The organism is Roseobacter sp. EG26 (assembly GCF_049830555.1).
Lineage (GTDB): Bacteria > Pseudomonadota > Alphaproteobacteria > Rhodobacterales > Rhodobacteraceae > Roseobacter.
In genome coordinates, this window is the sequence record NZ_JBNBLH010000014.1 from 1 (window position 1) to 57,671 (window position 57,671).

The following is a 57,671-nucleotide window of genomic DNA, read 5'->3' on the forward strand; positions in this document are numbered from 1 at the left end:
GTCTTCCTCGACGACAATGTCGCCGTCGGACAGGACGGGCACTGGGCCTACGGGAATGTTCCCTTCAACGGGGTTCAGGATCTGGGAGGCAGTGACGATCCAACATTTGACGCGGCAAAACTCTGGGCCACACTGACCGACGGGCAGCCGGTTCTTTCCGAAGAAGCCCGCCTGCCGGATGCCGAAGAGGACACCGTGCTTGAGGATGTGTAACAAAGCCTGCTGAGATCAGGCCCTGCACCGGGGCCATGGTTTCGGATCAGGATCGCGAACTACGGAAAGCAGCAGGCATCTGGCCTGCTGCTTTCTTTTATTGACCGGCTCTTCGCAAAAACATGACGACATCCTCCGATGCCGGACTGCGAAAGTCAGATAAAGTATAGACCGCGCTGCTTCGAAGACAGTCCCGGATGCCGCCCGCTTCACTGCTGACCAAGACACTGGGGCCCTTCCTGTCGATCATGGAACAATATTCCTGAAGGTTCCGGGGCAGTTCAAAACTCTCCGGAGAGGCAATATCCGCCCACCAGTTTTTCGGCGTGATAAAATCAGTATTGGCCGCATGCACAAATCCGTGCCGCGGCTCTCCCAGGCGCCAATGCTCATACATCAGACGCGGCACCAGAAAATCGCGGGCGCCTTCGGGCTGTGTCTCCAGAAAGCCCGCGATCTGTTGCGAGAGGCTGTCGCGTTCCGCGCTGTAATTTTCCCCGCGGGCAATCCATTTTGCCTGATCCAGGGTGACCCGCCATAAAGGGACAAGCACCAAGAGCACGATGGCTATTTTCAGCACCCCTGCATTATGCGGCGCCTGCAGCGGTCCCCGCCAGAGCTGGGCGGCAAAAACACCTGCCCCCACCGCAAGAAAGGGCACAAACATCTGCATGTAATGGGGCCAGAAGTGCTTGGAAAGGATCATGATTTCGATAAGCACCGGCAGCAGCACGGCAACGACCACCACATCGCGCCACAGCCCGGCAACGCCCTCTTCTTTCAGAGCATCTGCGCGCCCGCGCCCTGTGAACAGCGCAAAAAGGGCAAGGGCCGATACGGAAACGGAGGCCAGGGTGATCATCGGGAAGACCGGCAACATGATATCGGTGAACTGGCTATGCTGCTCTCTGACCACGCTCAGCACGGATTGCGGGATGAGTTCCTGACGCAGCACCGACAGCCCATCCCAGAAAACCTGCATTTTCCCGATAAGAACATAAGGCAGGACGTTGGTCAGAACCCCCATCAGGCCCACTGTTGCAACCCACGCAGCAGCAGAGATGACAGCCGCCACCCTGCCTTGTGAAGAGGGGCGGCAGCGCAGGGTCACCCAGAACGCAGAAGTGCACAGAGCCAGCAGGAAATACGGCCGGATACCGATTGCGATGCTGGCACAGACAGCCGACAGCACGAACAGCCAGATGCGGGGTCTCTCTCCGCCTTGTTCGGCGCGAAACGCAGCCATCAGAAGCGCGATCGCCCCGATCCCTGCAGAGGCGGCAAGCGGATTGATATGTGTGATCCCCCCGGGGGAAAACGCAAAGCCAGCAAGCGTTGCAACCGCACCGATCTGGGCGCAAAGCCCAACGATCTGACCGGGCAGTTGCGGCAGGTGCCGCAGCAATTCCCGGATGATCCACCAAACGGCCCAGGCACCGCCAGCCATGGCGATCAGCGACAGGCCTTGCCAGGCCCGGAAGCTGTCCAGGGCCGCAGGGATGGCAAAAAGGAACTGATTGACCGGCAGTTTATCATCGAACTCAACTGTCCAGTGCAGCTCCCCGGCCAGCAGCCTCTGGCCAAAGTACATCATGTGGTTAATGTCCCAGTCCCATTGCGCATCGGTCAGGCTGACGAAATAATTCAGCAGGGTCGATCCGAAAACGGCGGCAAGGCAAAATCTGGCCAGCGTCATGAAAAAGCGCCCCTTTGAGCGCGGCCCGCCTGCCGACACAGAGAAGAGAGCGTGAGCCCTGTCAGTTTGATCATCCCTACCGCTCCAGTTCTTCTTTTCGGGGCCGCTCTCCGGTCAGGTTTCCCCAAGGGTTCTCGTTGAGTAATCCAGATCAGGAAATTGTGCAATTTCGGCTTTTGGCCCAGGCCCTCTGCGTTTTTCAACGGTTTTCCTGGGCGAAGATTAACATCCGGCATAGGCTGTTCTCCGGGCCTTGCCATCGATATGACTGCGGGCAATAAAACAATGCCTGAGCCCGGTGTGCGATATGTGAAAGTCTGCCGGATGTCGTGGTCAATATGTTTGGAAACCTGTCAGTGACACAGAGCCCCAGAGAATGCCTGCATGCGCCGTGCTGGCACGCGCGCGAAGACACCGATCCATATGCCCGAGCCCGGTCAGCGCCCGCTCCGAGCCGATCCTGATGTGGTGGTTGCTGCGCACAATCCTGATGCTGCTGGTTGTTGGCATGCTGGCGCTGGCCCTTGCGGTGGGGCCTCTCTTTTTACAGGACACGCCGATCCTTGAGGCCTCTGCGCCGCCCTCACCACAGGATGTTGTCGCCACCCGGCAACTTGTGCGCGACATTCGCGCCGCTGCAGGGGAAGGGCAGGAAAGCAATACCGTTTTACGTGCCGATGCCGCGCAGTTGAACAGTGCCATTCGGCTTGGGTCGCGTTTCATCGACGGTTTTCGGGGGCGTGTAACAATCGACGCCTCCGAGGTACTGGGCGAGATTTCCATGCCGGTGCCCTGGTGGCGTGGGCAGAAGTGGCTCAATATTTCGGGACGTGTGCCAGAATTCGAGCAGCAGTTTTCCTTGTCCCGCATTACCGTTGGCGCAACCGATCTGCCCCCCGCCCTGGCCATCGCGGTGGCCCGGACCGGGGCGAACATCGGCATTGGCCATCGGTTCGGGGATAAGGTCCTGGAGGCCGCCACGGCAATGAAAATCACAGGCGACGTTCTGGCGTTCCGTATCGATCTGGACGATGTGGGCAAGAATGGGGTGATGCGGGGTGCGTTTGGAACCCTGCGGGGCCGGGAAATGCCCGCACCCGACGTCATCGAAGCCTATCACCAGCGTATTCGCGAGGCGATTGAACAAGGCACCTTGAGCGAGACTGGCAGCCTGCTGCCCTATCTGCGGTTCGCCCTGCAGGCGGCCCTTGAAAACAGCACCCCGGAGACATTGCCAAACGCCTATACGGCCGCCGTGTTCGGGCTGGCGAAAGCCTGTGGCGCAAAGGATTTCGCGATGATCGTGGGACGGCTTGCCTTCGATACGGCGACAGCGCCCGGAGAATGGTCGACGCACTGCAATGATGTCACCTTCAACGGCCGGATCGACAGCCGCCGCCATTTCATCACCTCAGCCGCACTGCAAGCCGCCAGCAACACCGGCGTTGCGGTCTCCATCGGGGAGTTCAAGGAATTGCATGACATCATTTCAGGGGCAGGGGGGTTCGACTTTACCGATCTGGCGGCCAACCTCTCCGGCATCCGGATGTCTAATGTGCTGATGGCAGCCCCGATTGATGCCTGGCCCTCCCTGCTGGAGCGGATGAGTGCTGAGCAAGATGTCATCGTGCCCTTTGACGGCATTCCCCAGATCATGCCCGAGGCAGAATTCAAGGCACGGTTCGGAGACGTCGACAGCCCGCAGTACAAGGCAATGCTGGCCATGATCGAAGCACGGATTGATCGCCTGGCGCTTTATCGGGGGAACTGAGGCTCTCTTTGACCCGGTTTTAGCGATTGACCAGAGTGTGGCAAGCGTGACACCAAACCCCTGATATGACCCAGGATCCTTCCCCCTTCCGCCTCGCCTATCTGACCGGTGTCTACCCGCTGGCCTCGCATACGTTCATTCAGCGCGAGATTGCCGCCCTGCGTGCGCTGGGATCAGAGATTGCCATTACGTCCATTCGCAAACCCGATGCCATCGAACTGATCGGTCCCGAAGAGGAAGCCGCACGCGACGAAACCTTCTATGTGCTGGCTGCTGCAAAGAACCCGCTGCACCTTCTGGGCGCCCATGCAGCATTGTTCCTGCACGCGCCGGGGCGCTGGCTGAAAACTCTCAGACTGGCGCTGCGCACCAACCGGCCGGGTGCGAAAGGCATGATCTGGCAGCTCTTTTACTTTCTGGAAGCAGGGGTGCTGGCGCGCTACCTGCAACAGAACCGGATATCGCATCTGCACAACCATTTTGCGGATTCCAGTGCCACGGTTTCGATGCTGGCTTCGGGACTGGCCGATATCCCCTATAGTTTCACCCTGCATGGCCCCACCGAGCTTTTTGCCCCCGAAAGCTGGCATATGCGCGAGAAGGTTGCCCGTGCAGCCCTTGTTGTATGCATCAGCCATTTCGCCCGCAGTCAGGTGATGCTGTTTTCCGACCCGGGTGACTGGCACAAACTGCGGATCGTGCATTGCGGGGTGACGCCGGCGCGTTATGCCGACAGCGCTGCCCCGGCAAGTTCCGGCATGCGGCTGCTGTTTGTGGGCAGATTAGACCCTGTTAAGGGTTTAAGGGTGCTTTTTGAGGCTTTTGAAGCGGCCCGGGCCACGCAGCCTGATATCACCCTGACGGTCATTGGCGATGGTCAGGACCGGGAATGGGTCGAGGCAAATGCCGGGCGCATCGGGGGCATCGACGTGTTGGGCTATAAATCCCAAAGCGAGGTTGCCGAAGCCCTTGGACAGGCGGATGTTCTGGTGCTGCCGTCCTTTGCCGAAGGCGTGCCCGTGGCGCTGATGGAAGCCATGGTTTCGCGCCGTCCGGTGATTGCCACCCGTGTCGGTGGGGTCGCTGAACTGGTGGAGGATGGTATCTCGGGCCGGATGGTGGCCCCGGGCAATGCTGCGGCGCTGGCAGAGGTGATGATCGATCTGGCCGCCGACCCTGGGGCGCGGCAGCAGATGGGAGAGGCCGGGCGCGCCAAGGTCTGCGCCGAATTTGACATCGATCAGGAAGCCATCTGGCTCAAGGCGCTGTTTGAAGGCACGGCAGGGGACAGCCTGCGCCCGGTTCCCGAACAGGCCAAAGACTAACGCCCGCGGTCCCATGTGCTGCGATTGCGAAAGATCGGCAGGCGCACCGTCACGGCAACGGCGGAATAGATCACAAACCCCAGCGGGTCCCGACAAAAGAGCCGCAGTTTTTCCCGCCCGTCCGGTGCGGTGCGCTCCATTCGGCTGGCAAGTTCCGGAAGTTGCTGGCGCATCTGCTCCAGCCCCTGATCCTGACGGCGCCGCACTCTGACAAGATTGGCAAACCCTTCGGTAATCGGCCAGGAATATGTGGCAGGTACCCCATACATCTCATCCGCGGCAAAATGGAACCGCACAAAGGTATCATCGGCCGTGATGTCGGGGAAATCCCCCCACCGGGCACGTGCTGCTGCATTAAGCGCATAGACCCCGCAGCCCGGCACACCGCTTGCCATGAAGGGCAGCTTTTCCCAGAACCGCGCATATCGCTCCGAGATGAAGGATCTCGCAGGCCGGATCTGCGGACGCCCGCCCGCATAGGCTGCCCCGGATCGGTCCAACGCCTGGGCCAGTTGGGCAATCAGGTCTTCGGTGACATGAATGTCGGCATCAATATAGACCCGTTTGTCATAGCGGGCCGCCCTGTCACCTGCGTTCAGCGCATTGATCTTGCCGCCTTGCTCAAGGTCCAGCACATCAAGTTGCCAGCCTTTCTCCGCATAGGCCGGGGTCAGGGCCGTCGCTTCGGCAACGGTGGCATCGCTGCACCCGTTTGCCACCACAACCACCTGAACCGGACCCGCCTTTGGCGCTCTTGAGCGCAGAATGAGGTCCAGGCAGGTCCCGATGTAGCCCTGTTCGTTGTTGGCCGGGATGATGACCGAGATCATGACCGTGTCCTGATCGGCAGCAAACGTTTACGGGCAACGCCAAGGAACCGCCGCGCCCGGCGCGTCGGCCTGACATGGCCCCGCAGCGCTTCGCCAAAACGCGCCTCGGTCATCCCGCCTTCCAGACAATTGCGCGGTCGGATGAAATGCTCCCCCGCCAGGCCACGATCACTTGTGTAAAGCGCCTGGAACCCCAAGGCGCGTAAATCCTGCAGGGTTTGCCTGTTATAGAGACCGAAAGGGGCGGCCGCCGTCTCAATCTTCTGACCGGCAAGATCAGACAGTTTTTCCCGGGCCGTGATGAACTCGCGCTTGCGGGCCTGTGCATCAAGACCCCGCCAATCCACATGGTCACAGCCATGAAGCCCAATCGGATGACCGGCCTGTGCAAGGGTGGTCACATCGGCTTCTGTCAGGGAACCCGGCTGGCCCAACCGGCCGGAGAGCAAGAAGAAGGTGGCTTTCAGATTGCGCCGTTCTAGTTCCGGCAGGGCAATCGCCAGATCAGAGGCATTCCCGTCATCAAAGGTGATGAGCGGCGCGGCGGGACCCATTTTCTCAATATCGTCCAACACCGCGAGAAACTGCGCCTGCGACAGCCAGAACACCTCCTCGCCCGGCTCCAGAGGGCGCTGTGGCGCCCCTATCCCGTGCAGGATAATGACCGGGCGCGCGGCCGCGGTCACTGTGCCTGAGGAAGGCGGTTCTCTTCCCGAAGAAGGGGGCATCCGCCTGCTGCGTCAGAAGCCAACTTTTTCCAGCCTCCTGATCACGCGTCGGAACAGGAAGGGCGGCAGGGTCTCCTGCAGCATTGCGTGTCGGCGCGCACGGGCCTCGGAGGTATCGCTGCTGCCCGGACGGGGCTTGAACAGCGTTGAATGTTCCCGCCGCGAGGCATCCCATGTGGCGGTGTAGTAATAAAGCGCGATCGACTGGCGCGGTTCCCCATCGGGATGGTTCACCGGTTCCGGGTTGCCATGGAACGTATCAGAGCCGGTGGAGAAACAGCACATGCGGTTCTGGGTCGGCGCAAAGCTGGCCATTTTCTGGGTCATCTCCTTGTCCCAGATTTCAAAGGAGCCGCCGTATTCCGCTTTCCATTCCGGATTGAGGTAGATCAGCACGTTGAGCCGGCGCTCCACGCGCATATGCGGGTGCACGTTGAAATCCGCGTGGATGTCCAGATGGCCCCCTGTCAGCGTCTTGTGAATGCCCGCACCGATGAAATAGGGGTCAGGGATCAGCCCCTTGATCCCGGTCATCTCTTCAAGAAAGAAAATGAAGGCGCGTGAATTGAAAGCCTGAAAGAGATGGCGGCTGTAATCCGGCAGACGGTCAGGGCTGTATTGCGACTTGAACCGTTCCTGATCCGCGTCAAAGCTGCGCTCGGAAGCAGGCAGACCGGCCAGGTCAGACCTGACTCCCTCGATCACTTCCATCGGCAGGAAGTTGTCGATGCAGATGTGATGATAGGGCTGACCGCTTTGGTATTTTTCAGCGTAGCCTTTCCCCACCGTTTTTGCAGCGGCCGTATCAAGCGTCAGGGTCCCGGGATCAATTGGCAAAATTGGGTCTGTCATAACGGGCTCTCACTATTTTAAATACAGTGTCTTCTAGCCTGCGTATCGGGCATTTCCAAGGCCTCAAAATGGCGCACCCGGACCCGGGCGGGTTTGTCAGGGCGCGCCGCGGGCCAGCACGGTTTCAACGAAAGCTTTCGTCCGCGCGGCAATGATCGCGGGGTTGAAATCGCTCTCCAGCCGGGCCAGGGCCGTGGCCCCCAGATGCCGGGCCAGGGTCGCGTCATCCATCAACCGCCCAAGGGCGGCCGCCATCGCGTCGGGGTCATCGGGTGGCACCAGAAGGGCCGTCTGCCCGTCTTCCAGCACCTCGGCAGGGCCACCAACCGCTGTACAGACAATCGCCTGTCCCACAGCCATGGCTTCCAACAAGGTGTAGTTGAGGTTTTCATAGCGCGACGCAATGAGGGCAATGGCATGCCCGGCGCGCAGTTCGGCGACCTCTTCTCTGTCCACCGGTCCCTTGTGGGTGATGCGGGCGCGCACCGCCGTTGGCAGGGCCGCCAGGGCCGCCTCGATGTGAACGACCGACCCGTCTTTCCCGCGGACCCCTTTATCAACCCCGGCGAAGGTCAGGCGGGCCTGCGGGTGTGTGTCGATCAGGCGCGTGAAGGCGGCAAGCACCGTGTCGCCGCCCTTGTGATTGTCAAAACGGCCAATGAACAGAATATCCCGCGGCTCCAGCGCCGCTGACGGGGGCTCATCTGTCTGCGCTGGCAGGGTATTGGGCAGAACACTCTTTGGAATATCCGGCAGAGGCGCTGCTTTTTCCATTGCATCCAGCACGTTACGTGACGGCGAAATAAGCCCTGCCGCAAGGCCAAAAGCGCGGTTTTCACGGCTCTCGCGCAGCTGATCACCCTTGGTATCGGTCACCGATTGCAAGGCTTTGTGCAGCACCCATGGACCATGCAGCGTGATGATGACGGGCACGGGAACAAGGCTCTGAACCATGCCGGCCCACCCGTTGGTTTCTTCGATGATCACGGCATTCAGCGCATATGTATCGATCGCCTCACGGACGGCTGCGGCAATATTGCGTGACCGGTACCAGTGACCGGCGTCCGGAGACCCCAGTTTTGCGCGCAGACGGTCCTGCCACCGCCAGTCAAGCTGCGGGATATGGATCACCGGAATATCTGCTGGCACGGCTCCGTCGATATGTTCTGCGATGATGACCGGCGTCTGCCCTATCTCGTGCAGGCCCATGGCCAGATGGTAGACCGATGTCGCAATCCCGTTCGGCGTGTTCTGCCCGGGCCAGCCGGGGGTGAAAAGACCGATGCGACCGGACGCCGTCATATCAGGGCATTCCAAAGCAGTATCACCGCCCAGCCTGCCAGCATGCCAACCACGCAAAAACCAAAACCGATGAATTCACGCCAGATCACCACCCAATCCCGATCTCCGCCCCACAGGGTGCAGACCATGGCTTCGGGAAGCCGATGCAGCGCAATGACAGACAAGGCGATGTTCACGGAATCGAAGATGAAAATCGAAACGCCCAACCCGATCCAGAGCGTCAGGACCGATACAACACTCAAAAGGGTCATCTCCTTGAAGCGGCGTTCAGCACTGAAAGCCGAGCGCAACAGCAGCGGCCCCACCAGAAGAACCCCCCAGATCAGGGTCTGAACGATTGGGGCCACACCCTGGTACCTGTCGTCAAAGACGATCCTGACCAGCAAAGGCGCCACGACGATCAGCCCGCCCGTGCTGAGCCCTGCAAGCGCGTCAAAAAAGAGCCTGTAGCGGTAGTAATTGCGCCGGAACTCCGCCGTGGCGGATTGATGCAGATGGGTGAACACCTGCAACCCCATCTGCGCGTCGATGGACATCAGGAACCGCAAAACAAGATCAACCAGTTGGCGGGCGATAAAGTAGAACCCGAAGGTTGAGGAGGTCATCACAAACCCCAGCACTAGGCGGTCGGCCGATTGCGAGAAAGCCGTCAGGATCGAATGCCCAATGATCCATTTGCCACGCCCGATCACGATGCCAAGGTATTCGCGGCTCATGTGCAGGCGCATGGGCGGGCCCCGGAACACCAGGAAGCTGAGCGCAACCTGGGTGCAGGATTTGACAACATTTCCCAGCACCAGCGCCCAGATCGAGCGCAGGTAGAATGCCAGGGCCACGGTTGCGACAAGACCGATGACATTGGTCACGATCGCCACCCATGTCACCCGCCCGAAATCCATTTTGCGTTCACTGACGAAAGCCATGGGGGACTGGAACCCGACAAGGGATGCCGTGGCACCCAGCGCCACGATGGCCCAGGGCAAAACCTCTGCGGAATAGGGGTTATCGCTGGCAAAGATCCCCTGCGCCTGCATCAGGCCAATGGTCGCGGCAATGGCCACGGATATCAGCGCGATAAGCAGCCCCCGCAGGATGGTGACGGTCCAGCAGGTCCGCAGGAAATCATCCTCGACCTCCCCCTCCTTGGTCAGAACCAAAGACCGGATCCCCAGATCCGAAAACATCTCCAGCAGATAGAGATAGACCAGGACGATGGCAAAAACCCCGTAAATCTCGGGGGTCAGCAGGCGGGTGAGCACAACTGTCGACACAAGCCGCAAGCCGATGTCGGACATGAATTTAAGGCTGGAAAGCTTGGCTGAGTTCAGGATTTTACGGCGAAAATCAGGGCGTTTGTCACTCAGGTTCGAATCTAATGTCATAGTCTCAACCGGATTCCCGCCCTTTGAGACAGCCATTTTGGGCCGCAAACGTTATAATTAACTGAGCGCTATACAAAAATTCGACCACTATTTGAGGTTTACAGGCTTTTTCCTCTTAGAGCGCACGGGTAAGAATGTCCACGCACTCCCCGGATGATCGGGTGATCCCACCCACACCCATCAGGGGCCTTCCCGGGAAGCGAGAATTTGACAATGACGAACCCGATTGAAGAGAGCGTATTGCCCAAGGTCGACAAGCTTTACGTCATAAACCTTGAAAGCCGTCCCGACCGCCGTCGCGAAATGCTGTCTGAACTCAGTCGGATCGGTCTTGATGCCCAAAGCCCTCTTGTGACGTTCTTTGCAGCCGTCAAACCCGATGCCGCCGGGACTTTCCCCTCCATCGGGGCCAGGGGATGTTTTCTCAGCCATCTGGGGGTGTTGCGACAGGCCCGCGACGCCGGGCACCAGATAATCCTGATCCTGGAGGATGACGCCGCCATCACCCCCGACTGCCTGACGCAGGTGGCCTCGGTGATGAATGAGTTGGTCACCACCGAGTGGTCGCTGGCCTATCTGGGGCACCGCATTGACGCCGCGCGCATGCCGGGGCCTGATCTTGCGCGCACCGGGCACTGGCGTGAACTGCCCAGCGATGTTGGCATTGAGACCACCCATGCAATGCTCATTCACCAGCAGGCCCTGACACCGCTGATCGATTATTTCGAACGCATGATGTCCAGACCGGCAGGCCATCCCGACGGAGGCCCGATGCATGTTGATGGCGCCTATAGCTGGTTCAGGCGCGACCATCCGGAGCGGCTGACCGTTATCACCCCCCGGCAATATGTGGTGCAGCGCGCCTCCAGATCAGACATCGCATCCCCGTCATGGAAGGACAGTCTGCCGTTTCTCGGCTTGTTGCGGCGTCTCAAAAACCGCATCTCCCGGTAAAACTCTTTACCGCGTCTTGAAGGTTATGCGCGGGACACGTTAAAGGGCATGAAGCGGCATTTTGGGGGGAATGCCATGACCTAATTTGAGTGAGTTTTCCATGCCTGTCCCCAATCTTACCCCGGTCCCCGAGCTTTATGTTTCCTACGAGTCCGCCCAGAAACTCAAAGCGGAAGCGGGCGACCTGATCAGCTGGGATTTGAGCCCGCGCCAAATCTGCGACCTTGAGCTGCTGATGAACGGTGGCTTCAACCCGCTGAAAGGGTTCCTGTCAGAGGCCGATTATACCTCCGTTGTCGAGACCATGCGGCTTGAGGATGGCACACTCTGGCCAATGCCAATCACACTGGACGTGGATGAGGCGTTTGCCGGAACCCTTGAGATCGGCCAGGACATTGCCCTGCGCGACCAGGAAGGCGTGATCCTTGCCACCATGACCGTGACCGACCGTTGGGAGCCCAACAAGGCGCGTGAAGCCGAAAAAGTATTCGGGGCGGATGACGATGCCCACCCGGCGGTCAACTACCTGCATAATCAGGCGGGCAAAATCTATCTGGGCGGCCCCATCACCGGCATCCAGCAGCCCGTGCATTACGATTTCCGCGCCCGCCGCGATACGCCCAACGAGCTGCGCGCCTTTTTCCGCAAAGTTGGCTGGCGCCGGGTTGTGGCCTTTCAGACCCGCAACCCGCTGCACCGGGCGCATCAGGAGCTGACCTTCCGGGCCGCCCGCGAAGCCCAGGCCAACCTGCTGATCCACCCCGTTGTCGGCATGACCAAGCCGGGCGATGTGGATCATTTCACCCGCGTGCGCTGCTATGAGGCGGTGCTGGACAAATACCCCGCCGCCACCACATCAATGTCGCTGCTGAACCTGGCGATGCGCATGGCCGGCCCCCGCGAGGCGGTTTGGCATGGGCTCATTCGCAAGAACCACGGCTGCACGCATTTCATCGTGGGTCGGGATCACGCAGGCCCGGGCAAGAATTCTGCCGGCGAGGATTTCTACGGCCCTTACGACGCACAGGAAATGTTCCGCGCGCATCAGGACGAGATGGGCATCGAAATGGTGGACTTCAAACATATGGTCTGGGTGCAGGAACGCGCGCAATATGAACCCATGGACGAGATCAAGGATAAAGACAGCGTCACCATCCTCAACATCTCGGGTACCGAATTGCGCCGCCGTTTGCAGGAGGGTCTGGAGATCCCCGAATGGTTCTCTTTCCCGGAGGTCGTGAGTGAGTTGCGCCGTACCCGCCCGCCGCGCAACCAACAGGGGTTCACCGTGTTTTTCACCGGGTTTTCCGGGTCCGGCAAATCCACCATTGCCAATGCGCTGATGGTCAAACTGATGGAAATGGGCGGGCGTCCGGTGACGCTGCTGGATGGCGATATCGTGCGGAAAAACCTCAGCTCCGAACTTGGGTTCTCCAAGGAACACCGCGATCTGAACATCCGCCGCATCGGCTATGTGGCCAGCGAGATCACCAAGAACGGCGGTATTGCCATCTGCGCACCGATTGCCCCTTACGCTACCACCCGACGGGCCGTGCGCGAGGACGTCGAAAACTTCGGGGCCTTTGTCGAGGTGCATGTGGCCACGAGCATCGAGGAATGTGAGCGCCGTGACCGCAAGGGGCTCTACAAGCTGGCGCGCGAGGGCAAAATCAAGGAGTTCACCGGCATCTCGGATCCCTACGACGTACCCCAGAACCCCGAGTTGAGCGTGGAGACCGAAAACGTCGAGGTCGACAACTGCGCCCATCAGGTACTGCTCAAACTCGAGAGCATGGGCCTGATCAGCGGCAAAACGACCGCGTGAGGCGATTTTAATCTCGCAAAAGCCCGTGTATTGCAATCAGGGGACCGATCGGAGGGAAGCGGGTGCAGATTGAAAAAACAGCCTTGGAGGGGGTTTTCCTTCTTGAGCCCAAACGCTTTGGCGATGCCCGTGGCTTTTTCAGCGAAAGCTGGAGCCGCCGCGCGATGGCAGAGCAGGGCTTTGAGTATGACTGGGTGCAGGACAACCACTCCCTGTCGATGCAGGTCGGCACTGTGCGCGGCCTGCATTTCCAATCGCCGCCTCATGCGCAGGCCAAGCTGGTGCGCTGCGGGCGCGGCGCCTTCTTTGATGTGGTCGTCGACATCCGGCGCGGCTCCCCCACCTATGGTCAATGGATCGGCGCAGAGTTGAGCTTTGAAAACGGCAAGCAGATTTTGGTGCCCACCGGGTTCCTGCACGGGTTCGCGACCCGGGTGCCCGAGACAGAGATCATCTATAAATGCTCCGATTACTATGCGCCCGACTGTGACGGGGCCGTGCATTTTGATTGCCCGGAAATTGGTATCGACTGGGGTTTGGGCGGTTTAGAGCCTATTTTGTCTGAAAAAGACGCCGCCGCCAAAGGGTTGGCCAATTTCGACAGCCCCTTTGTCTATGAAGGATAATCCCATGAAATTACTTGTCACCGGCGGGGCGGGTTTCATCGGATCTGCCGTGGTGCGCCAGGCCATCGCGCGCGGGCATGAGGTCGTCAATCTCGATGCGCTGACCTATGCCGCCTGTCTGGAAAATGTGGCTTCTGTCGCGGACAACCCGTCTTATGCCTTTGAACAAGCCGATATCCGCGACCGTGCCGCCTTGGACCGGATATTTGCCGCCCATAAACCCGATGCGGTGATGCATCTGGCCGCGGAATCTCATGTGGACCGGTCCATCGACGGGCCGGGCGATTTCATCGAAACCAACATCACCGGCACCTATCAGCTGCTGGAAGCGGCGCGCAGTTTCTGGACCGCGCAGGGCAAACCGGAGGGGTTCCGTTTCCATCATATCTCCACCGATGAAGTGTTCGGCTCGCTCGGCGAAACCGGGCAGTTTACTGAGTCCACGCCTTACGACCCGCGCTCGCCCTATTCCGCCTCCAAGGCGGCCAGCGATCATCTGGTGCGCGCCTGGCACGAGACCTATGGGTTGCCGGTGGTGATGACGAATTGCTCCAACAACTACGGGCCCTACCATTTCCCCGAAAAACTGATCCCCGTGGTGATCCTGAACGCGCTGGCGGGTAAGGACATCCCGGTCTATGGCGCGGGCGAGAACGTGCGCGACTGGCTTTATGTCGAGGACCACGCCGATGCCCTGCTCACCGTGCTGGAAAAAGGCACTTTGGGGCGCAGCTATAATATCGGCGGCGAGAACGAGGCGAAAAACATCGATATCGTGCGAATGATTTGCCGTATTCTCGAAGAGAAGCGTCCAAAAAACAGTCCCTATGAAGACCAGATCCGTTTTGTGACCGACCGTCCAGGCCATGATCTGCGCTATGCGATTGATCCCACGCGCATTGCCACGGAACTGGGCTGGCGGCCTTCGGTGACTCTCGAAGAAGGCCTGGAGAAAACCGTGCAATGGTATCTCGACAATGAGGACTGGTGGCGCGCCTTGCAGGATCGCGCAGGTGTTGGTGATCGGTTGGGTATGAAAACATGAGGGTTCTCGTCTTTGGCAAGACCGGGCAGGTGGCCACGGAACTGGCGCGCTTTGACGGGGTCACCTGTCTGGGCCGTGATCAGGCGGATCTGACCGATCCCGGGACTTGCGAAGCGATCATTGCCGAAACCGACGCAGATGCGGTGATCAACGCCGCCGCCTACACCGCTGTCGACAAGGCCGAGGACGACCGTGACACCGCGATGATCGTGAACGCCATGGCGCCCACGGCGATGGCGGCTGCCGCTGCTGCGCGCGACCTGCCCTTTGTGCATATTTCCACCGATTACGTCTTTGCGGGCGGCGGCACGACGCCGTGGCGGCCAGAGGATAAGACAGGTCCTCTGGGCGTTTATGGGCAAAGCAAGCTTGGCGGTGAGCGCGGAGTGACCGGGGCCGGGGGCAGACATGCGATCCTGCGCACCTCTTGGGTGTTTTCCGCCCATGGCAACAACTTTGCCAAGACCATGCTGCGCCTCGGCGCAGAGCGTGACAGCCTGAGCATCGTGGGTGACCAGATCGGGGGGCCGACGCCGGCGCGCGATATCGCCGCCGCCTGCATGACCATGGCACAGGCGCTGAAAGAAGACGCGACCAAAACCGGAACCTATCATTTCAGCGGAGCCCCGGATGTGAGCTGGGCCGATTTCGCACGCGAAATCTTCGCCCAAGCTGCTCTGGCGGTGGATGTGACCGACATTTCGACCTCTGACTATCCCACCCCGGCTGCGCGCCCCCTGAATTCACGCCTCGACTGCAGCACAACGGCTGCCACCTTCGGCATCGAGCGCCCGGATTGGCGCACAGGGCTGGCCTCGGTACTGGCGGATCTGAACAGAGCCTAACAAGGAGTTTCTGATGACACAGCGCAAAGGCATCATTCTGGCGGGCGGCTCGGGCACACGGCTTTATCCGATCACCTTGGGGGTCTCCAAACAACTCCTGCCGATCTACGACAAGCCGATGATCTACTACCCGCTGTCGGTGCTGATGCTGGCGAATATCCGCGAGATTGCGATGATCACCACGCCCGAGGATCAGGCGCAGTTCCAGCGCATGCTGGGGGATGGGTCGCAATGGGGCATTTCGCTGACGTATATCGTGCAGCCCTCACCGGACGGGCTGGCGCAGGCTTTCATTCTGGCCGAAGATTTCCTGGATGGCGCGCCCTCAGCCCTGGTGTTGGGCGATAATATCTTCTTTGGTCAGGGCCTGCCGGCCCTGATGGCTGCTGCTGATGCGCAACCGCAAGGTGCCACCGTTTTTGGCTATCAGGTGGCTGATCCAGAACGCTACGGCGTGGTGGATTTTGACGACAATGGCGTGGTGCGCGGCATCATCGAAAAACCCAAGGTGCCGCCCTCGAACCACGCGGTGACGGGTCTTTATTTCGTCGATGGCACGGCTCCGGCCAAGGCGCGTAGCGTCAAACCGTCGGCCCGCGGCGAGGTGGAGATCACCACCCTGCTGGAGATGTACCTGGCCGAGGAAACCCTGACCGTGCAGCGGATGGGCCGCGGCTATGCCTGGCTCGACACCGGCACCCATGGCAGCCTTCTGGATGCGGGCAACTTCGTACGCACCATCGAGCAGCGTCAGGGCCAGCAAATCGGCAGCCCCGAAGAGATCGCCTTTGAACTGGGCTGGATCAGCCGCGAAGACCTGCACCGCGAAGCGGAAAAATATGCCAAGAATGATTATGGCACCTATCTGAGCAAGCTCTAACAAGGTCGGAAACACATCATGTCCGTCAAATTTGGCACAAGCGGTCTGCGCGGGTTGGTCTCGAGCATGACCCCCGATTTGATCACGGCCCATGTGCAGGCCTTTCTGGCCGCCTGTGATACCGGCGGTGTGCTTTGTGTCGGCCGGGACCTGCGACCTTCTTCACCCCGCATTGCGGATGACGTGATTGCCGCCGCCCGGGCCGCAGGAGCCCAGGTGATCGATTGCGGTGAGGTGCCCACACCGGCGCTGGCGCTGGCTGCACAGGCGGTGGACGGCGGCGCGGTGATGGTCACGGGCAGCCATATCCCGGCGGATCGCAACGGGTTGAAATTCTACGTGCGTGCAGGCGAGATCAGCAAGGCGGATGAGGTCGCGATCCTGGCGCATCTTGGGCAAGTCCCTGCACCCGACACCGCCGCTGGCGCGCTGGAACAAGACGGTACCGCCAATGATCGCTACATCGCGCGCTATGTGCAGGCCTTCGGAACGGACGCTCTGACCGGTCAACGCATCGGGCTTTACGCCCATAGTGCCGTGGGCCGGGATGTTCTGGCGCGGATTCTGACCGCACTTGGCGCTGAGGTCATTGAACTGGGCCGCTCGGAGAGTTTCATCCCCGTGGATACCGAAGCGGTGGACCCAACCGTGCGCGATCAGATCAGGCTCTGGGTCGCGGAACACGGGTTGGATGCGCTGGTCTCCACGGATGGCGATTCAGACCGCCCGCTGCTGGCCGATGAGAGCGGGCGCGTGATCCCCGGTGACATCCTGGGCCAGATCACCGCGGAAACCCTGGGGGCCGAGGTCATTGCCACACCGATCTCGTCGAACAGCGGGGTGACAATGAAAAACTTCGGAGAGGTACATCTGACGCAGATCGGCTCGCCTTATGTCATCGCGGCAATGGAGGCGACCGAAGGGGCCGTCGTGGGCTATGAGGCCAATGGTGGTTTCCTGCTGGGGTTCGAAGCACGAGGACCTGCGGGCGTGCTGGCACCGCTGGTCACACGCGACTGCACCCTGCCCATCCTGACCGTGCTCTATGCCAGCCGCGACGGAGGCATCGCCACCCGCGTCGCCAAGGAACCGCCCATCGTCACGGTCGCCGACCGGTTACAGAACGTAGAACAGGCAAAAAGCCGCGCGCTGCTGGATCAATGGCAAAACGATCCCGTAGCGCGTGCCGGATTTTTGGCCCTTCTCGGCAAAACAGAACGCGTCATGGACCTGACAGACGGGCTGCGCATGACAATGACAGACGGTGATGTGATCCACATCCGCCCTTCCGGCAACGCTCCTGAACTACGGCTCTATGTCGAAACAAAGGACATGAATTCCGGGGAAACCCTGCTTGCTACAGCCTTGGCGCAGCTCGCACGAGCATTGTGACAGGTATGGCAAAACTCTCCGCATCTGACCAACCAAAAAACGGCGCTGGCCTCCCTTCCGTCGCAGTTGTGGTCTTAACCTATAATCAGCAGGATTTTATTGAAGCTTGTCTGGAAAGCTTGGCCGCCCTCGACTATCCCGCCCTGAAAATCTGGGTGCTGGATGATGGGTCATCAGACGCAACTGCCGCACGGGTCACAAGCTTCATCGCAAACGCGTCAAAACCAATTGAATTTATTCAACAAGAAAACAGCGGTGGCCATATCTCCGGTAACCTGCAAACACTGTTGGATACTTCACGTGGGGACTACATCATGTTCATGTCCGGCGACGACATGCTGGGCCCCGCTTTTCCCCTGGGTCGCACGATCAAAATGCTAGAGGCAAATTCAAATATTGCCTTCATGCTACCGCGCGCGATTCCCTTTGCGGCAGACCCCACCATGCCGTTGCAGAACATCTATCTGCGCGGGATGCTCTCAATCTTAGAAACCGGAGATCCCCAGCGCATGCTGACGGATCACCTGCATGTTCAGGTCTCTCGCATCAACCTGCAGGGCATGGTGGTGCGCCGCGACATTACCGAACGCATGGGTGGCTTCGATACTAATCTAGTCGCGGACGACTATGCGTTTTCAATGCGGATATTCAACGAAATGATCCGGACTGGTATGCGCTTTCATTTCGATCCCGAGGCACTTTGGCTTTATCGTTTGCACGACACAAATGTGCACCGGGTGTCACGTCGCCAATTTACCCTCGTGGCGGAAGTTGTGGCGAAATACATCCCTTCCAAGTGTTGGTCCACGTTCAAGTGGGACACGATGGGCATGGACACGCTGGAGGATTGGTATTGGGCACAGCAAAAGGTCGAAACGCTTTTTGGCGCCGATCACGCGCCCCAGATTATCCGGTGTTTTGCAAATGCGTCGATCAAGGCAGCGAGACGGCGCCGCGACAGAACCGCTCTTTCGGCGTTTGCACGAATGAAAGAACTGAGCTTCAGACACCGCATTCATGCACTCTTGTCGTTGACCCTTTCGCATTTTATCTAGCTGAAGAGGTGGATTGTCGGAACCATGGACCTATTCAAAAGATTGCTGTTTCGGCTTGTCTTCGTGTTTCTCACAACTGTTACCGGATCAACCCCGTCTTGATGGTTCTGGCCATGCCATCTGACAGGCATGAAGAAGCTGCATGTACGAAAACCATCAATGTTTTTGTCATCATTATGATCATGACCGTTTCATCACGTAGTAGCTTGATAGTATTGTCGTGCAGAGGCCCCTATGATCTGCATATCAGGGGGTCAAAGATTACTGCGACAGATCGTACATTGAGAATCGTCAATGAGCTCCAGAACAAATATCCAGACTTTGTAAATGAAACGAATGCTTAGCTAATTATGACTGACTTTTCGGAGAGGCGCTTGCTTAAACCTCGGGTCTTGGTTGATATCGCATTGCAAGCACCATGGCATCCCAGCTCAAGTTTAACGGCAACGGTCTGCGCCCAACAAGCTGCGAACCGATGAAGATACCTTTGTGGAAGCTACAGCGTGAAGCGATGCGACCGATACGCAATCTCAAGGCACTTCCCGAAGATGTGCTCACGTTCCTTTTTGGAGCCCGCTACTATGATACGTTTCTGGCTCGGCACATCAGGCAAATACCAGGAGCGCAGCCGAAGAGCATGCGGCGTGCAGTTTATCTGATTTTCCCAGCTCACGGGCTGCTTGCATCCCATGAAAGGTGCCTGCGGTATCTGGACAAAAAGGGGGTAGCCACAACCGTTGTATCTAACCTGCCAATGTCAAAGGATGATCAAAGACGCGCACTGGCGTTGTGTCACAACTATATTGAACGCCCTAATTTTGGGTATGATTTTGGCGGGTACCGTGACGGCGTGCTCTCGTTGAAAGAAGAACTTACTGAGGTTAAGCAGCTGGTTTTGTTGAATGACTCTTCATGGTTCCCAATCATTGATACGACGGATTGGCTGGAAGATGTCAACGCATTAAACGTCGATTTTGCTGCCGCAGCCTCCAACTACGGCCTACCACGTCCTGACCCGGAAGCGTTTCGCGATATCGTTTTTGATTACCAAACGGATCACCCCAATTTTCACTACTGCTCTTATGCGCTGAGCTTTGGTGAACGCATGATCCAACATCCCCGCTTTTTGAAATATTGGCAGAGATTTCCCTTGAGCAATAGTAAAAAGCGCACGGTGCGGCGGGGTGAAATTGGCCTGACACAATGGGCTTTGAAAACCGGAATGACCCATGGTGCCACACTTGATATCGCGGGCATGGCGCAAAATCTCTCCCGATTGGATGAAAACCGGTTGCAACAGATTGCAGAGATGCTCATCGTGATGGATGACCGCAGAATGCGACAAGTTCAACAGGAGATGAACGATCAGCTTGGCGCAATGCCAAAAGCCGATATCGTCCGCTTTATTCTGGCAACGGCAGCACGTAAGGGCGTGAGTTATGCCACCGCCGAGTTCAATATTTTTAACTGCGGGTTTCCGTTCCTCAAGAAATCACCGGTATGGCTTGAAGAAGACACCTCCGACAAGACACTGCAAATACTTGAAAAGCTGAACACGCCCGCAGCGGCAGAGGCGCTGCGTGAAGCGCAAGATGTCCGGGCGCGCCGGTTTGCGCCCGCAAAATCTGAATGACCCGAGTGAGGAGACGCAAAGAGGATCGGCTGGAAAGCGCAGCTATCTTGGAGAGACGTCGGCTTTACATAGATGATATTCAACCTTAGCTACGAAACAGATCGCGCAAAATCAGAGCAGCATCCGCATGTTTGAGAAATTCAAAGCCAACCTGAATGGCAAAATGCTTGTGCGCCTTCTGCAGGAAAACCTGCGATTACAGACTACCACCTATGGTGTTGCTATCTGTGCGATGGTGGTGATTGCCGCCATGACGGCACTCACAGCTTGGATCATGCGGGACATTATCGATTCCATGATGGAATCCGGCAACCGTGCCCAGGTCTTTGCGGTTGCGGCCTCTGTTGCCGCGATCTTCACGGTAAAAGGGGCAGCAACCTATATTCAGGTCGTCTTTCTCAGCCGCGCCGGAAACAGCATTGTCGCGACCCAACAGCGTAAACTCTACAAACGCATTCTCGAACATGGTGTTGCCTTCTTCAGTGATCGTGATTCCTCGGATTTGCTCATGCGCGTGACTTATTCTGCGCAGGCCGCCCGCACAGTGATTGATACGATTGTAATGGGGTTTGTGCGGGATTTGTTGACGCTGATCGGCCTGATTGCCGTGATGGTGTATCAACAGCCCACGTTATCGCTCTTTTCTTTGATTTTTGGCCCGCTGGCGGTTTTGGGCATTCGTAAAATCCTGACTCGGGTCAGGAAAATCATGGAAGCGGAGATGACCTCGCTGGCCGAGATCATCAAAGTTATTCAGGAGACCTCCACAGGCATACGTGTGGTCAAGGCATTCGCTTTGGAAAACCGGATGGCTGATCGTATGAATGTAGCAGTTTCTTCTGTGGAAAGTCGGGCCAACGCCATTGCACGGCTCGAAGCAGCGACCAGCCCATTGATGGAAACGTTATCCGGTTTTGCGATTGCAGCAGTGGTCGCTTTGAGTGCAATCAGCTTTTTCGGCGATACCACAACAACGCCGGGAGAACTGATGTCTTTCGTGACAGCTCTGCTGATGGCCTACGAGCCGGCCAAGCGGCTGGCGCGCATGCGCATCAGCATCGAGGCAGGCATGATCGGTGTGGGTATGATGTATCACGTGCTCGACACGCCAATATCAGTCCAGCAGGCACCGGATGCCAAGGCACTCCCAGCAGGTGCGGGCACCGTCAGGTTTGATGATGTGGCCTTTGAATACAGCAATGGCCAGCCGGTGGTAAAAACGCTCGATATCACCTTTGAGGCAGGTAAGACCACAGCTCTCGTGGGCCCGTCCGGCGGGGGCAAATCAACGATCATGAACCTGATCATGCGCATGTATGATCCAACTCGCGGCAGCATTGAGATTGACGGCTGTGATCTGCGAGAGGCAACCTTCGCCTCCCTGAGGGAAAAAATTGCCTTTGTTGGTCAAGAGACGTTCCTCTTTTCCGGATCAATCAAGCAAAACATTGCGCTGGGGCGGGAGAGCGCAACGGAAGAAGAAGTGATTGATGCAGCCAAAGCTGCCAATGCGCATGACTTCATTTCAAAGATGGATGCGGGCTATGATACCGACGTCGGCGAGAATGGCTCCAACTTGTCAGGCGGGCAGCGCCAAAGGCTGGCGATTGCGCGTGCAATTCTGCGAAACAGCCCCATTCTATTGATGGATGAGGCGACAAGCGCGCTGGATTCTGAATCGGAATATTTAGTGAAAGAGGCGCTCGCGCATCTGACCAAAGGGCGCACAACAATCGTTATCGCGCATCGTTTGTCTACAGTTCTGAACGCGGATCGCATTGTCGTTATCAAGGACGGACAGGTCGAGGAACAAGGCAACCTGACAGAGTTGTTGGAACAGGGTGGTACTTTCCGCACTCTTTACGATCGTCAGTATAATAGCGAAAGCACAGGGGCCACCTCTGACATCGGAGCTCTGGATTAAGCGCGAGTTGCCCGAACAAAATGACCTGTATGTATCATATTGGATGCTCACAATTCCCATATGCTGAGAGGGCGCCATGAATTTACGCCGCAGCTTGATGAAACGGCTGGTTCGCTTGTCTGGGACATCAGGCTTAAAGAGATATGGCATATTCAAAGTGCTTGATGCTTTGGGGTACAAGACCGTGGAGGTCGCCTCTTATGATGATTTCGCCTCGGCAAAGTTGCCCGAGGTTGCTGGCGCCTCCGTCTCAGAGGTCTCCGGGCCTCGTCAATTGGACGAACCAGCCGTCGTGCATCGAGAGACGGTACCACCCCTGCATCCACTAGTATTTTCAGATGTCACGGTCAGGTCCGATTCCTCTGTCTTGTGTCAAGGGCGGCACGGATTTACGACCGCGCATGCTGTGGCGAACAGACATCGGATATCATGGGAAAACGGGAGAAGCTGTGCTTTCGATAGCGGTGGACGGCTGGCTTTCGAGACCCGGCCCGAGGAGCGAATACCCAAAGGTATCTGTGGTTTCGGGGAAGCCTCCTATAACTGGTATCACTGGCTGATTGAAATTTTGCCGACAATCATGATGGCCCAGAAGCTAGACGCAGGTTATGATGACTTGCCATTGCTGGTCCCCGAAGAAGCACTGACCAATGCGACATTTCGGGAGACGCTGGCATTTTTTCAGGGAAACCGCGAGATTGTGTCACTCAAGAAGACACATCAGTACCGCGTGGGGGAATTAATCTTTATTCCCCCGCCTGCATATGGCCCGTTCAATATGCACCGGGGGTATTGGCCAAATCCATCGGATTACAGCCAGAACATTGACGTCCTGAAGCAATTCCGTATGCGGATTCTAGATCAATTAGCCCTCCCCAAGAAAAACGATGGGCCGCGCCGCATCTTTCTGGCGCGCCCTGCAAACGCACGTCAGTATAATCAGGATGAACTCACCAATGCAGCGCACGATATGGGCTTTGATATTGTGCGGATGGAAACCCTCAGTTTTCGCGAACAAGCCCATCTGTTGCACGCGGCTGATCTGGTCGTCGGGCCTTCAGGAGCTGCTTGGGCTGGCTCCCTTTTCATGCGGCCCGGCACAAAGGGCCTGGCTTGGGTGCTGAAGGAATATAAGGGAGGCAGTTTCTTTTCAAACCTGTCGTGCGTTTCAGGCAGTCAGCTGGCGTATCTTCTCGTGGACGCGGATCAGGATATTTCTGGCACTCATGATGCAATTGCCGCGCCCTATACCGTGCCAGTAGATACTTTTGTCCAGCACGTTAAAGCGCTTGAGACGTAGCCGCTGGAGATGTGCCCTACATCTAAACCGGGATCCCTGAAGAGGAACTAGCCCTCAAATCCACATCTTGATGAAGTTATCAGCGATTACGGCTTCAAACGCACCCTTAAGGTCAGCTGTATCGCCTTACTTCTCTTCTGTGCAATGCGATTACTTGCGCTGACACACAAAAACAAAATACTCGAGGGGCAGGCCAAAGCAATCATCCTTGATAGTGCATTTTTGGAAATTCTCGAAGTGACTGCCAAAGGTTTCCTCAATATCCTCAAAAGACCTGAACTGCCGATAAATGCTGCCAGTTAAGATGCCCCATTTCCCCTGTCCCGCATTGAGGCGGATCAGATTGTTTTCGAGAAGCTCTGCTCCTTGCAGCGAAAAGCAGCCCGGTGCCGGTACACAGCAAACCAAATAAGCACCTGGCTTCGAAACGCGAGCATATTCAGCCACATGCTTTGAGAAATCAGATGCCTCGTTCTCCATGTAGTAGCAGGCATTCCACGAAAGCAAATAATCGAACATATTTGCCTCGAAGGGCAATTCCTGGTTATTGCCGACTCTGATATCGGCGCTAATGCGGTGATCAGACGCGGAGAGTTTGCCCATGGTAATTTCGCAGATCTCTTTGGAAATCTCCGTTGCGTAAACATCAAGTCCAAATCGATGGAGCGCTACAATATTTCGGCCATCGCCGCAGCTGATGTCACAAACTTTCTTGCCGGAGAAATCATGGGACATTTTCAGCCCAGGGTAGGTGCCGAGAAAAGATCTCACGACATACTCGTTCGGGAACAAATAGTTGTCCCTGAGTGACGTATAATAACTGTTCCAAATCTCAGCATTCAGATCTTGCTCATTTACCATCAGTTTATCCCATACCCACCGTACATATCGGCTTAGGTTCTACTTTAGCGATACTTCTAGGTGCGGAGGGATGGGTTCACAATAACCTATATGTGTGTCTGGGCCGCAGTTGTGTATTTGCCAGCCCATGCTAAGCACGAGGCACACGCTTTAGTGGAATTTCCTTAGAAGGCTGCTGGACAAAATAGCGGCATCAGGTCAGAGAGTAGTGCTCAAGAGCACGTCGCGACTCGCGGGTGATGTGGTGGAAAAACAGAAGGTTCCTACCTTTAAAAGAAAGCCCACGACAGGTTTTGCCTATGGAAACGCCACATGTCAGCGTGATGGTGATCACGTATAACCACGCCGCCTATATCCGCCAGGCTATTATGAGTGTGATTGAGCAGGAGGTCGATTTCTCGCTGGTTATCAATGTCATTGATGACTGTTCGACAGATGGCACTCAGGAGATCATTCGCACACTTAAACAAGAGTATCCTGACAAGATCGAGTTGTTCCTCAACGCCAAGAACATCGGCTACAAGGTTACCCAGAAGAACTTTTACCGAGGATTCAAAACACTCACCGGCACATATATGGCCATTCTCGAAGGTGATGACTATTGGTCCGACACAGGCAAGCTGCAAAAGCAGATAGATTTTCTTGAGAACAATCCTGAGTATGTCGCTTGTGCGCATAATGCTTTGAAAGTTTACGAGGATCGCGAAAAGGAACCCCATCTCTTCCTGCCGCCTCCTGACAAGGCATGCCATGATATTCATGATCTGATCATGATATCGAGCTACTTCCATACAACCACGCTGACCTATCGGAATGTCTTGAAGGATCGGGTGCCGGACCAGTTCATCAATCCGCTTTCCTGTGATCTCTTTGTAACAATGGCCCATGCCCAATATGGGTACATCAGATTTTTCTCCGATGATGTCATGTCCGTCTATCGGGACCATACAAACGGTCGGTTCTCTGGGATGGCCGAGGTCAAAGGATGGATTTTCAATATCGACGGCTTGCGGCAGTACAATAAATGGCTGGGGTATAAGTACCGCGACACGTTCAATGCTTCGATCTACCGGTACTGCACGCATCTTTTATCAAATGGAACCAGAGAGGGTGGCTTAACTTTCTTCAAATGGCTCAAGTACCGGGCGATCATGCGGTATTATCGCTATCTGTCGAAAAACCCCCATAAATCGTATCACTCCCCATCCGCTCTCATCAGACTGCTAAAACCATGACTTCAGCGAACTCCGGCACCATTGCAGTGATGCAACCCTATTTCTTTCCCTACGCAGGGTACTTTCGGTTGTTTGAACGCACAGAAACCTTCGTCATCTATGATTGCGTGCAGTTTCCGCGGCGGGGATGGGTACATCGGAATAAGCTTCCGGACCACAATGGCAATGAGATGTGGTTGACATTACCACTCCAAAAGGCGGCCCGTAATGTCCGCATCGCTGATTTGGAGTTCTCATCTGATGCGCGCCAGGACATGCACGAACGTCTCCGCAAATTCCCGCTGGAGAGCATCGACCCGGATTTGCGGCGCGATATCCTGGCGCGACTGGAGCGCGTTAACGGGCCGGTCATCGATTATCTGTCGAACATGCTGGAATGTGTTGTGAAACAGCTGGAACTGCCTTGGAATGTCATCCGATCCTCATCGCTTGATGTTCCAGAGACCTATCAAGGGCAGCATAGAATTCTGGAAATCCTTCGGCGCCTTAATGGTAAGCACTATGTCAACTCACCCGGGGGCATTGATCTCTATGATCCAGAGCTTTTCGCCGCACATGGCATTGAGCTGGAAATTCTTCCTAAATACGTAGGACCCTATGACTCCATGTTATCGAGACTATTGCTGGAGCAAGGCGCCGCGCTCCGTCAGGAGATAAAAAGTGACGGAGTTTTGCTGGCCCAGGGCGCAGGATAATTTAAACCTTGCTTGGCTGTAAGTACACGTGCAAATTGTATGATACTAACCCTGTGCTACTGCGCCGCTCAAAGCGGGTACGCCAAAAAAAGCGGGTTCCGGTGGGAATTTTTATCCCATATATCGCCCTTATACGGATGGTCTGAGGAAAATCAGGACCTCCTGAAGGTGAGAAATATTGAGTGCGAAAAGGTGGTCCGTGCGATATCCTCTTTTAAAGCCTAGGTTGCCAACGGCAGAAAAGTTATTGCCGTATTTACAACGTATCGACCAGAACGGCTGGTACACCAATCATGGGCCGATGCTGCAAGAGTTTGAAGCCCGACTGGCCGATCATTTTCAGCTCGAAGTAGACCAACTGACAACCTGTGCTAACGCAACGCTTGCGATTGCGCAGACACTGAAAGCTCTAGGCGTTGAAGAAGGCAGCCTTTGCGTCATGCCATCTTGGACGTTTGTTGCAACCCCTGCAGCCGCGAAATGGGCCTCTCTTGAGCCTTATTTTATGGATGTCGACCCAGAAACCTGGTTGATTTCACCGCAGGCCGTCAAAGAACTTTCCCGCACAAAAAACGTCGGGGCTATTGTTGTTGTGTCCGCCTTTGGCGCGCCCGTGGATTTGAGCCCCTGGGAGGAGTTGACGCGCGAAACCGGTATCCCTGTTGTGGTTGACGCCGCTGCCGGTTTTGACAGTTTCACACCCTACGCCCAGTGGTCCTCGACGATCCCTGTCATCATCAGCATGCATGCGACCAAAGTGTCAGGCATTGGCGAAGGCGCGCTTGTCCTCTGCTCAGATGCCGTCTTGGCAAAGCGGGTCGCAGCGTATGGAAATTTCGGCTTTGCAGGCGGTCGCCAGGCGATTGTTGAAGGCGCCAACACGAAGATGAGCGAATATGTGGCTGCATCCGGACTGGCCTTCATGACCGAGTGGCCTGTAAGGCGCGAGGAATGGGCGGAACTGACCGGGTGGTTTGCCACAGAGCTGGCGGCAACTCCGAATGTAAGCGCTGCGCCAGGTTTTGGCAGCGGTTGGATTTCTTCTTATGGGTTGGTCGTATTACAGGGAATTATCACCAGTGATGAAATGCAGCTACGTCTGAGCAATGAAGGTATTGAAAGCCGCCATTGGTGGGCAAAAGGATGCCATCGCCAGCCTGCCTATAAGGGGTGCCAGACAGGGCCCCTGGGCCAGACAGAGCGTCTGGCTGAAACTGTACTTGGCTTACCTTTCTGGCGCGGTATGACACAAAGCGACGTTGCAGACATTTTCCAAACCGTACGCAAAATCGTGGAGACAAAGACACCGGTTTCGGAAGAAGGTAATATACTGGAGCGAGTACTTCCTACTTGATGGGCTCTCTTACTTCACGAGGCCTATCCGAACAGGAAATTTCCAGGTGTTTTCGGAATTGCATTGCCAGCTTTTTGGCAAATATCCATACCTAAGAGGCCATACCATACTCCCCTTATTTCATCGCGTTGACCCTTGCGCATCAAAACCTGCGACTTGGTGCCTATGCGGTAGGATGGCTCTGTCCATAGGTCGATTTTCAATTTATAGGGGAGTGAAATATGCCCGGGGTCAATAGAATGAAAAAAGTAGTAATTTTTGGATGCGGCCAGGTCGCAGAAGTTGTGCATTACTACCTGACCCAAGAAGGCGGCCGCGATGTTGCTGCATTCACTGTTGATGAAGAGTTCCGCCCCTTTGATCGGCTATTGGATCTACCAGTTGTGAACTTTGGGACTATTGAAGAAACCTATCCCTCTGAGACACATGAGTTCTTTGTCGCCGTCAGTTTCAAAGGCGTCAACAAGTTGCGCGAAGAGAAAGTGGCTGCTGTCGAAAACAAGGGCTACGCTCTTACAAGCCATGTCAGCCCTGATGCGACGGTCTGGTCAGGGTTCAAGGCTGAGCCCAACACCATCATTATGGAACATAACGTCATCCAACCCTTCGTGACGGTGGGCCGCAATGTCATCATGTGGTCCGGAAACCATATCGGCCACCACTCTAAAATCGAAGATAACTGTTTCATCGCCTCTCATGTGGTGATTTCGGGAGCCGTAACGGTGGGCGCGGGCAGTTTTGTCGGGGTCAATGCAACCGTGCGGGATGGTGTCAGCATCGGCAGCAGGAGCGTTCTGGGCGCTGGCGCATTGGTGTTATCCGATTTGCCGGACAGCGCCGTGGTTATGGGGCAGGCAACCCCGGTTAGCAAAGTGCCCAGCCATCGTCTGCGTTCAATATAAGATAATTCAATAAGCGAGAAGCGAGATGAAGTGGCTGCGAAAAGGCAGAATATTTGATCCGGCGGAGCACCCGGATTGGGCGGGAACACATGCGCAGGTGCCGACACCGTTGCTCTACGACGATCGCGTCCGGGTGTTTTACGCCGACAGGTTCAGTGATGGCAGGAGCTATACCACCTACGTCGATCTCGAACGCGGCAACCTGTCGAATATGATCTATGCGCACAAAAAACCCATTCTCGATTTCGGCGCCCCTGGCACCTTTGATGATGATGGGGTGATGCCCAGTTGTGCCCTGCGCCGTGACGGGCAGGTCTATCTCTACTACAGCGGCTGGAACCGGGGGATGACGGTTCCCTACCGGAATTCCGTGGGGATTGCTGTTAGCGATGACGATGGCACCACCTTCCGAAGGCTCTATGAGGGGCCTGTGCTGGAGCGGTGCCCGACGGAGCCCTATATCGCCGTGACGCCAACAATCCTAAAGGAAGGGGATTTGTGGCGGATGTGGTACATCTCCGGCGTTCGCTGGGTGGATGTGAATGGCAAATACGAACCGGTCTATGTCATCAAATACGCCTCTTCTCGGGACGGCATCAGTTGGGACCGCCCCAATCATCTGTGCATTCCTCCCTCTCATGACACCGAAGCCTTTTCCCACCCGAACGTGGTCAAGGACGGCGACCTTTACCGGATGTGGTATTGCTTCAGAAACTCTCATGATTACCGCGATGGGGCAGGGGCCTACCGTATTGGATACGCGGAATCGTCAGATGGTCTCGACTGGACCCGAATGGATGACAAGGGCGGTCTGCAGACCACAGGAGAGGGCTGGGAAGCTACGATGACATGCTATCCCTACGCCCTGCAAATCGATGGACGCATTCACATGTTTTATAACGGAAACGGCTTTGGCCGCTCCGGATTTGGATATGCAATTCTAGAGGACGCTTAATGACCAGCGAAACACCTGCCCCAGAGGCGTCAACAGCACATGGGGAAACCTTTGATTTTCGCAACAAGCTGAGCGAGATGTTTGCCAGTTCGCCGCTACCGCCTGAAGATCTGATGTTCAATCTCGGGATGTACACCCGCAGTTCGCTCTTCGTGAAATTCCTGGTGCTGCATGACCTCTATAAAAGGTTTAAGCACGTCCCCGGGGTCATGATTGAATTCGGCACTTGGTGGGGCCAGAATCTTGTGTTGCTGGAAAATCTGCGCGCCATTCACGAACCCTTTAACAAACAGCGTACGATCATCGGTTTTGATACCTTCAGCGGATATCAGGATACGTCCGAAGTGGCGCAGGAATCCATTGATACGCACAGCGGTTACGAGACCGGGATGGACCACCAGGCCTATCTGGCCGAATTGCTGGAAGTGCATGAAGGCAATAATGCCTTTGGTCATATCCGTGGCAACCATAAGCTGGTGCGCGGTGACGTAACTGAAACGGCGCCGAAGTATTTCGAAGATCACCCCGAAACACTGGTCGCTTTTGCCTTTTTCGACATGGGGCCCTACGAGCCCACTATTGCCGCGCTCAACGCCATCAAGCCGCATCTGATGCCTGGCAGTGTCATTGTTTTTGATGAGCTGACCTGGGCTGGTGCGCCGGGTGAGGCGATTGCCTTCAAGGAGGTCTTTGCGGATATGAAATACAAGATCGAGAAATGCGAATTCTACCCCTCAAAAGCGATTGTGACAGTGCTATGAAACTCTCCCTGACTCTAGACCAATATGCCGACCAGATGCGCGACCGTGGATGGGTCATTCTGGAAGAGGCCGTCGCACCTGCATTGGTCGAAAAAATGGCCAACGACATCGAACGTGCCTGGGATGTCTGTAGTGCGATCATGGAGAAAAACGGCATTGCAACGGATGCCGACTTGACCGTGCACCACCTGATTGGTCAGCGCGACAGCTATCTGGAATTCATCGACACGATGGAGCCCCTGATGCCTTATCTGGAACATTACTTTGAGGGGAAGTTTATTCTCAACTCCTTTGGCGGGGCAATCAACACCCGGGCGCGCACTTCTTATGCGCAACGGGTGCACCGTGACATCCGATCTTATTCAGGGGACATGCCTCTGCTGCTCAACACGCTGGTCATGTTGGATGATTTCACGGCCGACAACGGAGCCACACATATGTTGTCAGGCTCTCACAAGGCCGAAGAGAAACCGGCAGACGAGGTATTCTATGCCAGTTCCGAACAGGCTATTGCCCCGGCGGGCAGCATCCTGATCTTCAACTCCAACGTCTGGCATGCTGGTGGTGATAATCGAACAGATACAGCCCGCCGATCTGTTACCCCGATGTATTGCAAACCATTCATCAAGCAGCAGTTCGATTATCCACGTGCTATGGGGTATGACATGATCGACAAGCTGAAACCGCATACGCGACAAATCCTCGGGTATAATGCCCGCGTGCCAGCCACGCTCGAAGAATGGTACCAGCCGCCTGAAAACCGGATGTACCGCGGAGATCAGGGGTAACACTATGCGCAATCTGAACGAAGAGTTTACCGACAACGAGCATCGGCAATATGCTTATGATTTCGACTACAAGATGCATGCTTATATGATGCGCAGCTTTCAGCCCTATTTGCCCAGCGGGCGCGCGGTTGAACTTGGGTGCTATCACGGCATGTTCACCGAGCGCCTGACTGGGTTTTACGATGACGTAAGCGTAGTCGAGGGAGCCAGCGATCTCATCGATATCGCGCGCACGCATGTTGGTGATAGCGTGACGTTCCATCACAGTATGTTTGAAGATTTTGAGCCCGAACAGCCCTTTGATGCGGCTTTCCTGATGCACACACTTGAGCATCTGGACGGCCCCGTCGAGGTGCTACGCCGCATCGGATCGTGGCTGAGCCCACAAGGCAAGCTCTTTGTCGCGGTACCGAACGCCCACGCCGCCTCCCGTCAGATCGCAGTGGGGATGGGCCTGATCAGCCATGCCAGTGCTGTCACCGAGGGTGAGGCGCTTCACGGCCACCGCTGCACCTACTCGATTGACACGCTGGTGGCAGATATCAAGGCGGCAGGGCTCCACGTCGAGGATTTTGGCGGCGTGATGTTCAAGCCACTGGCGAATTATCAATTCGACGCCTGTCTGCAAAATGGCACGGTTGATGATGCCTTCCTTGAGGGCTGCTACGTCCTTGGAAAACGATATCCTGACCTATGTGCCAGCATCTATGCGGTTTGCACACCGGCACCGCAGTAACGGAGACACCCTCATGAGCCTGATTAGCGAAGACACCCGCAAACAGTATTTGTCTGATGGCTATGCCATCCTGAAGGGCCTGCTGCCCGTGGATGAGCTGCAATCCATCAACGAGGAGATCAACGAGCTTTATGCCCTGCAGTTGCGCCATATGGGAATGGAAGCGGAATCCGGCAGTGCGCGGGAGGTCTTTCTGTCCAACGCCTCGCGTCTTCTGCAGGCAGATGTGCAAACCTATATTGCCACCTCGCGTAATTCCCAGATGTTGCCGTCCGTCCACAGGCTTTTGATCAGTGAACCAATCATGCAACTGGCGGAGGGGATGGGGCTTGAGTTTCCGGTACTCTCCACACGAGCGTCCATTCACGTCATGTCGGACGAGCTGAAGATTCCGGGCGGCTATCACAAGACGCCGCCGCATCAGGACTGGCGCAGCATTCAGGGCAGCCTCGACAACATGGTTCTGTGGATTCCCACCACCCCTGTGTCAGAAGAATCCCATGCGCTTGAAATCGTGCCTAAATCGCACCTGTTGGGGCTACTGCCGACAGTTGAGCACATCATGGTGCCCAGCGTGGAAGATCCCCGTATTACGGACGATATGTATGTCAAACTACCGGTCGAACCCGGCGACGTCATCGCATTTTCATCGTTCATGGTTCACAAGACCGGAGAGCAAGGAGATGGGTTGGCACGTATCGCGCTGAGCGGCAGGTTCAACAACGCTGCTGAGACAACATATCTGAATCACGGATACCCATCGCCTTATTCTTACTCTTATCGCAAGGATCTGATCTACGAAGATTTCCCGACCAAGGAAGACATGGAAACGGTTTTTCCTGAGGCGAGATGAGTGCTTTAAAGCGGCTCTGGGGTCGACTGTCCGGAAGACATCGTGCACAGGCGAAAACCTATTCGGCTGTGCTGGCAAAACGCGCGAGTCTGACAGTTCCAAAGAAACCACCAACGCTGCGTGACGTGCGTGATGCGGTCCGTGATGGCAGCTACAAGAGAGCCGAAGCTTATTGCAGAGCTATTCTTGCAAAAGATGACGTATCCCCAGCATTTTACTGGCTGGGATTTATTGCGCTAGAAACAGGGCGATATGATCTGGCCGTTCAAATGTGTCAGAAGGCGCAAGCGCGGGGGTTCAGGAAGTGGCAGAACGATCATGTTCTAGGCAAAGCACTGCATCATCTGGAGCTGTTCGAAGAGGCTTTTGATGCCGCAAAAGCGGCGGCCTTTGCATCGAAGGGCGATCCACGCACCGTAACTCTGATGTTAGAGACTGCTCTGCTGTCACAGCCTTTCGCAATTGCTGTCGAAATTTACGCCAAAACGTCCAAAATGTTTCCTGATCAGGATTTTTCCAGGGCATGGAAGCAGCTTATTTTTGAACATGGGGACCCTTCTCACCCGCGCCCTGAAAAGAGCACGGAATATACTTTAACATCGGTGCGTGCCTGGACGGAAAAAAAGGGGCATCCATGCATACCTGTAGAGAATTTGGGGGATATCCCTGCTACCGCCCCTGATACGATTGGCTGCACGCGCGCCGATCTGAAGGTGGCGGTCCGCGTTCCAGATCCCTATGTAGCAGATTTGCACGATGTTAGGATCTTTGCGCGCTCCAATATTATTGTAACCGCAGATGGTTATGCGTTGGATGAAACCAGTACGCACCCCAAGTATGGGGAATTCGTCCTGCATACTGCGGACAATGCTGTACTAGGGCAGCGTGAAGATAAATTGCTGATCGAGGACGGCGCCTTCGAAATGCACAACATCGACGCAGGGATTATGCTGTCAGGCACTGCAAGCAATGCTTTTGGTCATTGGTTGCCCGAATTCCTGCCAAAACTCCAGTTTTTGGAACGACACCCCGAATTCAGGCACCTGCCCCTTATTGTAGATGCTGACATGCCCCAGAGCCACTTTGATTATTTGACCTGTATTGCACCAAATGATCTTCTCAAAATGCCTGCTGGAACAGGGCTACATTGCCAACGGTTGATCTACGCACCACCTCCGACATTCTTCCCTGTTCATCTCAAGCCCCACAATATTCCACAGCACGAGATTTGCCCTATAGCGCCTGCGACCTATCGCTATCTGAAACGAAAGGTCGAAGAGAAGCTGGGCGTTCATCCACAAAGTGGTGGTAAATATTATCTAACCAGACGCAACATGAAATGGCGGCGTTTGCGAAACGATGCTGAAATCGCAGGTCTGGCCGGGAAGTACGGGTTTGAAACGGTCGAGATCGAGCGCCTGAGCTTCAAAGAGCAAGTGCGGTTGTTTCAAAGTGCGACCGACATTATCGCTCCGAACGGCTCCTCCATGCAGGGCATCATTTTCTCTGACCCATCGGTAAACCTGCTGGTCATTTCGCAGGACTTCATTGCGAACCTTGCTGCTTTCAATGCACAAATTGGTGCCCTTGGTTATCAATCTACCTTTCTGTGCGGACCGAGCGTCGGAGATATGGAACTGAAGCATTCAGATTATGTGGTAGATCCCGAACAGTTGGAACGCTACCTTTTACAGAGCCAAAAAAACAATTGAAGCAGTATACAAGACCAGAAGGGTTCAGAGCGTAGACATTCTGGTTTTCCCGATAATATCTGCGGAAATAACCACTACAGTGGTCAGTTCCTCTACCCTGCTTCGGCAATTGCCGAAGTATGCACTGCAAGGTCTCTGTTGAACCGCGCCCGCGTGTATTCGAAGAAAACATCCTGATCATCATGCCCGGTTTCAACCGCGCCAAACCGTCTGTGAAACGCCAAGGTACGTTCATTGTCCTTGCGTACATCAAACTTCGAAACCCGCAGTCCAAGACAGTCAAATCCGATCTTATAGACCAGTACTGCGCTTTCCAGTGCAGCCTTTGCCGGTTTGTTCTGATCCAGAATCCAACTACCCCACGTGAATTGCTCCGCCGTGATGTCGTAAAGGCGCACCAACCCGCAAGGAGTGGCGTCTGCGCAGCGCTCAATCAGATAATAGTATTCAAGTCCCGCTGCCTCGCGGTTTTTATAGCGTTCGAGCCACGCATGCTGATCGGCCACCGTTCCGGCAACTACGGACAAATGCGTATTATATCTGGGATCAACGCGCAGTGCATGAATATAGGCAGCATCCTTGGGTACAGCCAGCCTGAGGGAAAGCTTTATGCCGTCTTTGCGGTGCAGGTTGGGTTGGATCATCGTGGCAATCCGCTGCGGTCAGGTATTTGCAGCGCCGCAAGATATTCATCCCAATCCCTTATGTAATCACTCTCGTCATAAGCCTCTGAGGCGAGAACCATGCAAACCGCTCCAGAGGAAAAATTATCGAGGTATCGCCACATCATCGGGCAAACATAAATGCCGTAATAGGACCGGTTGAGATGAAATCTGCGGTCATTCGTGCCATCTTTAAGCAGCAGATCAAAGCTGCCAGACATGCAGACCACGAACTGATGCAGGTTTTTATGGGCGTGCTCGCCCCGGTCTGATCCACCTGGCACGTCATAAAGGTAATAAACCCGTTTGATGTCAAAGGGGATGTGGTTACCCCCTTCCACGAATGTCAGGTTCCCGCGCTGGTCTGTGATTTTGGGTAAGTTTATTTGGCGACAGTCAGATAAGGGCATGGGTACATCATTCAATTTACCATGGACAACGTATTTGATTGAGGCCAGCGCCACAAGGTCACTTCGGCATCCAGGATCTGTTCTAAATGACTGTCAAAGAAGGTTTAATTCAGTATATGTGTGGCACAGAATGCCTTGGCGCAAGACCGTACCCCCTTAGAAATCAAAAGGATATTCATATGCAAACGGTTCCTTTTCTTGACCTCAAAGCAGGATATTTGGAACTCAAACCAGATATTGATGCAGCGGTTGCACGGGTGCTGGACAGTGGGTGGTACATTCTGGGGCCAGAAGTCGAAACATTCGAGAAAAGCTATGCAACCTTCTGTGGAGCCGCCCATTGTGTGGGAGTGGCCAATGGTTTGGATGCATTGATCCTGGCGTTACGGGCGTTGGACATTGGCCCGGGACATGAGGTGATCGTCCCGGCAAACACCTTCATTGCCACGTGGTTGGCAGTTTCTGCCGTGGGGGCAGTACCTGTTCCGGTGGAGCCAACCCTATTGACCTATAACATTGATCCGGCGCGCATTGAGGCAGCAATCACAGGCAGAACCCGAGCCATCATACCTGTACATCTTTATGGTCAACCCGCAGATATCGGGACAATTTTGCAAATGGCGCAAAAGCGCGGCCTGGCAGTTATTGAAGATGCGGCTCAAGCTCATGGTGCGGGATACAAAGAGACCCGGATTGGCATGCATGGGGACGCTGTGTGCTGGAGTTTCTACCCCGGCAAAAACTTAGGCGCCATGGGGGATGGCGGTGCCGTGACCACCAACCGCACCGATGTGGCAGACCGCATCCGAACTCTACGCAACTACGGATCACGGGAAAAATATGTTAACGAAGAGCAAGGCCCCAATAGCCGCCTCGATCCGATCCAGGCGGCTATTCTGGGTGTCAAACTGAACCATTTGGACACATGGACCGCGCGGCGGCGGGGCATCGCGCAATACTATCTAGACAACCTTTCAGGTGTAACTCTGCCACATGTGCCGAATTGGGCTAATCCCGTCTGGCACCTCTTTGTGATCCGACACCCGCAACGGGACACGTTGATGTCAAAGCTGGCTGAGAAAGGGATCAACGCCATGATCCACTATCCTATTCCACCTCATTTACAGGCAGCTTACTCGGACTGCGGACATGCAAAGGGCACTCTCCCGCTCGCTGAACAACTTGCAGATGACATGTTGAGTCTGCCCATTGGGCCACAGATGCCGCAAGATGCCCAAAACCGGGTCATCGAAGCCGTTAACCAGGCAGCGGCAACTTTACCACCAGTAGATCAGGTTGCGGATATCTGAGAGCAGAAAGCCGGTCCACCCAAACAGCTAGTAAGCCGTGGATCCAGCATTACGCCAACTAGCCGTGACACCGTTGAGTTACATGAAGATGCCATAGGGAATCCGCCCCACCATCCACCAATACCGCTGGCAATAGTGCAAAACGCTTCGGTCTTAGAGACTGAACCCTACAAATCCCGACGCCCGATTGACGTATAGGCGGTAAATCCAGCCTCAGAAGCGTCTTCAGCGGAATAGATGTTGCGCAGGTCGGCCATGGCCGGGATGCGCATTGTGTTGGCAAGTCGCGGCAGGTCCAGCGCCCGAAAAGCATTCCATTCGGTCAGGATGATGACCGCATCGGCCCCTTCGGCAGCCGCATAGGCGTCATCATACCATGTGACACCCGGCAACAGGGCTGCCCCCTCCTGACGTCCCTGAGGGTCCACAACCCGTACCTGAGCACCATTGCCAACCAGTGCCGGCACGATTGTCAGGGCAGGTGCCTCGCGCATGTCATCGGTATTGGGTTTGAAAGTCACACCCAGAACAGTCACGATCTTGCCATTAGGGGACCCGCCGCAGAGATCGAACACTTTCTCCACCATGCGGCGCTTGATCTCCTCATTCACCTTAATAACAGTCTCTGTCAGCTGCATCGGTACGGCATGTTCCTGTCCGATGCGGGCCAATGCCCGGGTGTCTTTGGGAAAACAACTGCCGCCATATCCAGGGCCTGCATGCAGAAATTTTGACCCGATACGCCCATCTGCTCCCATGCCCTTGGAGACCGACTTTATATCGGCACCGGTGCGTTCGCATAAGCTTGCGATCTCATTGATGAAGGTGATCTTTGTGGCCAGAAAGGCGTTGGCGGCGTATTTGATCATCTCGGCACTTTCCAGATCTGTCACCATGATCGGAAAATCCCGCAGATACAGCGGACGGTAGATGGCCTGCATCACCTCTGCGGCCCGCGCGTTCTGCACCCCCACCACAATCCGGTCAGGCCGCATGAAATCATCAATCGCCGCCCCCTCACGCAGAAATTCAGGGTTCGAGGCGACATCAAATTCAGCAACGGGGTTGGCCGCTGCGATGACCTTCTCCACCTGCCGGTTGGTGCCGACAGGCACAGTGGATTTGGTAACCACCACAGCATAGTCGGACAGGGCGGCGGCGATCTCTTCAGCGGCGGTCATCACATATGTCAGATCCGCATGCCCATCACCGCGCCGGGTGGGCGTGCCAACCGCAATGAATACTGCCGAGGCGCCTTGCACAGCTTCGGTCAGACGATCGGTAAAAGACAACCGTCCCGCGTCCACGTTGCGGGCCATCAACTCATCGAGACCGGGTTCATAGATCGGGACCTCTCCAGCCTGCAGCCGGGCAAGCTTTTTGGGGTCTTTTTCAACGCAGACTACATCATGCCCGAAATCCGAAAAGCAGACGCCAGACACCAGCCCGACATACCCTGCACCGATCATTGCAATTTTCATCTGTTGCCCTGTTGCCCATCGTTTCGGCCAGCGGGGGCCTGTCCATCAAGCTATGTACGGGCAAAACACGCGGCTGTCTGACCCGGTTGTTAGCAGGCTCCACGAAGACCCGCCAGCCATACCAGGCCAGCCCTCAAGCGGTGTTTCCCGGGACAATATCCCACAGGCGTCGAATTCCTGCCGCAATCCCATTGCAAACCCGCCCCGCAGGCTCCTAAAAGAAAGCGGTCGCGCCGTGTTCTGCATCGCTGCCGGGCCAAAGAGAATGGGATGTTTATGATACAGACGATCTATCCGGTTTTATTGGCAGGCGGTTCAGGTTCACGTCTGTGGCCCTTGTCGCGGAAGAGCTATCCCAAACAATTTTCGTCTCTATTAGGGGATCAAAGCCTGTTTCAGGCCTCAGCATTACGCCTGAGCGGGACAGGATATGCGGCCCCAACCGTGGTCACAAACTCCGATTTCCGATTTATCGTCACAGAACAGCTGGCAGCGGTGGGCGTGGACCCGGGCGCAATCCTGATCGAACCTGCGGGACGCAACACGGCACCGGCAGTACTGGCCGCGGCACTGCATCTGGCGCAAACCGACCCCGACGGGTTGATGCTGGTCGCCCCATCCGATCACGTCATCCCCGATGCGGCGGCCTTCCAGACTGCCGTGGATGTTGCCGCCCAGGCCGCCCAAAAAGGCCGGATGGTCACCTTCGGGATCACCCCTGACAGGCCGGAAACCGGCTATGGATATCTGGAGATGGCACAAACCCCCGGGCAGGATGTGGCCATTGATCTCAAGGGCTTCGTGGAAAAACCCGATCTGGCGACAGCAGAACAGATGCTGCAAGACGGGCATTACCTCTGGAATGCGGGCATTTTCCTCTTCTCCGTGCGCACGATCCTGGAAGCGTTTGAGACCCATGCGCCACAGCTGATTTCAGCGGTGACTGCGGCGGTTGAGCAGGCCCAGACCGATCTGGGTTTTTTGCGGCTGGCCCCCAAACCATGGGCGGAGGCGGAGGATGTCTCCATCGACTATGCGGTGATGGAGAAAGCGCAGGGGCTGGCTGTTGTGCCCTTCAGGGCCGGCTGGTCCGATCTGGGCGGCTGGGATGCGGTCTGGCGGGAAGCCGGGCCGGATGACCGCGGGGTTGCGCTGCACGGGGCTGCAACGGCCATTGACTGCGACACCACCCTGCTGCGTTCGGAGACAGAAGGACAGGTGGTTGTGGGGCTCGGTCTGGACAATATGATCGTCGTGGCCATGCCGGATGCGGTACTGGTGGCGGATAAATCCCGCGCTCAGGATGTCAAACTGGCGGTCACGGCGCTCAAGGACAAAAAGGTGGTGCAGGCAGAGACCTTCCCGCGGGATCATCGGCCCTGGGGATGGTTTGAAAGCCTCGCCATCGGAGACCGGTTTCAGGTCAAGCGCATTGTTGTGCACCCCGGAGCGGCCCTGTCCCTGCAGAGCCACCACCACCGGGCCGAGCACTGGATTGTCGTGGAAGGCACCGCCAAAGTCACGATCGACGAGGACGTGCGGTTGGTCTCGGAAAACCAGTCGGTCTACATCCCGCTCGGGGCGGTGCACCGGATGGAGAACCCCGGCAAGGTGCCGATGGTGCTGATCGAGGTTCAGACGGGGACCTATCTGGGAGAAGACGACATCATCCGTTACGAGGATGTCTACGCGCGGGATTAGCAACCGCCAGAACACTCAATAATCCATGCCGCAGAAGCGGATCGCCTGCCCTGATCTATGGCTGGCGAATGTGGGTCAATAAGGGTGAAGCGCCCCCCTCAGAACGGCGTTTTCCTGTGTTGCGGCCGCATGGTGACAGAGGCTCCAGCGCAGCCACATGCGCCCACCTCAACTAAAAGTTGAATTTTTTCAAAGACTTGACTTGCATAGCGTGTGCCGCATATGCCTTATTAACCTTTTGTTAATTCTTTTTCACACCGGCCGTGCTCTTTGTGCGAGGTAACAGGATGATTGACTTCAAAGCCATTTTGGCCGCCGCCCTGATCAATGTCGGGCTTTGTTCGGCAGCCGTGGCGGCACCCGTGACATTCACCTACCGCAGCAATGCCATTGACCTGGCAATCTTCGAGGAAGAGTGGCAGCAGGCCTGGCTGGAAAGTGCCGGGCATCTGTCCCCGGCACGCCTGCAGGGCCTGCGTGCAGAGATGGTGCTGGAAGTCGATTGCGACATCAGCGGGACCCATTGGAATTGCGCTGACATTGAAGGGCGCGGCAATCCCGGCAGCCTCTTTTACACATCCATCATTGATACCATCGGGGGCGTGACCCTGGCCTCCAAGAGCGGGTTTTCCGACCACGGGGTATATGCCTGGGACTTCAAGGTAGATGCGACCGGACAGGTCAGCAGCTGGCATTTTTTCGGGACCGAAACCTCAGGCATTGGTGATTTCAACCTGTCGAGCCAGGGCGATGCCTGGAACTGGGAAACCCATGGTGTGTCTTCGGGTGCCTTTTACTGCACCTATATCTACGGCTTTGATCCCGCACATACCGACGACATCTGCGCCAACGGAGAGACCGCGCCGAATATCCGCAAAAGCTTTCTGCTGGGAACCGGCACCTGGACGGTTGATCGGGGGGACACCCTTGTGACGATGCCCCTGCCCGCCGGGCTCTTGCTGATGCTGAGCGGGACCGGCGCATTTGCCTATCTACGCCGCAGACAGACGAAAAGACAGGCCTTCTCCTGACGTGCCGCCAGCGCGCACTTCAGTCCATGTAGCTTTGCACGTCTTTCGTCCTGAACGCATTCAGAACGACGCCCAGAACATTCGTATATTCCGCGACTTCCCGCTCACAGGCATCAAAATGCCCGTATCGCGTATGGTTGGCGCGTGCCACGATCAACGCGCAATCCACGTTCTTGAGAAACGCCCGCGTGTTGTCATTCACCAGAATCGAAGGCATGTCGTAGATCATGATGTCGGGGGCATAGGTCGCCTGAACAGCGTCCAGGGTTTCCCCTGTCTTGGGCGACAGCAGGATGCGCGTCGGATCCGTCTCGATCCGGTTCGAAGGGGAGATCGCAACATTCTCACCAACCCGCACAGCCTGTTCTGCAAAAGGGGTATTCCCGGTCAGAAAATCGGAGATCGGCGCCTCGGGTGTATGGTTGAGAAAATGGCCGATCGACGGGTCCTGCAGGTCCAGATCAAAGAGCATCGCCCGCAGACCGCTTTGCCGCCCCAACCCCAACGCCAGATTACAGGCTGTCGTGGTTTTTCCACTCTTGGGCATGGGCGAGGTGATCGCGATGCTTTTCCAGCCGTTCTGCTGCATCTGCAACAGAATCTTGGTGCGCATGATGTCGAAGGGAGTCGCCTTTTCGGAGGCTTTCTGGGTGACCACATGGTGATGTGCCAGCTTCGTTCCGGACAGCGCGATCTCCGGCAACTCGGCCCAAAGCCGTGCCTGCCGCCCTGCTATGGGTGACCCGGTCGTCGTGGAGGTGCGTGGTGCGGCAGGCGCCTGCGCGCCGGTTTCCCTGCGGGTTCGGGCCTTTTGAAGGGCGGCTTGTATTTTCTCCATATCGTCACAAATCCGTTTTTGAGGAGGAGGGGGATTTCACGCGCTTAGGTAAATCTAGGTCAGGCCAAGCCTGTCGAAGACCTTATTGGCCAGAATGTCGAGGGGCATGTAGTTCGTGTCGATATACCACAGCACGGCGGGCACACCGATCAGCACCGCAACAAAGGCACCGACCAGAACCAGGCGCCGGATCATCCGTTCGCGCCGGGCTTCCATGTAAGGGATGACCGCCAGCGGTATGATCCCGTATTTCGACTGTAATTCGAAGGGGCGGCGAATGTTACGGTTGAGCAGTTCAAGCAGCACGAAGAAGCCAACAGCCAGCCCGCCACCGGCCGCAATCCCCGCAGCGATGAACTTGAACCGGTTGGGGCCTGACGGCTCCTGCGGGACGCTGGCACTTTCGATCACACTGATGCGCTGGCCCTGGGCGCTCACCTCGATCCGCTCGTTCACGCGGGCTTGGTTGAGATTTCTGACCGCCTCGTTATAGCGGGTCTGGATGTTTCCGAAATCCCGCTCAAGGCCGCTCAACACAATGGCATTGCCGGCCGTGGCCTGAATGGAGGCCTCCAGGGCTTCCAGCTCTTTGGTGACAGTGCCCAGCTCCTGTTCCATGCTCTCCAGACGTTGGTCCATCTCGGCCAGGGTGAGGTCAAGCACGGTCACGGTCCGGGGTTCTTCGCCCTCCTCAGGTTTTGGGGCGGCGTCCGCCCGGTCCTGCAGGGATTTCTCCAGCTTCGCAATACGGTTGCGGAGCACGCTGATCCGGGGGTTGGTTTCAGAATAGATCCCCAGCGCCTGCTCCAGATCGAAGCGCAGTCTTTCCAGTTGTTCCTCTTCGGGGGATAGCTGGATATTCCTTTCCGCATTCACCCGTCCGGTGGCCTCGAAGATCGCCACCATATCGCGCCGCTGTTTCACCAGCGCTGCAACATCCCGTTCAAGCCGGGCCTGGCGCTCCTGCAGCAGGGTCTGACGGTTCTGACGGTAATTCAGATCCCCCGGCAGCGCTTCGGAATTTGCATTCTTGAACTCCACGAGCCGCGCACTTTGCTGGTCGAGATCGTCCCCGAGGCGCTCGACCTCCTGCTCAAAAAAGCTCAGCGTGCTTTCCGCCCGGCTCATGCGGAAATCGCTGCTCTCCTGCAGGATCAGGGTCATGTATTCATTGACCACATTGGCCGCGATCGCCCCTGATCTGGCCTCAAAAGCAACACTCATCAGCGTCGCCTGACCCCGTCCACCGGTGCGGCGGATATCGGTCTGGCCGCGCATCCCTTCGACAATCGCATCCGGCGCCATGCTCCGGATACCTTCAAAGACGTTAAATTTGCGGGCAATGTCGAGCATATTGGCGCGGGTCAGCAGTTTCTGCTCGATCACCTGCAACTGCTGGTTTGCGTCCGTCTGCACAATGGCGGCAACCATGCTGTCGGGAATCTGAGGCTCCTCCACCAGCAACTGGGCAGAGGTGGAATAGGTGGGCGGCAGTTTCAGCGCGGTGACACCGGCACTGACGACGCAGACCAGAAACAGGGCCATCATGACGGGCAGGCGCCGCAAAAGCAGGCCCCAGTAGAATTGCAGATCCAGGTTCATTCCGCGGCTTTCTCAGGAATATCTATGGGGTTTTTCAGGTACAACGGAAGCGGTCTCGTGGGCAAGATGACCCCGTCGCGGATCAGTTCCTTGACCGTCGTCAGGCTCACCGTGCGGTGACCTGCGCTGGCGGTATAAACAAGCGCCAGGTCACAGATCTTGTTGATCATCCGGGGAATCCCCTGGGAGGTTTCATGAATGAGCCGGATCGCCTGCGGGCTGATTTCCTTGCCGGTGCCCCCGACATGCATCAGCCGGTGGTGCACATATTGGCGCGCGGTTGTCAGGTCCATCGGTTCCAGGTGATAGGTCGCCGTGACCCTCTGGGCGAACTGGCGCAGGGCAGGATCCGTGATCTTGTGCCGCAATTCCGGCTGTCCAAGCAGGATAAGCTGCAGAATCTCGTCCTTGTTGGAGTTGATGTTCGTCAGCATCCGCAGCTCTTCGAGAGCCTCGTGGGTCAGGTTCTGCGCCTCGTCAATGATCAGCACCACAAAACGGGCCTCGGCATATTCCGAAATCACAAAGTCCTGGAACTGTTCAAAGAGGGCGACATAATCGCCCGAAGGGTTCGGGGCGATATTGAGCGCGCTGAGCACCCAGCGCAGCAAATCCCCGCGCCCGCCCTGGGCGTTCGAGATCAGCCCGATGGTCACATCCTCTTCGATGTTCTTGAGCAGGGCCTGCACCAGGGTGGTCTTGCCGGTACCGACCTCACCGGTCACCACGGTCAGCGGGGCCCGCGTTACAAGCCCGTATTCCAGGATCGAAAACGCGCGCGCATGTGCCTGGGACCAGAACAGAAAATCCGGGTCCGGCAGGAGCGAAAACGGTCGCTCCGAGAAATTGAAGTAGTCTGTATAAAGGTCCGGGCTCACAACATCACACTATTAATCATACTCATTGGCCCTCCCAAACTGCTGGAAGTATCTCTAATATATAAGTGATCCATGTTCGATTAACACGGCTATTTTATGGCGGTGCCGTTGTTTCATGGGCCGTTGCAGAGATGTTCACGCCGATCCGCCAGATCAAGACACCCTTTTCATGATTCGCGCATCACGGGACGTGCTGTCTCTGTTTCCTCAGCAATATCCGGGTTTCCACCGGATTGTACGGGCCAGACTGCGGGTCATTCCCGCTATGGGTGTATGGGGGGTGTTTTCTTTACCAAGTAATGCTGCAAAACAGAATGAAATTTGTCTAAAAATCAAATAGCTAGTCATTTCAGATCATTACAAAGCATTCATTACTTTATTAAATTTTGTCTCAATGTTAGAGTCATTCGGTAATTACCGTAACCAGTTCGTGAGTTGGGGGTCTGATTATTAGTCCTTTTCCTCCTGCTTAATTGTAACTTTTTTAATAGGGTCGGCTGCCAGCCATAGTTGCTTATGACTTTACATGTTCCTAATCTTAGTACCGATGTTGAAGGAAGCTCTCGAACCAGCATTACACCGCCTAAGGCCATTAATTCCGGGCTGTATCGCGATGTGTTCAAACGTTTGCTCGACCTGACACTGGTACTTCTGAGCGCCCCGATTGTTCTTCCAATTGTTGTGCTTCTCGCCGTCACAGTTGCGCTGTTGACCGGCGGCAAACCTTTCTATTCCCAATTGCGTGTCGGCAAAGACGGAGAGCAGTTCCGCATGTGGAAGCTGCGGACCATGGTCAAGAACGCCGATGCCCAGCTTGAAAGCTACCTGCAGAAATGCCCCGAAGCCCGGGCGGAATGGGACAGCACCCAGAAGCTCAAGAAAGACCCGCGCATCACGCCTGTTGGCCGCCTGCTGCGGAAAACCTCGATTGACGAGCTGCCACAGCTTTTCAATGTGCTCAATGGAACCATGTCCCTGGTGGGGCCCCGTCCGATGATGGTTGGGCAGGAATCTTTCTATCACGGGCGCGGCTATTACGATCTGCGTCCTGGGATCACCGGGTTGTGGCAGGTCTCTGACCGCAACGACTGTGGTTTTGGCGACCGCGTGACCTATGACAACACGTATAACCGCACGTTGTCGCTGCGACTGGATCTGCGCATTCTGTTCCAGACTGCCGGCGTCGTCATGCGCGCGACAGGCCACTAGATATATCAGAGCAGAGGCACCGGCTCCCATCGGGTCGAAATCTGCTCTGACACTTCTTTTTCAATAGATTGTTTTAAGATGCCCCCGCCAGCATGCTGGCCCTGCTTGGGGCGATGTATTACTCTTTGAATCGATCTCATTATCTATCAGGGAAATGTTATGTTTGCTCCGACCCTCTCCAAATCCGCTCTGGCCGCTGCGGTCTTTCTTGCGTTGGCAGGGTGCAAATCAGATGCAGACCGCGCTGAGGAATATTTCCAGTCGGGGCTGGCCCTGATTGAATCCGGTGATACGGACCGGGCCATGGTTCAGTTCCGCAATGTCTTCGAGTTTGACAAGGCGCATCTTCCAACCCGCCAGACCATGGCCGAATTATTCATGACCCAGGGAAATCCGCGGGCGGCCTATGGTCAGTATCTGGCCATCGCAGAGCAATACCCGGAGAACTTCGAAGCGCGCCGGGCCCTGGCGGAACTGGCCTTTGAAGCGGGCAATTGGGATGAATTCATCCGCCACGGCACTGTTGCGGTAGAGCTCTCCGCAGAGGATCCGCGCGTTCAGGCCATCAGCCTGGGACTGAAATACCGCGAAGCCGCCCTTGCAGAAGACGATCCGGCCCTACAGGCCTTGACGGCGCCAACAGAGACGTTGCTGGCAACCCTGCCGGACAGCAACATCCTGAACCGGTTGCTGATGGACCGCTATGCGCGGGATGGCGCGCTGAGCAAGGCGCTTGAGCGCATGGATGTCCTGCTGGCCGCGGCCCCTGATGACCGTGTGCTCTATACCCAGCGGTTGGGGATGCTGGGCCAGATGCAGGATCTCGACGCAATCGAGGTTCAGTTGCGCGACATGGTCAAGCGTTTCCCCGGCGATACTGAAATCCAGCGCATGATGCTGCGGTTCTTTGTATCGCAGCAGAAACTGGAAGATGCCGAAGCCTTCCTGCGGGAGATTTCCGATCCGGCCGACGAAAACCCCGGCCTCTTTGTCAATCTGATCCAGTTTGTCTCGCAGGTTCACGGGGAGGATGCGGCCCGTGTCGAGATTGAACGTGCGATTGCTGTGAACCCCAATCCCAATCGCTTCAAGGCGATGTTGGCCCTGATGGATTTCCAGGCGGGCGAGCAGGACAAGGCCATCGCCGAGATGGAAGCCATCGTGGAACAGAGCGATGCCAATGAAGAGGACAGCTCGGGGTTCAAAGCCACCCTGGCGCGGATGCTTGTCAATACCGGCAATCAGGTTGGGGCCCGCCGTCTTGTCGAAGAAGTGCTTGAGCAAAACCCTTCCGCGGTTGATGCGCTGAAAATGCAGGCCAGCTGGCAGCTGCAGGCGGACGAGACCGACGCCGCGATTGCCAACCTGCGTCTGGCTCTGGACACGGCCCCGGAAGATGTTCAGGCGATGAACCTGATGTATGAGGCGCACACACGCACAGGCGAGACCGATCTGGCGCGCGATTTCCTCGCCCAGGCTGTCGAAGCCTCCGGCAATGCGCCTGAAACCTCGCTCCGCTACGCCAGGGTTCTGATCCAGGAAGGCCGTCTCTTCCCGGCCGAAGACGTCCTGCTGCCGGCGCTCCGGCAAAGCCCCGGCAACCTCGAACTTCTGACCGTGCTGGGCGATCTCTATCTGCGTATGGAAGACCTGCCCCGGGCCAATCAGGTCATCGACACCCTGAGACGCCTGGACACGGAACAATCGCGCAATGTGGCCAATGGATTGCAGGCCCAGGCCCTCAATCAGGAAGGCGGCACCGAACAGGCCATGCAGTTCCTTGAAGAACTCTCCAGCGGTGAAGATGCTGGCCTGCGCGAGCGGTTGGTGCTGATGCGCGCCCGTTTGCAGGTCGGGGAAGTCGAGGAAGCGCAACGCATGGCGCAGGCGCTGGTCGCGGAAAACCCTGAAAATCTTGGGCTCAAGCAGGCGCTGGCCTCCACGCAGACTGCAGCCGGTGATCTGGATGCCGCCAAGATCACCTTGCGTGAAGTGACCACAGCAGCCCCTGAAAGAGCGCTGGATGCCTGGCTGCAACTGACCCGCATCGCGCTGCGTCAGGGCAACCCTGAAGAGGCGGATGCGATCATCGAAGAAGCGCTGGATGCCACGAACAACCACCCCAATGTCATGTGGGCCAAGGCCAGCAGGCTTGAGCGTATCGGAGATGTCGATGGCGCCATCGGGATTTACGAGACGCTTTACGAGCAGAATTCCAGCGCGGTTGTTGTCGCCAATAACCTGGCCAGCCTGCTTGCAACGTATAAAGACGATGCCGACAGCCTTGAGCGCGCCTGGGTGATTGCCCGCCGTCTGCGCGATTTCGAAGTGCCCGCCCTTCAGGATACCTACGGCTGGGTGCTGTTCCGCCGCGGGGATGCCGAAGGCGCCCTGCCCTATCTGGAAAGCGCTGCAGCCGGGCTGGCAGAAGATCCGGTGGTCCAGGCGCATCTTGGCTTCACCTATGCCGCTCTGGAGCGCAATGACGAAGCGCTGGAGCAGATACAGAAGGCCCTCACCATTGCCGGACCGGCGGATACCCATCCGCAAATCGAGAAGGCACGTGCAGAAATGGCACGCCTGCGTGCACTGGTCGAACAGTGATCGACCACCCGCCGCAAGCGTGATGTATTCACTACAATGCGGTGCCGAAATGAGGGCACCGCGATGTTTCAGCTTGTTTTTATGGAACGGTTCATTCCAACAATAACCCCGAGGCGTCGGGAAGGTGATCTGATATGAAACTCATACCTCTGTTGTCAGCCGTAATGGCCTTTGTCATCTGTGCTGTCTCTGCAAACGCGCAGGGCGACTACAGGATCCGCTCTGGTGATGTGCTACAGGTGGAAGTGCTTGAAGACCCAAGCCTCGACCGGGCTGTTGTTGTTCTGCCAAGTGGGCAGATCAGCTTTCCTTTTGCAGGCACCCTGACGGCCGGGGGACGCACGATCAGCCAAGTGCAAATCTCCATCCGGGATGCCATCAGCTCCAATTTCGCGAGCCCACCCACGGTCTTTGTCGGCGTGCAGCCCCGTCAGGATCCGCAGGATGCTGCCCGCACGGGCATTACCGGCCCCAGCATTGACGTCTACTTCGTCGGAGAAGTGAACAACCCGGGCATGGTTGTGGTCAAACGCGGAACAACATTATTGCAGGCCATCGCCATCAGTGGCGGTGTATCAAGATTTGCAGCGATCAAACGCGTTCAGCTGCGCCGCACGGATCGAAGCGGTGTACAACGTGTGACGATCCTGAATTATAAAGCCCTGGCCAACGGGGCTGTGACAAACGATATCGAGCTGAAGGACGGAGATGTCATTCTGGTACCAGAACGGCGTCTGTTCGAATAACAGGCATTCGCACAGGCGGAAAACCACAAGAACGCACCAGGGAACCGGGGCGTTTTTGATTTTGTGCACGGTTGGTGCTGTGGTGCGGGCTCAGGATGTGGCCCCGCCCGGCTTTATTGCGCGCTTTGATGTCACGCAGCGTCTGGAATACAGCGACAACCCTGATCTCGAAGCAGATGGGGAATCTGATTTCTTTGGCCGCACCGTGCTGGGGTTCGGTCTTGAGAGCATCACCTCCGTTGACCGCATTGCACTGAACCTTAGTACGGATATCGAGGAAGGCCGCGATAACCAGTCCAGTTTTGATCTGACGAATTCCACGGTCGGGCTCAACTATGACCGCAACACGCGCAATGCTCTCTTGGGCCTTAATGCCAGCTATCGCGAGTCCGATACGAACAACTCCTCGCTGGATGCGGATTTCGATCAGGACGGCAATATCATCAATCAGGACAGCGGCACGCGGCAAAGCTATAACTTTGGTCTTGAAGGCGCGATCGGACGCGAAGCCCCCATCGGGGCCAGTTTCAACTGGCGCTATAGCGAGCTGACCTTCAGCGGCACCAATGATCCCGATCTGACAGATCAGAGCACCAATGAGGTCTCAGGACAGGTTGATTTTCGCATTGATCGCCGCATCACTGCCAACCTGACCGCCAGTTACAGGGATTTCGACGCGCAAGGCGACGGGGTGAACCGGGAAACCATCGGCTTCGGGGCCGGGGTTGTTCTGGAGGTCACGCCCATCCTCACAGCCGATCTTTCCTTGAGTTATGACAGTATTGAACGCTCTGGCAACGAGGTGGGGACAGATGAAGGGGTGAGCGTTGGCTTTGGCCTGACCCGTGCTTTGCCCAATGGCTCCGTGGGGCTGAACTTTGCCTCCGATGTCTCAAGCAACGACGATGGCCGCCGGTCTTTCCTGAATGTCAGCCGGAACCTGGAACTGCCACGGGGCGCTTTGTCCGTAACCCTGGGCGTGACCGGGGCTGATGTGGTCGGCACCGATCCCCTGGTCGATATTGAATACCGCCATGAGCTGCCAACCGCCGTTCTGAGCTTTGGTCTGGCGCAAAGCGTGAACACCGACAGCAACAACGACGAGGACATCAACACCAGCCTGCGCGCAAGCTACGATCAGCGGATCAACAGCATCTCCAGCTTTGGGCTGAGCGTTTCCTTCTTTAACCGGAACGAATTGCAGCAAAACGGCAGTGACGGCAAACGTCTGGATGTCAACCTGACCTACCGCTACGACCTGACCCGCGACTGGGGGCTGGTCAGCGGGTTCTCTCATTCCTTCTCCGCCGAGGATAACGCCCGGGACCGCCGGTCAAACACGGTTTTTGTCGGCCTCCAGCGCAGTTTCAACTGGACCCCCTGATGCGCCTATCTTGCATTGCCTGCAACAGACGGACCATTGTGGCGCATGACCACGCCTGCTCCGTCTGAGCCTTCCCCTCCTGCCGATCTCCCCGAAAGGCCCTGGATCCTGATCGCCGTGATCGCGCTGTGCAGCGTGATCGAACTGGTGTTGCAACTGGCCGACTGGCAGGTGCTCAATGCCCCCCGTCTGAGGTTGATCGCCTATGAATACGGCGGGTTCTGGGTTGGCTTGCTGCAATCCTGGGTGCCGAACTATCCCAGCCAGCCCTACCTGATGTTTCTGACTTACGGCTTCCTGCACGGCGGCCTGCTGCACCTTGTGATCAATATGGCCACTCTGTGGTCGCTGGGTCTTGCGGTTTTGGACCGGGTCGGTCTCAAGGGGTTCGTGATGCTTTATTGCGCAGCCCTTCTGGGCGGGGCGACAGGGTTTGCGCTGCTGGCCTCGACAACCGCGCCGATGGTGGGAGCCTCGGGCGCGCTTTTTGGACTTGCAGGCGGGCTGCTCGCCTGGGGCTATGTCGACCGCTTCACCCTGCAGGAAGCGCTCTGGCCCGTGGCGCGGGCTGCGGGCCTGCTGCTGACCCTCAACGTCGTGATGTGGTGGGCCCTGGACGGGCAATTGGCCTGGGAAACCCATCTGGGTGGTTTCGTTTCAGGCTGGCTGGCGGCCATGGTCATCGATCCAAGGCCACGGCAGTAAGATCAAAGGCGCCGGGTCATCCCCCAACCGTGATGGTCAGAACCCCTTCAACGGTTTGCAGGGCATCTGAAACAGTGAACCGCAGCGGCACCGTCCCGGCAAATCCGGCGGGCGGTGTGTAGAACCAATCCGTGCCATCATGGCTGAGCTGCCCCGTGAGGGGGCCTTCGATGACGGCGTGAATTTTACCATCTGTCACCTGACTGAAGGCTTTGGGCAGAGCAACCGCCTGATCAGAGGGGGTCGCGAGTGTCAGCGCCGTCCCCTGCTCCGGATCAGCCCCGGTTTCGGCAAAAGCCCCTTGGGAGAGCGTATAAAAAGAGCCCGCATGAACACGTTTGAGCCCATAGGCGCGCACCATGTACCGCCCGGATCTCTCCGAGGTCTCATGCAGGAAGGTCAGGTTCTCGACCAGCGCGCCTTCGTTTAATGCGGTGAAATCCATGCTGCCCGGTGCCGCGCGGTAAAGCCGGTAGCCAATGACGTCAGGATCGGCAGGCGCCGCCCAGGAAAGCCGCACCCCCTGGTCTGTTTCCCGGGCGCTGAGCCCGGTTGCCGGGGCCAGCATAAAGGCCCGTGTGCTGGGATCCCCCAGAAGGTTCACCCAAACCGGGTTGCGCCATAAATACCCACCTGTCGGGTAGTAATCCATCGTTTCGCGGTAAGGTTTGTCGGCGACCCCATTGTTGACTGTGCGCATGTGCACATCCCCGATTGTCCCCCCCAGGGCCATGTGATGCAGCCACCAGGCCGGGCGCGCGCCCCAGCCGACAGCGATGGTGTACCAAGGCTGGGCCAACAGGGCCGTCATCGGGTTGAATGGGCTTCCGATCTTTTGTTTGCCACTGCCGAAGTTGATCGCAAAGACCGCCTTATTGGCATATTGCTCAGCATAGATATATCCGTTCCAATCCCCGAAATCGACGCCCCAGAGCCATGGCTTTTGTTCGCCAACATCATGGTGCCCGCCTTCCGCCACTGCATTGGGACCCACGACGTTGCGCAGACCGAAAGCTTCAACCGTCAGATGCCCGATCTTGCCATAAGCCTCCCTGAGGTCTCCAAACAGGCCCATGCGCCAATGGTGGTTCTTGTCAAAATAGGCTCTAAGAAGGTGAATCTCGGCATCACGCTTGCCAGCGCTGACATTGCTGAAATCAATCCGGCCGATCTGCGTTTCGATGAAATCACCCGGCACCCGGTTGTCCAGAAGCACCCCCTTGCGGGTGACGGCCCATCTGCCATCCATATCCGCATAGAAAAGATCGCTGGCATGGGCGACCTGTTCATGCCCATCGGGATTGGCTCTGCCGCTTTTGATCATCGGAATATGACCCACCAGAACCACGGCATGCTGACCAAAGGGATCTTCAAGGTAACGTTCATGCAGCCAGGTCTTGATGCTCAGGACCTTTTTGAGATTCTCAGTCGGCTTCCTGCTGTTGCCGCGGGGCGCGAGATGGCGGTGCACTTTCCACCCATCCCCGGTCAGGTCGCGCTCAAAGCGCCGCAAGCGGGGAGCAATCTCTTCTGCGATGGTCTCATCCACCACGACATAGATATTGCCGCGCTGCGCCTGTGCGGGCAGTTTGACCCCCGTCACCCAATATCCGACATCAACGATGTCCCGTGCGCTCCGCAGCACTTGGTATTCATAGGCCACGCCCGGCTCAATTGTTTCGTCGGTAAAGCGCATGGCAGGCCCAAGCGGGGGCGAAATAACCTGCCACGTCTCCCCACCGATCTGCCCATAAAGCCGTCGCTTGACCGTCACCCCCCCTACGCGCGGTGGTTTGGCATCAAACCAGTTCAGCTCTACGGCACTGCCATCGGGGTTGATCCAGCCATCAAGGGGCAGGATTTTTTCAGCCGCATTCTGTGCAGACAGGGCACCGGCCGCCAACAGGCAAACCATCAGCAGCGTGAGGAAAATTTTACGCGTCATGTCCAACTTTAAAAGGATAAATCCGGCGCTGACCACACCCATCACCCGCCCGCCAGCAAATGTGATCCTGAAACCGGGATGAGGGAAAACCTATTGCCACAGATCACCAAAGTGGATCAGGTAAAGGCCAAAACCGGCTTGGATGCAAGGGATCACATCAAGGTGCGCGACCGAATAGCGGTCAGTACCTGCCCAATATGTCGCGGCGCTTTTCGGCATAATGGCTTACCCAAACCGCCCCGCCCTGCCCTTCCCCTTTATGTCCGATAATCTTGCCTTATCGGTCATAAATAATTTCACCTCCAAAACATAGAGCATCTCCCCGAAAACACGCCTTTGAAAGGTTGCCGGTTGCGCTCAGCGTCCTTTAACGTGATGACCGCGTAAGACAGTGGACCGAGAGCCCTGCCCGCCAGTTCCACCGACCCCGGCAAATCCGGACACGCCTTCAATACGCCCATTTTCTGGTTTAGAAAGCCTGCGAAAATACAAGGGAATGTAACGATGCGCGTAGCGGTAACAGGCGGGGCCGGGTATATCGGCAGCCACACAGTCGTAGAACTGCTTGAAGAGGGGCACGAGGTCCTGATCCTCGACAGTTTTGCCAATGCTGCCCCGGATGTCCCGGACCGTATCACGGCCATCGCCGGACACGCGCCCCGGATCGTTCGGGTTGATATCACAGACGCCCCTGCCCTGACCGCTGCCCTGCAAGAATTCGCGCCAGAGGCCGTGTTGCATTTTGCGGGGCTCAAAGCGGTTGGTGAAGCCGTCTCTAATCCGCTGGAATACTACCGCGTCAATGTCACCGGCAGCCTTGTGCTGTTACAGGCGATGCAAGCCGCGAAGTGCCGTCGGTTGGTTTTCTCCTCCTCAGCAACCGTCTACGGCGACCCCGATCAGGTACCGATCCCCGAAGATCATCCTTTACGCCCGACCAATCCATATGGGCACTCCAAACGCATGATCGAACAGGTCATCGAAGACTGGGGTGTCGCCAACCCCGAGATCGCGGCCGTCAACCTGCGGTATTTCAATCCAGTGGGCGCACATGCTTCCGCGCAGATCGGTGAAGCTCCCTCGGGCACGCCCAACAACCTGATGCCCTATGTGGCACAGGTCGCGGCGGGACAACGGCCACGTCTGTCGATTTTTGGCGATGATTACGACACGCCGGATGGTACCGGTGTGCGTGACTATATCCACGTTGTCGATCTCGCCCAGGCCCATCTGGCAGCCCTTGGACTGACCGCGACAGCCCCCGGCGTTCAGGCGATCAACGTAGGCACTGGCCGCGGCTATTCGGTGCTGGAAATGGTGCGCGCCTTTGAAGGGGCGAGCGGGAAACCCGTGCCTTTCGATATTGTCGCGCGCCGCCCGGGCGATGTTGCCACATCGCTTGCCAACCCCCGTCGCGCTGCGGATCGCCTGAACTGGACCGCCAGCCGCGATCTTGACGCCATGTGCGAAGATGCCTGGCGGTGGCAATCCTATTTGCTTCGGAAAAACAGCTAATACCGGCTAAATTCCGGGGTTATGTCGAAAAAATCATTTGTTTACAAAGGTCTGTAAATCCCGTTTTCGCGTGCGAAACTTTAACGGGCCCGGATCCAGTCCAACAGGGCCGCTTCAAACCCCGCATCCACCGCCGGGCCGGAAAGTGTCAGCTTACCACGGCCTGCCTTCAGGCTGACACCGGGGGCGATTTCCTCGGGCGACGAAGGCGGGGCCACAGGCGCCTTCAAGGGCCGCTCCAGCACCCGGCGCTCCGCTGCTGCATCAGGTGGCGGTGTCTTGCGCAAAGCATCGCTGAGACGCGTGGCGATGCTTTTGTCGGCCTCAATGGCCGTGGCCAATGCCAGACCCAGCTTCTCCGGGATCGCGGTCGGGAACTGTAGCTGACGCCCCAGCGCTTCACGCAGCACTACGAAACGTAGAATTTTGGAGCGCTTGGCCGCAGGCACATGGGCAAAGAGCCCTTTCACCGCCGCGCGCACGTCCGGATAGACCCCCGCCCCCACGGCCTGTACGGCAATATTGGCCCGCTCATAAAAGGACAGCCCGGCGCGGATTTCATTCTCCTCGACCATGGCCACATAAGACGCCGCCGCCCCTTCGGGTTTGCGCACAAAGGCCAGCACTTCAGTCATTCCCATCGCGCGCAGAGCATGAAAGCGGCGCAGACCAGAAATCAGACCAAAGCGCCCTTTCGACAAGGACAACACCTCGATCGGCGTTTGCTGGCCGCGTTCGGTCAGGGATGCGGTCAGAGCGGCCATTTCGTCCGGATCGAGTACCATGCGGTCACGGTTCAGATGATCCACCTCAATGCTGTCCATGGCCAGCTTGCGCACCACCCTGCCCTCGGCCTCGGCCGTGGCCATGGCCTGGCTTACCTCGTCCAACGCCGCCCGCGCCGCCGTATCCCCCGCCACCTCTGCAATGGGCATCCGCCCGTGCGTGGGCCGCGCGGATTCGGTGTCTGATGGCTTTATTAGGGCCTCATTGGGTATCTCAAGACGCTTGCGCTTTGCCATGTGCATTCTCCTCTTGCGCCGCCAACTCGTCCCGGCGCCACGCCCCGATCAGCAAACGCTTGAATCCCGCGTAGGTCGCATCAAAGGCAGACCGCCCCCGCGCGTAGGTCTCACGGTTGAAGTCGCGGTAATCCGCCTCGTAGATGCCGGCGACCTGTTCCCCCGCCTGACCGATGAGAGCGGTAAAATCCTGACGATAAGGTGAAAGCGCCGTTCCCAGGTAGGCCTGCATGAGGGCCGCAAATTCGGCCTGCTGACCGGAATCGAACCGGGTGACAACCGCGCGCACCGCATCCCATTCAAAGGCGAGCCCGGCACGCCCCAAAGCCCGCGCGGCGGTATTCTCTGCATCCTCGATGGAGGCGAAGGTCGCATGCAGCATGTCAAAGAAACGGCCCGTGGATTCAAATTCGAGAAAGCTCGCCCCCGTGGGTACCAGCAGAATATCAGCCGCCGCCAGAGCATTGATCGTCAGATACCCCAGGGCAGGCGGTGTATCGAGCACCACAAGGTCGTAGTCATCCAGCACCCCATCAGCCGCCAGACGCTCCGAGAGGGCGTCCCAGAGCTTCCAGGAGCGTGCCTGCATGCGCCAGACCGGCACCTGAAACTCTGCCCAGTAGAGATCAAGCTGCGCGCCCAGCAGGTCGATGTTGGGCCAATGGGTCTTTTGCACCACATCCTGCACCCGCATTTCCATCGCTTGGGCCACGGTATCATCAAGGGGCAGGGGGGCTTCGCCACGATCCAGACGCCCCTGATTTTCGCGGCGCAGGTGTTCTCCATAATGACGGGCTAGGACCGGAAACACCGTGCCCCATTCATCGTTGACCTGACCGCCGAAGATCGAGGTCATTGATCCCTGGCTGTCGAGGTCAAGCACCAGCACCTTGTAGCCATCAAGAGCCGCTGACATGGCCAGATGCGCACCCGTGGAGGTTTTACCGACGCCGCCCTTGAAATTGGCGACCGCGACGATCTTGGCGGGCAGGCCCTTGGGCCGGTAGGGCAGGTAATCGCGGGACTTTGACCCTTCGCTTGCGAAATGCGCTCGCAGGCGCAGGACCTCATCAAGGGTGAACCACTTGGCCCCACCTTCGGTTTCGGTCAGCCCCTGTGGCAAATCCGGATTCTGGCGGAGCACGCGCCGAAAATGTGCAGGCGCTACAGGGATCAGGTATTTGGTAATTTCCCAGGTGGAAAACCGGCGCAGGGTTTTTTGGCCCTGTTCGTTCAGACCACGTGCGGCCAGGTCATCGCGGCCTTTGCGACAAGCCCCGGCAATGGCCGCGATGCTGGCGGTATCCACCGGCGCACCAAGCGCTTCAAGGGCGTTGTCGGGCGCTATATCAAAATAGGGAACGGGGTCATCACTGCTCATCGATGCCATCCATGTATCATGTTTTCCCCTATGTACCACAAAACGTGTCACATGAAAGGGATATCCGCTTTTCTCTGGTTTTTCTAAGGAAATAAAGGGGTTTTACCTTGGAGAGCCGTGTTCGGGTTCGAAGGATCAGGAAAACTTCAGTTATTATTTCGTTATTAATTGTTAGAGGTAAAGGAGGTTTTTCTAAGGCTTTGAGAATAAATGATTTATACTTGATTTGAAAGAGAACGGCGACTCTGAAAACCCGATAAACTGACTCTGATCCCACGTTGTAGTGACTCTGATCCCCCGATAAGCAAAAGCAAAAGACTATACCCCACGCGCCCCTGTGGATAAGTTGGGTGTCACTGAAACAACGAATCCCATAAAGGGACATTTGGGCAGATGAACACAGGCGTGGCACCTCCATTGGGGCGGGACGATTTTTTTGTCTGCGATTTTTTCGCGGCGAGCCCCAAACATGATCTGGCCTCGATGGAGCATCCTCTTTTCTCGCTGGCGACCCGGCCAGACAGGCGCATTCTGAATTACACCCACAATGATGTGGCGGTGACGGTCACGCCGTCGGTTCGCGGTCGCGCGACGATCTTTGATGCCGATATCCTGATTTTCTGTATCAGCCAGCTGATGGCGGCGCTGAATGCAGGCCGACCGATATCGCGACGTCTGACCCTGACCGCGCATGATCTGCTGCTGGCCACGGGCCGGGAGACCAGTGGCGATGCCTACCGGCGCCTCAAGGAAGCCTTTGAGCGGCTGGCAGGGACCCGGATCACCACCAATATTGCCACCGGGGATACGGAGGTGA

50 protein-coding genes (1 of these 50 running past the window's edge) are annotated in these 57,671 nt (G+C 56.8%); 34 read left to right on the top strand and 16 right to left on the bottom strand.

Annotation, left to right across the window (positions count from 1 at the left end):
* Window positions 1–213: hypothetical protein (locus tag ACOTTU_RS21610; RefSeq protein ID WP_425661084.1), on the top strand; the 213-nt coding region annotated here is incomplete at its 5' end.
* A gap of 97 nt (window positions 214–310) precedes the next feature.
* On the opposite strand, the gene ACOTTU_RS21615 is transcribed toward ACOTTU_RS21610, so the two are convergent.
* The gene (locus tag ACOTTU_RS21615) at window positions 311–1,909 is read right to left on the bottom strand and encodes a hypothetical protein (RefSeq protein ID WP_425661086.1); all 1,599 of its coding nucleotides are present in this window, start codon (window positions 1,907–1,909) and stop codon (window positions 311–313) included.
* 376 nt (window positions 1,910–2,285) lie between these two features.
* Between ACOTTU_RS21615 and ACOTTU_RS21620 the strand changes: the two genes are divergently transcribed.
* Together ACOTTU_RS21620 and ACOTTU_RS21625 are read left to right on the top strand one after the other, a co-directional pair.
* Window positions 2,286–3,680, top strand: a complete 1,395-nt coding sequence (locus tag ACOTTU_RS21620; protein WP_425661088.1) for a hypothetical protein — start codon at window positions 2,286–2,288, stop codon at window positions 3,678–3,680.
* A gap of 65 nt (window positions 3,681–3,745) precedes the next feature.
* On the top strand, window positions 3,746–5,005 hold the full coding sequence (locus ACOTTU_RS21625) for a glycosyltransferase family 4 protein (protein ID WP_425661090.1): 1,260 nt from the start codon (window positions 3,746–3,748) through the stop codon (window positions 5,003–5,005).
* Here the strand turns inward: ACOTTU_RS21625 and ACOTTU_RS21630 are convergent.
* The 5 genes from ACOTTU_RS21630 to ACOTTU_RS21650 all read right to left on the bottom strand — a co-directional run bounded on the left by ACOTTU_RS21630 (window position 5,002) and on the right by ACOTTU_RS21650 (window position 10,099).
* A complete protein-coding gene (locus ACOTTU_RS21630) occupies window positions 5,002–5,835 on the bottom strand; it encodes a glycosyltransferase family 2 protein (RefSeq protein ID WP_425661092.1) in 834 nt (277 codons plus the stop codon). The two genes, ACOTTU_RS21625 and ACOTTU_RS21630, sit on opposite strands and share 4 nt — an antisense overlap.
* Window positions 5,832–6,521 (bottom strand): polysaccharide deacetylase family protein, encoded by a 690-nt coding sequence (locus ACOTTU_RS21635; protein WP_298922072.1) that lies wholly within the window; start codon window positions 6,519–6,521, stop codon window positions 5,832–5,834. Before ACOTTU_RS21635 ends, ACOTTU_RS21630 begins: the two co-directional genes overlap by 4 nt.
* A gap of 54 nt (window positions 6,522–6,575) precedes the next feature.
* A complete protein-coding gene (locus ACOTTU_RS21640; RefSeq protein WP_298922071.1) occupies window positions 6,576–7,415 on the bottom strand; it encodes a 2OG-Fe(II) oxygenase in 840 nt (279 codons plus the stop codon).
* Between the two features lie 96 nt (window positions 7,416–7,511).
* Window positions 7,512–8,717, bottom strand: coding sequence for a glycosyltransferase family 4 protein (locus tag ACOTTU_RS21645; RefSeq protein WP_425661095.1), 1,206 nt, complete (start codon window positions 8,715–8,717; stop codon window positions 7,512–7,514).
* Window positions 8,714–10,099, bottom strand: coding sequence for an oligosaccharide flippase family protein (locus ACOTTU_RS21650; RefSeq protein WP_425661097.1), 1,386 nt, complete (start codon window positions 10,097–10,099; stop codon window positions 8,714–8,716). Before ACOTTU_RS21650 ends, ACOTTU_RS21645 begins: the two co-directional genes overlap by 4 nt.
* Before the next feature lie 213 nt (window positions 10,100–10,312).
* On the opposite strand from ACOTTU_RS21650, the gene ACOTTU_RS21655 reads away from it, so the two are divergent.
* From ACOTTU_RS21655 to ACOTTU_RS21705, 11 genes are all read left to right on the top strand, one after another.
* Window positions 10,313–11,053: a glycosyltransferase family 25 protein gene (locus tag ACOTTU_RS21655; RefSeq protein ID WP_425661099.1), complete on the top strand. Its 741-nt coding sequence runs from the start codon at window positions 10,313–10,315 to the stop codon at window positions 11,051–11,053.
* Window positions 11,054–11,153: 100 nt separating this feature from the next.
* Window positions 11,154–12,878, top strand: a complete 1,725-nt coding sequence (locus ACOTTU_RS21660) for a bifunctional sulfate adenylyltransferase/adenylylsulfate kinase (RefSeq protein ID WP_298922067.1) — start codon at window positions 11,154–11,156, stop codon at window positions 12,876–12,878.
* A gap of 62 nt (window positions 12,879–12,940) precedes the next feature.
* On the top strand, window positions 12,941–13,504 hold the full coding sequence (rfbC, locus tag ACOTTU_RS21665) for a dTDP-4-dehydrorhamnose 3,5-epimerase (protein WP_298922066.1): 564 nt from the start codon (window positions 12,941–12,943) through the stop codon (window positions 13,502–13,504).
* Window positions 13,505–13,508: 4 nt separating this feature from the next.
* Window positions 13,509–14,549, top strand: a complete 1,041-nt coding sequence (gene rfbB / locus ACOTTU_RS21670) for a dTDP-glucose 4,6-dehydratase (RefSeq protein ID WP_425661102.1) — start codon at window positions 13,509–13,511, stop codon at window positions 14,547–14,549.
* The gene (gene rfbD / locus ACOTTU_RS21675; RefSeq protein WP_425661104.1) at window positions 14,546–15,394 is read left to right on the top strand and encodes a dTDP-4-dehydrorhamnose reductase; all 849 of its coding nucleotides are present in this window, start codon (window positions 14,546–14,548) and stop codon (window positions 15,392–15,394) included. Before rfbB ends, rfbD begins: the two co-directional genes overlap by 4 nt.
* A 13-nt stretch (window positions 15,395–15,407) precedes the next feature.
* A complete protein-coding gene (rfbA, locus tag ACOTTU_RS21680) occupies window positions 15,408–16,274 on the top strand; it encodes a glucose-1-phosphate thymidylyltransferase RfbA (protein ID WP_425661106.1) in 867 nt (288 codons plus the stop codon).
* Between the two features lie 18 nt (window positions 16,275–16,292).
* Window positions 16,293–17,666 carry a phosphomannomutase gene (locus ACOTTU_RS21685; protein ID WP_425661108.1) on the top strand — a complete coding sequence of 458 codons (1,374 nt, stop codon included), beginning with the start codon at window positions 16,293–16,295 and terminating at the stop codon, window positions 17,664–17,666.
* A 5-nt stretch (window positions 17,667–17,671) separates the two neighbouring features.
* A complete protein-coding gene (locus ACOTTU_RS21690; RefSeq protein WP_425661110.1) occupies window positions 17,672–18,721 on the top strand; it encodes a glycosyltransferase in 1,050 nt (349 codons plus the stop codon).
* Between the two features lie 418 nt (window positions 18,722–19,139).
* Window positions 19,140–20,354: a rhamnan synthesis F family protein gene (locus tag ACOTTU_RS21695; protein ID WP_425661112.1), complete on the top strand. Its 1,215-nt coding sequence runs from the start codon at window positions 19,140–19,142 to the stop codon at window positions 20,352–20,354.
* 127 nt (window positions 20,355–20,481) lie between these two features.
* Window positions 20,482–22,278 carry an ABC transporter ATP-binding protein gene (locus ACOTTU_RS21700; RefSeq protein ID WP_425661114.1) on the top strand — a complete coding sequence of 599 codons (1,797 nt, stop codon included), beginning with the start codon at window positions 20,482–20,484 and terminating at the stop codon, window positions 22,276–22,278.
* Window positions 22,279–22,684: 406 nt separating this feature from the next.
* Complete coding sequence (locus ACOTTU_RS21705) at window positions 22,685–23,578, top strand: glycosyltransferase family 61 protein (protein ID WP_425661116.1); 894 nt, start codon at window positions 22,685–22,687, stop codon at window positions 23,576–23,578.
* 150 nt (window positions 23,579–23,728) lie between these two features.
* Here the strand turns inward: ACOTTU_RS21705 and ACOTTU_RS21710 are convergent, their stop codons facing one another.
* Window positions 23,729–24,439, bottom strand: coding sequence for a class I SAM-dependent methyltransferase (locus ACOTTU_RS21710; RefSeq protein WP_425661118.1), 711 nt, complete (start codon window positions 24,437–24,439; stop codon window positions 23,729–23,731).
* A gap of 299 nt (window positions 24,440–24,738) precedes the next feature.
* On the opposite strand from ACOTTU_RS21710, the gene ACOTTU_RS21715 reads away from it, so the two are divergent.
* From ACOTTU_RS21715 to ACOTTU_RS21760, 10 genes are all read left to right on the top strand, one after another.
* The gene (locus tag ACOTTU_RS21715) at window positions 24,739–25,674 is read left to right on the top strand and encodes a glycosyltransferase family 2 protein (protein ID WP_425661120.1); all 936 of its coding nucleotides are present in this window, start codon (window positions 24,739–24,741) and stop codon (window positions 25,672–25,674) included.
* Between the two features lie 29 nt (window positions 25,675–25,703).
* A complete protein-coding gene (locus ACOTTU_RS21720; protein ID WP_425661222.1) occupies window positions 25,704–26,369 on the top strand; it encodes a WbqC family protein in 666 nt (221 codons plus the stop codon).
* 247 nt (window positions 26,370–26,616) lie between these two features.
* A complete protein-coding gene (locus tag ACOTTU_RS21725; RefSeq protein ID WP_425661122.1) occupies window positions 26,617–27,723 on the top strand; it encodes a DegT/DnrJ/EryC1/StrS family aminotransferase in 1,107 nt (368 codons plus the stop codon).
* A 239-nt stretch (window positions 27,724–27,962) separates the two neighbouring features.
* Window positions 27,963–28,625: an acetyltransferase gene (locus tag ACOTTU_RS21730; RefSeq protein ID WP_425661124.1), complete on the top strand. Its 663-nt coding sequence runs from the start codon at window positions 27,963–27,965 to the stop codon at window positions 28,623–28,625.
* Between the two features lie 25 nt (window positions 28,626–28,650).
* Window positions 28,651–29,580, top strand: coding sequence for a hypothetical protein (locus ACOTTU_RS21735; RefSeq protein WP_425661126.1), 930 nt, complete (start codon window positions 28,651–28,653; stop codon window positions 29,578–29,580).
* Complete coding sequence (locus ACOTTU_RS21740; protein WP_425661128.1) at window positions 29,580–30,341, top strand: TylF/MycF/NovP-related O-methyltransferase; 762 nt, start codon at window positions 29,580–29,582, stop codon at window positions 30,339–30,341. The genes ACOTTU_RS21735 and ACOTTU_RS21740 overlap by 1 nt, the downstream gene beginning before the upstream one ends.
* Window positions 30,338–31,129: a phytanoyl-CoA dioxygenase family protein gene (locus tag ACOTTU_RS21745; RefSeq protein ID WP_425661130.1), complete on the top strand. Its 792-nt coding sequence runs from the start codon at window positions 30,338–30,340 to the stop codon at window positions 31,127–31,129. The genes ACOTTU_RS21740 and ACOTTU_RS21745 overlap by 4 nt, the downstream gene beginning before the upstream one ends.
* Before the next feature lie 4 nt (window positions 31,130–31,133).
* Complete coding sequence (locus ACOTTU_RS21750) at window positions 31,134–31,865, top strand: class I SAM-dependent methyltransferase (protein WP_425661132.1); 732 nt, start codon at window positions 31,134–31,136, stop codon at window positions 31,863–31,865.
* A 13-nt stretch (window positions 31,866–31,878) separates the two neighbouring features.
* A complete protein-coding gene (locus ACOTTU_RS21755) occupies window positions 31,879–32,718 on the top strand; it encodes a phytanoyl-CoA dioxygenase family protein (RefSeq protein WP_425661134.1) in 840 nt (279 codons plus the stop codon).
* The gene (locus ACOTTU_RS21760) at window positions 32,715–34,430 is read left to right on the top strand and encodes a glycosyltransferase 61 family protein (RefSeq protein ID WP_425661136.1); all 1,716 of its coding nucleotides are present in this window, start codon (window positions 32,715–32,717) and stop codon (window positions 34,428–34,430) included. Before ACOTTU_RS21755 ends, ACOTTU_RS21760 begins: the two co-directional genes overlap by 4 nt.
* A gap of 92 nt (window positions 34,431–34,522) precedes the next feature.
* Here the strand turns inward: ACOTTU_RS21760 and ACOTTU_RS21765 are convergent, their stop codons facing one another.
* Entirely contained in the window at window positions 34,523–35,074 is a 552-nt protein-coding gene (locus ACOTTU_RS21765; RefSeq protein ID WP_425661138.1) for a GNAT family N-acetyltransferase, read from the bottom strand.
* The gene (locus ACOTTU_RS21770; protein WP_425661140.1) at window positions 35,071–35,502 is read right to left on the bottom strand and encodes a sugar 3,4-ketoisomerase; all 432 of its coding nucleotides are present in this window, start codon (window positions 35,500–35,502) and stop codon (window positions 35,071–35,073) included. Before ACOTTU_RS21770 ends, ACOTTU_RS21765 begins: the two co-directional genes overlap by 4 nt.
* Window positions 35,503–35,681: 179 nt before the next feature.
* Between ACOTTU_RS21770 and ACOTTU_RS21775 the strand changes: the two genes are divergently transcribed.
* Window positions 35,682–36,812, top strand: a complete 1,131-nt coding sequence (locus tag ACOTTU_RS21775; RefSeq protein ID WP_425661142.1) for a DegT/DnrJ/EryC1/StrS family aminotransferase — start codon at window positions 35,682–35,684, stop codon at window positions 36,810–36,812.
* 167 nt (window positions 36,813–36,979) lie between these two features.
* Here the strand turns inward: ACOTTU_RS21775 and ACOTTU_RS21780 are convergent, their stop codons facing one another.
* Window positions 36,980–38,293, bottom strand: a complete 1,314-nt coding sequence (locus ACOTTU_RS21780; protein ID WP_425661144.1) for a UDP-glucose dehydrogenase family protein — start codon at window positions 38,291–38,293, stop codon at window positions 36,980–36,982.
* A 270-nt stretch (window positions 38,294–38,563) separates the two neighbouring features.
* On the opposite strand from ACOTTU_RS21780, the gene ACOTTU_RS21785 reads away from it, so the two are divergent.
* Window positions 38,564–39,994, top strand: coding sequence for a mannose-1-phosphate guanylyltransferase/mannose-6-phosphate isomerase (locus ACOTTU_RS21785; RefSeq protein ID WP_425661146.1), 1,431 nt, complete (start codon window positions 38,564–38,566; stop codon window positions 39,992–39,994).
* Between the two features lie 287 nt (window positions 39,995–40,281).
* Entirely contained in the window at window positions 40,282–41,025 is a 744-nt protein-coding gene (locus ACOTTU_RS21790) for a VPLPA-CTERM sorting domain-containing protein (RefSeq protein ID WP_425661148.1), read from the top strand.
* A 19-nt stretch (window positions 41,026–41,044) separates the two neighbouring features.
* Here the strand turns inward: ACOTTU_RS21790 and ACOTTU_RS21795 are convergent, their stop codons facing one another.
* The 3 genes from ACOTTU_RS21795 to ACOTTU_RS21805 are packed head-to-tail and all read right to left on the bottom strand — an operon-like array spanning window position 41,045 to window position 44,343.
* Complete coding sequence (locus tag ACOTTU_RS21795) at window positions 41,045–41,863, bottom strand: CpsD/CapB family tyrosine-protein kinase (protein WP_298922043.1); 819 nt, start codon at window positions 41,861–41,863, stop codon at window positions 41,045–41,047.
* 54 nt (window positions 41,864–41,917) lie between these two features.
* Window positions 41,918–43,465 carry a GumC family protein gene (locus tag ACOTTU_RS21800; protein WP_298922042.1) on the bottom strand — a complete coding sequence of 516 codons (1,548 nt, stop codon included), beginning with the start codon at window positions 43,463–43,465 and terminating at the stop codon, window positions 41,918–41,920.
* The gene (locus tag ACOTTU_RS21805) at window positions 43,462–44,343 is read right to left on the bottom strand and encodes an ExeA family protein (protein ID WP_298922041.1); all 882 of its coding nucleotides are present in this window, start codon (window positions 44,341–44,343) and stop codon (window positions 43,462–43,464) included. The genes ACOTTU_RS21800 and ACOTTU_RS21805 overlap by 4 nt, the downstream gene beginning before the upstream one ends.
* A 615-nt stretch (window positions 44,344–44,958) precedes the next feature.
* Between ACOTTU_RS21805 and ACOTTU_RS21810 the strand changes: the two genes are divergently transcribed.
* The 5 genes from ACOTTU_RS21810 (at window position 44,959) to ACOTTU_RS21830 (ending at window position 50,991) form a co-directional block, all read left to right on the top strand.
* On the top strand, window positions 44,959–45,552 hold the full coding sequence (locus ACOTTU_RS21810; protein WP_366523349.1) for a sugar transferase: 594 nt from the start codon (window positions 44,959–44,961) through the stop codon (window positions 45,550–45,552).
* A gap of 159 nt (window positions 45,553–45,711) precedes the next feature.
* Window positions 45,712–48,156 carry a tetratricopeptide repeat protein gene (locus tag ACOTTU_RS21815; RefSeq protein WP_425661152.1) on the top strand — a complete coding sequence of 815 codons (2,445 nt, stop codon included), beginning with the start codon at window positions 45,712–45,714 and terminating at the stop codon, window positions 48,154–48,156.
* 134 nt (window positions 48,157–48,290) lie between these two features.
* Window positions 48,291–48,902 (top strand): polysaccharide biosynthesis/export family protein, encoded by a 612-nt coding sequence (locus ACOTTU_RS21820; protein ID WP_298922037.1) that lies wholly within the window; start codon window positions 48,291–48,293, stop codon window positions 48,900–48,902.
* Between the two features lie 55 nt (window positions 48,903–48,957).
* The gene (locus ACOTTU_RS21825; RefSeq protein ID WP_425661154.1) at window positions 48,958–50,286 is read left to right on the top strand and encodes a hypothetical protein; all 1,329 of its coding nucleotides are present in this window, start codon (window positions 48,958–48,960) and stop codon (window positions 50,284–50,286) included.
* A gap of 45 nt (window positions 50,287–50,331) precedes the next feature.
* Window positions 50,332–50,991, top strand: a complete 660-nt coding sequence (locus ACOTTU_RS21830; RefSeq protein WP_425661156.1) for a rhomboid family intramembrane serine protease — start codon at window positions 50,332–50,334, stop codon at window positions 50,989–50,991.
* Between the two features lie 16 nt (window positions 50,992–51,007).
* Here the strand turns inward: ACOTTU_RS21830 and ACOTTU_RS21835 are convergent, their stop codons facing one another.
* Complete coding sequence (locus tag ACOTTU_RS21835; protein WP_425661158.1) at window positions 51,008–52,936, bottom strand: Ig-like domain-containing protein; 1,929 nt, start codon at window positions 52,934–52,936, stop codon at window positions 51,008–51,010.
* Between the two features lie 504 nt (window positions 52,937–53,440).
* Here ACOTTU_RS21835 and galE point away from each other — a divergent pair.
* Entirely contained in the window at window positions 53,441–54,451 is a 1,011-nt protein-coding gene (gene galE / locus ACOTTU_RS21840; RefSeq protein WP_425661160.1) for a UDP-glucose 4-epimerase GalE, read from the top strand.
* Window positions 54,452–54,531: 80 nt separating this feature from the next.
* Here galE and ACOTTU_RS21845 read toward each other — a convergent pair whose 3' ends face one another.
* Window positions 54,532–55,473 carry a ParB/RepB/Spo0J family partition protein gene (locus tag ACOTTU_RS21845; RefSeq protein ID WP_425661162.1) on the bottom strand — a complete coding sequence of 314 codons (942 nt, stop codon included), beginning with the start codon at window positions 55,471–55,473 and terminating at the stop codon, window positions 54,532–54,534.
* Window positions 55,451–56,854, bottom strand: coding sequence for an AAA family ATPase (locus ACOTTU_RS21850; RefSeq protein WP_425661164.1), 1,404 nt, complete (start codon window positions 56,852–56,854; stop codon window positions 55,451–55,453). Before ACOTTU_RS21850 ends, ACOTTU_RS21845 begins: the two co-directional genes overlap by 23 nt.
* Window positions 56,855–57,247: 393 nt before the next feature.
* Here ACOTTU_RS21850 and ACOTTU_RS21855 point away from each other — a divergent pair, with 393 nt between their 5' ends.
* On the top strand, window positions 57,248–57,671 hold the 5' end (the start) of the coding sequence (locus ACOTTU_RS21855; protein ID WP_425661166.1) for a replication initiator protein A. Its footprint extends 566 nt past the window's final position; only the first 424 of its 990 coding nucleotides appear in the window; its start codon is at window positions 57,248–57,250; its stop codon lies off the right edge, out of view.

Coding starts and splice junctions, on each gene's coding strand:
- ACOTTU_RS21820 (WP_298922037.1), top strand. CDS start 48,291: ATGAAACTCATACCTCTGTTGTCAGCCGTAATGGCCTTTGTCATCTGT.
- ACOTTU_RS21715 (WP_425661120.1), top strand. CDS start 24,739: ATGGAAACGCCACATGTCAGCGTGATGGTGATCACGTATAACCACGCC.
- ACOTTU_RS21710 (WP_425661118.1), bottom strand. CDS start 24,439: ATGGTAAATGAGCAAGATCTGAATGCTGAGATTTGGAACAGTTATTAT.
- ACOTTU_RS21700 (WP_425661114.1), top strand. CDS start 20,482: ATGTTTGAGAAATTCAAAGCCAACCTGAATGGCAAAATGCTTGTGCGC.
- ACOTTU_RS21745 (WP_425661130.1), top strand. CDS start 30,338: ATGAAACTCTCCCTGACTCTAGACCAATATGCCGACCAGATGCGCGAC.
- ACOTTU_RS21760 (WP_425661136.1), top strand. CDS start 32,715: ATGAGTGCTTTAAAGCGGCTCTGGGGTCGACTGTCCGGAAGACATCGT.
- ACOTTU_RS21735 (WP_425661126.1), top strand. CDS start 28,651: ATGAAGTGGCTGCGAAAAGGCAGAATATTTGATCCGGCGGAGCACCCG.
- ACOTTU_RS21625 (WP_425661090.1), top strand. CDS start 3,746: ATGACCCAGGATCCTTCCCCCTTCCGCCTCGCCTATCTGACCGGTGTC.
- ACOTTU_RS21830 (WP_425661156.1), top strand. CDS start 50,332: ATGACCACGCCTGCTCCGTCTGAGCCTTCCCCTCCTGCCGATCTCCCC.
- ACOTTU_RS21780 (WP_425661144.1), bottom strand. CDS start 38,293: ATGAAAATTGCAATGATCGGTGCAGGGTATGTCGGGCTGGTGTCTGGC.
- ACOTTU_RS21660 (WP_298922067.1), top strand. CDS start 11,154: ATGCCTGTCCCCAATCTTACCCCGGTCCCCGAGCTTTATGTTTCCTAC.
- ACOTTU_RS21685 (WP_425661108.1), top strand. CDS start 16,293: ATGTCCGTCAAATTTGGCACAAGCGGTCTGCGCGGGTTGGTCTCGAGC.
- ACOTTU_RS21815 (WP_425661152.1), top strand. CDS start 45,712: ATGTTTGCTCCGACCCTCTCCAAATCCGCTCTGGCCGCTGCGGTCTTT.
- ACOTTU_RS21630 (WP_425661092.1), bottom strand. CDS start 5,835: ATGATCTCGGTCATCATCCCGGCCAACAACGAACAGGGCTACATCGGG.
- ACOTTU_RS21845 (WP_425661162.1), bottom strand. CDS start 55,473: ATGGCAAAGCGCAAGCGTCTTGAGATACCCAATGAGGCCCTAATAAAG.
- ACOTTU_RS21740 (WP_425661128.1), top strand. CDS start 29,580: ATGACCAGCGAAACACCTGCCCCAGAGGCGTCAACAGCACATGGGGAA.
- ACOTTU_RS21720 (WP_425661222.1), top strand. CDS start 25,704: ATGCAACCCTATTTCTTTCCCTACGCAGGGTACTTTCGGTTGTTTGAA.
- ACOTTU_RS21770 (WP_425661140.1), bottom strand. CDS start 35,502: ATGCCCTTATCTGACTGTCGCCAAATAAACTTACCCAAAATCACAGAC.
- ACOTTU_RS21750 (WP_425661132.1), top strand. CDS start 31,134: ATGCGCAATCTGAACGAAGAGTTTACCGACAACGAGCATCGGCAATAT.
- rfbB (WP_425661102.1), top strand. CDS start 13,509: ATGAAATTACTTGTCACCGGCGGGGCGGGTTTCATCGGATCTGCCGTG.
- ACOTTU_RS21655 (WP_425661099.1), top strand. CDS start 10,313: ATGACGAACCCGATTGAAGAGAGCGTATTGCCCAAGGTCGACAAGCTT.
- ACOTTU_RS21730 (WP_425661124.1), top strand. CDS start 27,963: ATGAAAAAAGTAGTAATTTTTGGATGCGGCCAGGTCGCAGAAGTTGTG.
- ACOTTU_RS21835 (WP_425661158.1), bottom strand. CDS start 52,936: ATGACGCGTAAAATTTTCCTCACGCTGCTGATGGTTTGCCTGTTGGCG.
- rfbD (WP_425661104.1), top strand. CDS start 14,546: ATGAGGGTTCTCGTCTTTGGCAAGACCGGGCAGGTGGCCACGGAACTG.
- ACOTTU_RS21615 (WP_425661086.1), bottom strand. CDS start 1,909: ATGACGCTGGCCAGATTTTGCCTTGCCGCCGTTTTCGGATCGACCCTG.
- ACOTTU_RS21645 (WP_425661095.1), bottom strand. CDS start 8,717: ATGACGGCGTCCGGTCGCATCGGTCTTTTCACCCCCGGCTGGCCCGGG.
- ACOTTU_RS21690 (WP_425661110.1), top strand. CDS start 17,672: ATGGCAAAACTCTCCGCATCTGACCAACCAAAAAACGGCGCTGGCCTC.
- ACOTTU_RS21795 (WP_298922043.1), bottom strand. CDS start 41,863: ATGGAGAAAATACAAGCCGCCCTTCAAAAGGCCCGAACCCGCAGGGAA.
- ACOTTU_RS21800 (WP_298922042.1), bottom strand. CDS start 43,465: ATGAACCTGGATCTGCAATTCTACTGGGGCCTGCTTTTGCGGCGCCTG.
- ACOTTU_RS21755 (WP_425661134.1), top strand. CDS start 31,879: ATGAGCCTGATTAGCGAAGACACCCGCAAACAGTATTTGTCTGATGGC.
- ACOTTU_RS21850 (WP_425661164.1), bottom strand. CDS start 56,854: ATGAGCAGTGATGACCCCGTTCCCTATTTTGATATAGCGCCCGACAAC.
- ACOTTU_RS21785 (WP_425661146.1), top strand. CDS start 38,564: ATGTTTATGATACAGACGATCTATCCGGTTTTATTGGCAGGCGGTTCA.
- ACOTTU_RS21650 (WP_425661097.1), bottom strand. CDS start 10,099: ATGACATTAGATTCGAACCTGAGTGACAAACGCCCTGATTTTCGCCGT.
- galE (WP_425661160.1), top strand. CDS start 53,441: ATGCGCGTAGCGGTAACAGGCGGGGCCGGGTATATCGGCAGCCACACA.
- ACOTTU_RS21765 (WP_425661138.1), bottom strand. CDS start 35,074: ATGATCCAACCCAACCTGCACCGCAAAGACGGCATAAAGCTTTCCCTC.
- rfbA (WP_425661106.1), top strand. CDS start 15,408: ATGACACAGCGCAAAGGCATCATTCTGGCGGGCGGCTCGGGCACACGG.
- ACOTTU_RS21640 (WP_298922071.1), bottom strand. CDS start 7,415: ATGACAGACCCAATTTTGCCAATTGATCCCGGGACCCTGACGCTTGAT.
- ACOTTU_RS21620 (WP_425661088.1), top strand. CDS start 2,286: ATGCCTGCATGCGCCGTGCTGGCACGCGCGCGAAGACACCGATCCATA.
- ACOTTU_RS21790 (WP_425661148.1), top strand. CDS start 40,282: ATGATTGACTTCAAAGCCATTTTGGCCGCCGCCCTGATCAATGTCGGG.
- ACOTTU_RS21775 (WP_425661142.1), top strand. CDS start 35,682: ATGCAAACGGTTCCTTTTCTTGACCTCAAAGCAGGATATTTGGAACTC.
- ACOTTU_RS21695 (WP_425661112.1), top strand. CDS start 19,140: ATGGCATCCCAGCTCAAGTTTAACGGCAACGGTCTGCGCCCAACAAGC.